This is a genomic window from Gordonia sp. OPL2, from assembly GCF_003797825.1.
Classification (GTDB): Bacteria; Actinomycetota; Actinomycetes; order Mycobacteriales; family Mycobacteriaceae; genus Gordonia.
This window is the reverse complement of record NZ_RKME01000036.1, coordinates 1-51,132: the sequence shown is the minus strand read 5'-3', so window position 1 is coordinate 51,132 and position 51,132 is coordinate 1. Positions and strand designations below refer to the sequence as shown.

Below are 51,132 nucleotides of genomic sequence, written 5' to 3'. Positions count from 1 at the left end.
CACCCGCGAACCGCGGCGCTCCGACGACGACCCGCGCCCCGACAGCAGGCACCGACGACAGGTTCGCCATCGCCTCGACGGCATAGCGACCGGCACCGAGGATCGCGGTGTGCGCACCGACGGCATCGCGGATGTCGACGCTGAGGGTGTCGGTGCCGATGGCGACGACACCCCGTTCACGCACCAGCATCGTGACGGCGGCGGGATCGAATCCGGCAGCGTCGGCGCCACCTGTGCTCGGCTGCCATCCGCTGTGCAACGCCACCAGCGCACCCCTTGGGATACGCCCGTGCCGGGACTCATGGACCCCGACGTCACGCTCCGTCAGCCGGGCCCGCCGGTCGCGCCGTGCGCGGCCGGCGATACTGATCACCACCAGTGGTGCGACGAGGTCGGCGGCGGGGATCCGGTCCACCGTGATCCCGTTGCCGATCTTGTGGGCGGGGGCGTCGACGTGCGTGCCCGAATGCTCGGAGAACGACATCCACCGCGTCGCAAAACCCTGATTGCCCGGCCCGACCCTCGACGTCGGGACCGCCACGACCGGAGCGCTGCCCGGCCACAGCGGGAAGTCATGGGAGAGAACATGAGTGAGGTCGACGACGCGACCACGCCCGGGTGACGCACCGGCCTCGCCCGCTGTTGCCGCGGCCACCCCGACCACGCCTGCCGCGACTCCGCCCGTCATCCGCAGTGCGGTGCGCCGTGAGAACCGACGCGCTTCCTCGTGGGCATGCCGCACCACATCGTCGTCGCACATGTCGCCTCCCCCTGTGCGGCCGGTCAGGCCGGCTTCACTCGCAGGATGCGATCGGAACCGCCGTTGTCTGTCGTCAGCAGGAGCGAGCCGTCGCGGTCCACGCCGAGTCCGCGCAGTCGGCCGTAGGTGTCCTGCAGGGCGTCGGTGGTTCGGACCACCTGGGTGCCCTGCTCGTTCAAGGTGACGAACTGCAGGTGCTTGCCCTTCTGCGCGGTGATCGCGACCGCCCCGTTCAGGTCACCCCAGCCGGACGACGGGAGGAACTGCAGGGCGGGCGTCGCCATCGTCGGCTTGCCTGTCTTCCAGATGGCGTCGACGGCACCGGGCACGCGGACCGGATCGGTCATCGGTACGGATTCGTCGTAGATGAAGGGCGTGCGGTCGGGCTTGTAGCCGTAATTGGCGCCCGCGCGAAGAAGATTCAGCTCGTCGTCGGAGTCGGTGCCCTGTTCGATGACGTAGACGCGGCCGTTGTGCAATTCCACGCCCTGGACGTTGCGGTGCCCGAGCGTGTAGATGGGGCTCGACGGATTCGGATTGCCGGCCGCCGGGGTGCCGTTGGCGTTGATGTGGAGGACCTTGCCGCCCAGCGAGTTGCGGTCCTGGGGGTTGGTGGGGATCGCGTTGTCGCCGGTACCCACCCAGAGGGTGCCGTCGGCTCCCGCCGTGAGACCACACCCGGCGTGGCGGCCCGTCGCCGTCAGGGGGATGCCGCTGAGCACGTTCCGCTCGCGGACCATCGTCGACCAGTCCGCGCCGACACGCCACGACACCACGTTCACGACCTGGCCGGTGTTCGGCCACGGAAGCGGCAGATTCGCGACCGACCCGGGCACGCTCACCGCCGCACCGTTCGTCGACTCCGCCTGGCACGAGTACACGCGGCGCGTCTGCTCGAATCTCGGATCGATCGCGAGACCCATCAGGCCGGCCTCTTTCACCGCGAAGATCTTCGACAGATCGGCCTTGACCGACTTCTTCTGCCCACCGGGCATCACGGCGACGAATCGGCCCGCGCGCTCACCGGTGAGGATCACGCCGTCGGGCGCGACGACCATGTCCCACGGATGGTCGAGCCCGGAGGCGACCGTCGAGACCGACAGATTGGGCGCGGCGTGGGCGGTTCCCGCGGTGCACAGGCCGGCGACGAGGGCCCCGACGGTCAGGCCGACAGCTGCGGCGCGCTTGGCGAGGGCACGGGTGGGCACAGTCCGGGATCGAAGTCCGTTCACGTGGGTACGGTAACCCGGGTCCGTCGACGACCGCGGCATCTCGCCGGGATCGTGTCCGAATTCCAGGGCCGGGCGCGCCGGCAGGCACACGACCCGCTCCCTTGCCGAGCTCCGGAAAGCGCCCCCGAAAAGCACCCTCAGCAGCGGAGGCGTCGACATATCGTCGACGGCAGCTCTGCGTAGGGCGCTTTTCGTGGGCGCTTTTCCGTGGGCACATTCCCGGGGAAGATTCCCCCGTCAGCGACCCGGCAGGTACTTCAGCGCGCGGATCGCGTACGGCGTCACGGCACGATAGACACCCTTGGGGATGCCGGGAGCGCGATCGATGCCGATGAATCGCTGCTCGGCGACGGTCTGCGGCTCGGTGTACTTGAGCAGCCCCTCCTCGCCGTGTCGTCGGCCGACGCCCGAGATCCCCATGCCACCCATCGGGGCGGCCGTCGACGCCCACGCGGCCGCGTAGCCCTCGTTGATGTTGACGGTGCCGGCACGTAGCTGGTCGGCAATCGCGTTGGCCTCCGAGCTGCTCCCGGCGAAGACACTCGCGTTGAGGCCGTAGCGGGTCGCATTGGCCAGCTTGATCGCCTCGTCGGTGGAGTCGACGGGATAGATCGAGACGACGGGCCCGAAGGTCTCCTCGGCATAGCACGTCATCTCGTCGGTGACGTCGGTGAGCACGGTCGGCTCGAAGAAGAACGGGCCGAGGTCTGCGCGACGACGACCGCCCGCGAGCACCTTCGCCCCCTTGGCGACCGCGTCCTTCACATGCTCCTCGGCGGTGTCGACCTGCGCCGCCGACGCCAGCGACCCCATGTCGGCGGTGAAGTCATAGGTGGCGTCGAGCGTCATCGCCGACACGAACGCCGAGAACTTCGCGGTGAACTCGTCGGCGATCGCCTTGTCGACGTAGAGCCGCTCGATCGAGATGCACAGCTGACCGGAGTTGGAGAAGCAGGCGCGGGCGGCACCCTCGACGGCGCGGTCGATGTCGGCCTTGGCGCTGACGATCATCGGATTCTTGCCGCCGAGTTCGGCGGAGAAGCCGATCAGCCGACGGCCCGCCTGCTCGGCGAGCGTCGCGCCGGTCGCCGACGACCCGGTGAACATCACGTAGTCGGTGGTGGCGACGATCGCCTGCCCGACGACGCCACCCGGCCCCGGCACCACGGCGAACAGTTCACGCGGCAGCCCTGCCTCGTACAGCAGTTCGGCGAGGGCGAGCGCGCAGTACGGAGTCTGGCTGTCCGGCTTGATCACCACACCGTTGCCGGCCAGCAGAGCCGCGACCGCGTCGGACACCGCAAGGGTGAGGGGATAGTTCCACGGACTGATCACACCGATGACGCCCTTGGGCTGATACCGCACCCGCACACTGGTGGCGCCCGGAAGCATGCCGCGAACCTTGTGTTCCGCCAACGTCTTCGGGCCCGTCGTCGCGTAGTACCGCGCGGTCAGCGCGACGTCGATGACTTCTTCCTGTGCGTAGATCCGCGCCTTGCCGGTCTCCGCCTGCGCGATGTCCATCAGTTCGGCGGCGTTGCGGTGCACCAGTTCCGAGAACGCCGACAACACCTCGGCACGTTGCGCCGGCGTGCGCTGGGCCCAGCCCTCCTGAGCGACGCGGGCCCGCGACACGGCGGTCTCGAGGTCCTCGGCGGTACCGATCGGGATGGTGGCCATCTCGACGCCGCTGAACGCCTCGAGCACCGGTCGCGTCGGACGGGCGTCCGCGTCGTCGATGGCGATCAGTCCGGACAGGCGGCGGAAGTACTCGGGCGTGGGCTTCGGCATGGCGGTGGGTTCCTCAGCTCTCGGTGGTGGGTTCTGCGGTGTCGGCGGGTTCGCGGGAGTCAGCGGACTCCGAGGAGTCAGCGGCAGCGGTGTCAGCGGCAGCGGCGTCAGCGGACTCAGGCGCGTCGTCGGACGCGGCGACGAGGACGATCCCGTCGTCGTCGGAGTAGACGATGTCGCCCGGGTTGACGGTCTCGCCGCCGATGGTCAGCGGGATGTCACGATCGCCGACGCCGGTCTTGGTGGACTTGCGCGGATTCGTGCCCAAGGCCTTCACCCCGATGTCCATCCCGCCGATGGTCGCCGCGTCGCGGATCGCCCCGTTCACGATGACCCCGACCCAGCCGTTGGACCGGCCGAGTTCGGCGATGATGTCCCCGACGAGCGCGGTGTGCACCGACTCGGCACCGTCGATCACCAGCACCCCACCTGGATTGGGCTCCGACAGGATCGACTTGAGCAGCGCGTTGTCCTGGAAGCACTTGACCGTGGTCGCGCGCCCGACGAACTCGCGGCGGCCGCCGTACTGCGTGAACTGGGTGTCGCAGCTACGGACGAGGTCCCCGATCTCGTCGACCAGATCGGCGGTCGGTGTGAAGGTCAACTCGGTCATGACGACGAGTTTAAGCCGATCCGTCGGTAAATGTTACCGGCGGGTACAGCTATCCCCCGGCATCTGCCGCTCCTGGACGGATCGCGGCGATCGCCGCGGCCACCTCGTCCGGGCGGTCGAGGACCAGGAAGTGATGTCCGACGACGAGCACCAGCGATGCCCCGAGCATCTGGGCGTAGCGCGCCTGCTTCCACGCCCAGTACCGCCGCCACGGCCGGATCCCGTGCACCGCACCGACGACGACACGGGGCACGGTGGGCATCGGACATCGCCGCCGAAGGTCCCGCAGGTCGGCGTTGACCGTCGGAAACGTCGCGTGCTCGATCAGTGTCGCGCGGACCATCGACCGCGTTCCGAACACCGCCGCCGCCCACTGGCGCTGCGCGTCGTCGACGCCCTCGGGCGGCACCGGCAGCAGACGCGGCCGCAGATCGGCGCTTCGCCGCCGCAGACCGAGACCTCGGCTCACGACCTCGACGACGCTGTCGAGGCGGCGCGCGATGAAGGTCCGGGCACGCGTCGGCAACATTCGCCACGGCACCATCACATAAGAACCGTCGATCATGACGACACCCGCGGTCCGGTCCGGACACCGCCGGGCGAATCCCTCGGCGTAGAGCGAGGCCATCGAGTGCGCGACGACCGTGACCGGTCCGTCGATTCCCACCGCGTCGAGGACCGCGCACATCCTCTCCACCTCGCCGTCGAGCGACGGATGATCCAGTGGCGCAAGCGGTTCCGACATTCCGTATCCAGGACGGTCATACCGGATGACCCGCCACGACCCGCGCAGCCGATCGGTCAACGGATCGAGATCGAACCAGTTGCTGCCCAGCGCGGCCAGCACCAGCAGGGGCGGGCCCGTGCCCTCGTCGAGAACATGTACCGATACGCCGTCGAGGTCGATCAGCAGGCCGGGAGGTGGTGGGCTCACCGCATCGTCACCTCCTGCCCCGGGTGTCGGCTGATGAAGCGCATCTTCCTCTGCAGCCGATGCACCACCGGGTTCGCGCGGTAGCGTCGTGCTCGCGTCACCCCGGTCCGAGATGTCCGTCGAAGGAGCCCCCAGAGGTGCCGAATCCACGAGAGCGCAGTCCCGGGCCCGGCGAGGTGCTGACCGCCCTCGGTCACCTGGCGCGCGGGACGGTGCGGCCGAGACCTCCGGACGCCCGGCTGATGGCGTCGATCGCGGATGCCGGACTGCCGGCAGGCGATCGCACCGTGACGGTCCGAGCATTGCCACAGGTCACGCGGCGCGTCCCGGCGACGGGGATCGTCGAGGGGGCGGCACCCGTCCGGAGACTGGAATCGGCGATGACCACGTTCGTCGTCGAGCATCCCGCCGCGACATTCCTGGTGGATCCCGGTTTCTGCCGGCAGGCACGCGACCGTGTCCTGACCGAACTGCCGTTCCTGACCCGGCTGCTCGTGACCCCACCGAGGACGACGGTCAGCACCGTCGACGGACTCACCACCCGCCCGCCGATCCGACAACCGGACTTCGCGCTGCCGACCCATGCCCACTGGGACCACGTGTGCGGCCTCCTGGACCTCCCCGGCCTGCCGGTGCTCCTGCGGGACACCGAGCAAGCGTGGATCCTCGACGGCGAACGACCCGTCGCCGGCGGTGTCCGGCCGGCGCTGACCGACGGCAGGCCGGTTCGCACCTACGGCCTCGACGGCCCACCGGTGTCCACGTTCACGGCAAGTCACGACCTTTTCGACGACGGGTCGGTGCTGGTGGTCGATCTCGCCGGGCACACGCCGGGAAGCGTCGGCATCCTCGCGAGGACCGCCCGCGGCTGGGTGCTGCTGGCCGGCGATGCCGCGTGGCATCACGAGCAGGTCGATCGGCTCCGACAGAAGCCGGCCTTCCCCGGCGAGTTCGTCGACGCCGACCGCGACGCCGCGTTCGCGACGCTGCATCGTCTGCATCTCGCCCGCCACCGGATGCGGATCGTCCCGACCCACGACTCCTCGGTCTCGACGCATCTGTGTAGGTGACCCGACCGCTCACCCCTCCTGCGGTTTCGCCAGCGGGAAGGCCAGGGATTCGCGGATCGACTGCCCGGTGATCAGCATGACCACACGGTCGACGCCCACGCCCAGGCCACCGGTCGGCGGCATCGCGTATTCCAGGGCCTGCAGGAAGTCCTCGTCGAGCTCCATCGCCTCGGGATCGCCACCCGCCGCGAGCACCGACTGGGCGGTCAGCCGCTTGCGCTGCTCGACGGGGTCGGTGAGCTCGGTGTAGGCGGTGCCGAGCTCGACGCCCCACGCGACGAGGTCCCACCGTTCGGCGACACCGGGAATGGTGCGATGCGCCCGGGTCAGCGGCGACGTCGACGTCGGGAAGTTGGTGTAGAAGGTCGGGAAGGTGGTCCGGTCCTCACCGAGGTGTTCATACAGTTCGAGGATCACGGCCCCGGCGTCCCAGTCGTGACGGTAGGCGATGTCGAGTCGGTCGCAGATCGCGCGCAGCGTCTCGACGGGGGTCGCCGGCGTCACCTCCTCGCCGGCGCCTTCGGACACCACCTCGTGCACGGTCTTCACCGGCCACGGACCGGAGATGTCGATGCGCTCGGTGTTGCCCTCGTCGTCGGTGCGGATGATGACCGGCTCGCCGTACGCGACGGTCGCGGCGTGCTGGATCATCTCGCGGGTGAGGTCGAGCATCTTCAGGTAATCGCTGTGCGCCTCATAGGCTTCCAGGCTGGTGAACTCCGGGTTGTGGCTGAAGTCGACGCCTTCGTTGCGGAAGTTCCGCCCGATCTCGAAGACCTTCTCGACACCGCCCACGCACAGCCGCTTGAGGTAGAGCTCGGGCGCGATGCGCAGGTACAGGTCGAGGTCGTAGGCGTTGATGTGGGTCTGGAACGGGGTGGCGTTGGCGCCCCCGTGGATCTGCTGGAGGATCGGCGTCTCGACCTCGAGGTAACCGCGGGCGGAGAGGAAGTCGCGCAGCGACTTCACCACCAGACTGCGGGTGGCGAGCAGATCCCGGGTGTTCGCGTTGATCGCGAGGTCGACATAGCGCTGCCGCACCCGCGCCTCCGGGTCGGTGAGTCCGCTCCACTTGTCCGGCAACGGCCGCAGGCATTTGCCGAGCATCCGCCAGGTGCTCGCGAGCACCGACAACTCGCCCTTTCGGCTGGTCCCCATCTCTCCGGTGATCTCGATCAGGTCGCCGAGGTCGACATCGCCGGCGAAATCCGGGGCCGCGGGATCGAGCCGTGACGCCTCGACGAGCACCTGGATCTCCCCCGACCAGTCGTGCATCTGCGCGAACACGACCTTGCCGAAATCACGCAGACGCGTGACACGCCCCGCGACCCGCACGGTCGTACCGGCCGGCGCCGCGGCCGCCTCGGCGATCGTGTGCGTGGGCGGGTCGGCCGGTGGGTAGGGGTCGATGCCGTCGGCGATCAGGCGTTCCATCTTCGCCAACCGGACCCGGACCTGCTCGGGCCGATGGACCTCGACCGCGGTCTGGTCGGCTTCTGCCTCGAACTCGGCGATGAGGGCGTCGACGTCGACACCGGCCGGGATGGCGGACTGCCCCTCGGTGTAGTGGCGGGCGCGGCCGAAGCGCGGCAACCGGACGAAGCCCTCAGTGACGATGGCTGCGAGACCGACCCGCGGCATCACGGCGTTGTCCTCGAAGCACAGGTATCTCGGCTGCCAATCGGGCCGGTATTTCGCGTTCGACTTGTACAGCGATTCCATCTGGAAGAACCGTGACCCGAACATCAGCACCGAATAGGTCGCCCGCATCGCCGGCCCGGCCCCGATGTCGGCGCCGTGCTCGAAGAATGCCCGGAAGGTCGCGAAGTTCAGCGACACCTCGGTGATGCCGTACTGCTCGGATTCCTTGGCCAATTCGGTGACCATCGTCTCGACGATGCCGTTGACCGAGCCCCGGTCGCGCCGCATGACATCCAGGGACACCCCGGTACGGCCCCACGGGACGAACGACAGCATCCCGACGACCTTCTCGTCGTCGGCGCCCTCGTTCTCGACCGCCTCGACGAGCAGGCAGTCGCCGTCCTGTGGGTCGCCGAGGCGTCCGAGCGCCATCGCGAAGCCACGCTCTTCGTCGGTGTCGCGCCAGGCGTCGGCGCGGGCCACCATCTCGGCGATGCCCTCCTCCGACAGCTCGCCGTGCCGGCGGATGCGCACCGTGATCCCGGCTCGCTTGGTGCGGGTCACCGCCTGCCGCACACCCTTCATCGCCGGCCCGTTGATGCTGTAGCCGCGGGTGTGGATGATCGCCTCGTCGCCGATGTTGAGCGATCCGAATCCGGCGGCATCGTAGGCAGCGGCGCCCCGTGCGCTCGGTCCCATCGCCGCCGGGTGCCAGCCATAGCGCTCGCACAGGGTGAGGAACTCGGCGATCGCGTCGCCCCAGGACTCGGGGTCGCCGATGGGATCACCGCCCGCGAGCGCGACGCCGACCTCCACCCGGTAGGTCAGGGCCGCGCGACCGTCCGGCGAGAAGACGACCGCCTTGTCGCGTCGGGTGGAGAAGTAGGCCAGCGAGTCGTCGTCGTTGAAGCAGGCGATCTGCGCGCGGATCAGACGCTCGTCGTCGGCGGTGATCAGCGCGCGTAGCCGCACCGACCGGAACAGCACGAGTGCAGCGGCGATCAGTGCCAGCGCCCCGAACAGGCCGAGCAGCCCGTTGACCGGGGCGTAGGCGTGGCGGCCGTCGAACGTCGCCTCGGGATCGACCGAGCCGAACGCCACGACGCGGTTGACCGCGTACGGCAGCCGGTCGGCACGCGTGAGGGTGTGCGGGAACGCCCACACCAGCGCCCATCCGAGCAGACTGCCGACCACGAGACCGGCGATGAGAACACCCAGCGCACGCCAGAGGGCGCCGCGGCGGACACGGGTGTAGAACTGCCGCCGCGTCGCGAGCAGGAACACGAGAGCCGCCACATCGATGACGAGGCCGATCCAGAGGTTGATGCGGTCGTTGTCGGTCACCGACAGTTCGTCGGCGAGCGCCGGGATCAGGTAGAGCGCGTTCCCGATCGTGTACAGCAGCAGATAGACGACGGCGATCCACCAGGCGATGCGTTTGCGCATCGACAGCGCGAACGCGAGCAGCGCGAGGACGAACGCCCACGCGAAGCTGGTGTCGGGCAACGTGATGATGAAGGTGTCCACATAGTCACGCGGCACATGGATGAGGTGCCGGAAGAACGGGAAGACACTCGACAACAGCGCGATCGCCGCGATGACGCCGACGACGGTTCCCGCGATGCGCGGAGCGTGGCGCCCGAAACCACGCGGCGTCCGGATGCGGTCGATGAGATCCTTGGACCGACGTTCGGCGGCCGTCTCCGGATGATGTGGATGGTCGACGTCGTCGTCGGCGATGTCTTCGCGGGGGAGCGTGGGGCGCGGGGCTTCCAACGTCATAGGAGAACGTTAGCCGTCCGGACTCGCCTTGTACTGCAACGTTGGGCAAGATGATGGCGATGGATGACGTACCGATTCGCGATGATTCGATCCGCCTGGGTCAATTCCTGAAGCTGGCCAACCTCATCGAGTCCGGCGCCGAGGCGAAGGGTGTCATCGCCGACGGCATGGTGTCGGTCAACGGCGAGGTGGACACGAGACGCGGACGACAGTTGTCGCCGGGCGATGTGGTGGAAATCGGTGGGCAGTCGGCCCGCGTCGTCAGCGAATGACCGGGCACTGACCGAGATCAGGACTGCAGCCGACGCAATTCCGCCGGGGTGGCGAGACGTTCGGCTTCGGCCGGGAACATGCGCGCGCCGCGAGATCGGCCGAGACGGCCAGTGATCGAGCTCAACCGTGAGCTGCGGCGGGGGACGGAGTATGAATTAGCCAACCTCATGACCAATCACTTCCCTGGTTTACTACGACGGACTCGATCTTCGGCTTACTGTAGTCGGTCGGCGGTGAGTACCCAAGTCATTTCGCCCCGCGGACGAATACGTCTCCGTCACATCGGAACCGTCGCTGTGACCGGCCTGACCGCACTGCTCGCATGCCATCCGGTACATCGATACTGCCACCTGCGGCGTTACATCTCCGGTAGCGACAGGCCTTGGATGTGGATCAGGCGAGTCCGGCGAGGTATCGGTGCGCCCACTGGACGGCGGTGACGCCGGGGCGAACCTGGAAGGCGGCGTAGTTGCCGTGCGAGCCGGACTGCAGGAATCGGTTGAACTCGGTGATCTGCTCCCGCGCTCGCCTGTTGCTGAGCTCTTCCACGATCTGCCCCGGGCCGCCGAGGGTCAACAGTTCGGCGACGATCGCCCCGGCCTCGGCCTGGTACTGCCCGATCTGGCTCGGGGTCGGATCGCTCGTCTCGGCGAGGTAGCCGACGATTCGCGTGATGAAGTAGTCGCGCGGGACGTTGCAGTAGAGATCGGCGGGCTCGCAGATGGTGAACGCACGCGGAAGAACCCAGCCCATGCCGTCGAGTCGCGGACCGCCGCTGCCCTCGCCGCCAAGGGGTGGCCCGATCAGATTGTCGCGCTTGGACCGACGGGGGTCGGATATCAGGACGACGCCTGCCACCTGTCCGGGACGGATCTCCGCGCGACCGCTCCCGATCTCGGAGGCGACGTCTCCGGCGGCGTCGGCGCCCTGGCTGTAGCCGGTCAGTGCGATCTTGGTGCCCGGGCACTTGCGCAGCATCGTCAGCGCCAGGCCCTTGGTGTTGGCGACGGCCTGCGCCTTCGACTTGCCGTAGATGGCCTTCTCCCACGGGAAAGCGGTCGCGTCGTAGCCGACGAACTGGACTCGGGTCTCGGCTCCGAGGCCCGACGTGATCTCGCCCAGGATGCCGGGGCTCACGCCGTTGGCCCAGGTGCCCGGCACTGCGAGCACATAGATCTTCGGACAGCCCGCAGGGGCCGCGGCTGCCGGCGCCCCGAGGGACACCGTCGTCCCGATTGCCACCAGAAAGGCCACCACACCGGCGACCAACGCGCGCAGACGCATCGTCGTCCCCTCCAGATTCCCGATATCCGGTACCGCTGACGAGTGTATCGATCGCGACCCCAGACGGCGGACCCATCCGATCAACGAGCCGCGCCGAATCGCCCGCGAGCATTCACCCCACCACAGAGGAGCTGACGTGGTCGACGTTTCCCGGACCTTCACCGTTCGCCGCCCCCTCGACGAGGTCGTCGCCTATCTGCGCGATTTCGCCAACGCGGTCGACTGGGATCCCGGCACGCAGAAGTGCGAACGCATCGGGGCCGACCCGGTGGCTCTCGGAACGCGCTGGCACAACGAGTCGAAGCTGTTCGGCATCTCCACCGAACTCGTCTATGAACTGACCGTTGACGAGCCCGATCACCTCAAGTTCACCGGCACCAACAAGACCGCCTCGACATTCGACGATCTCACCTTCGGTCGCGGCGACGGTGACTCGACGATCATCACCTACCACGCGCACGTCGAGTTCAACGGCGCCGCGAAGCTCGCCGACCCGGTCGCACAACTGGCGTTCAACCGCCTCGCCGACTCCGTGCCGAAACAGATGACGACGGTGCTCGAGAAGCGCTGAGCGGCCAGGTCGGGCGCCTGGGGAACGAGATTGCGGGTGTCTCGAGGGGCGGCCCTTCGAGACACTCCGCTAACGCTCCGTTCCTCAGGGACCAGGCGTGGGGACACCGGCGCTCGGTTCCTCAGGGACCGGGGTGGGGACGGCGGCGCTATTCGACCAGCGGAAGCGGCGCCGACAACACCGCCGCGGCCAGCCATCGCGCATCGTCGGGGAGCGTGGGCGTGCGCAACACCTCGACCCGGACCACCCCGTTGACCACGGCGAGCGTGAGGTCGACGAGGGTCTGCGCCTCGTCGGCGGTCAGCTCCGGACGACACATGTGCACGAGACGACGCCACTCCCCCACATAGTCGAGGTAGGTGCGGGTGAGCGAAGCGAGCTCGTCGCCGTCGAGCAGCGCGGTGTGCGAAAGGCAGACCGCGATCAGGTCCCAGTGGCCGTAGGCGAACCGGGTGTAGCCGGCCAGCAGCTGATCGAGCGCGACCTGCGGGTCGGTGGTCTGGCCGAGGACACGGCCGAGCTCCAGCCACAGGGCGTCGAAGGACCGGCGGATTCCGCAGACGAGGATGTCGCGTTTGCTGCTGAAGTGGTTGTAGACGCTGGGGCCGGCGATGCCGACCGCGTCGCCGATGTCGTCGAGACTCACATTCGGGTATCCGCGGGCGGCGAACATGGTGATCGCGGTCGTCAGCAGGGCCTCGCGTCGCGAGGCCGGGAGCATGCGGGCACCGGCGTCGATCTGCGCAGGGCCCACCGACATCGTTTCGGGCTGCGGCCGATTGGGGTCCAACCCGGCGGCGACGACGGCCCGCGCAGCCTCCATCAGCATGCGCGGCTGATCGGCCACCGGTACCGGTAGTTCGCGATGGCCCGGCCAGTTGACGACGGCGAACACCGCCCAGGACGTGACGTCGGCGGGCACACATCCCGGTTCGGACGCGGCATCGATCAATGACGCGAAACCCGACGCCACCGTGCGGATACGGCGCAACAGCACGGCGCGCTCCTCGGGGCGGAGGTGACCCTGGTCGCGGCTCCACAGCGAGTCGAGGGCACGCGACCCCGTGGTGACGTGGACGATCCGTCGCGTCGCCTCCACCGGATCCGCGACACCCTCGATCTCCTCCTCGTATCGACTCAGCGCCTCGTCGAACGCCGCCACCAGCAGCTCGTTCTTGTTGCGATAGTGCCGATACAGCGCGCTCGGGACGATGCCCACCCGCTCGGCGATGTCGCTCATGCTGACCGCGTGGTACCCATCGGTGCGGAAGAGTTCGGCCGCGGTCGTGAGGATGCGCTGCTTGCGGTCCTTCGGCCGGGCGCGCCGGGCAGGACCATCCGCGGGAGCAGTCGTCATGGGTGTCCTGTCAGGGTGGACCCTCAGTATGCCCGTGCGTGCTCGTGTCCTGCCAGGTCTCGAGAAGATGGCGCCCGACGTCGGCATCCAGTACCAGCGCGGCCCGGAATCCGATGAGGAGATCGCACGCCAACTCCGGCTCCTGGTCGAGCAACGGGACCGCCATGTCGTAAAGGGCGATCTGCTCGTGCACGGCATCGGCCTCGACATGTTCGTCGAAGAAGCGGGTGGCGTCCGCGTCGTATCCCAGACGTCTCAGCCCCTTCGCATACCGCTTGTTCGGGAGCGACGACGTGCATTCCAACGCGAGCAGATGACCGACCACCGCCGCCCGGAGTCGTCGGCGAGAGGCGAAGAGCGTCAAGGCGTTCGACCACGCCAGCGTGACCGCGGGCAGATCACCCGCGTACGCGCCGTAATCGCTGTTCAGTCCGATCGCCCGCATCGACCTGGCGAACAGCGTCGAATGCATGTCCTCCTCGCGACCTCCGCCGTACTCGTCGCTCTGGATCTCGACGAGTCCGGCCTTTGCCCGGCCCGCGAGCCGCGGGATCGCGGTCGTGTGCGGATCTGCCTCACGCAGGTGGTACAGCGACCGATGCCGCAACAGGTCGCGATAGTTCTCTATCGTGCCGCTGTCCTGGAGGTGTGTGGACATCGCAGGCGCGTCGATCTCGGCGAGCTCACGACGGACCCGCGCGGGGAGTTCGGCCGCCGAACATCCGTCGACCGCGCCGACACGATCGCGGACCGCGGCTTCCAGTGCGTCCCCGAGTGTCTGACGTATCGCCGACACCGCCGGATGGTCGTTCCACCGATCATCGACACCGTCCACACCGCGACCGTCCAGTTCGGCCACGACGAACCAGGCCCGCTGCACGTCGAGGTCCGCGAGCAGGGCGCGATCACGTGGCGCAGCGTCGATCGTGGTCTGCACGCCGCGGACGCAGGCATCGATGTCGTCCGCGTGACCGGTGAGCAACTCGACAACAAGACGCCCGACCGGTCCATGTCCTGCCAGCAACGGACACCGCTTCGGCGGCCCCTCGATCGTGGTCATGAGGGCTCTCCGTGTGCGTGGGTCTCCCGTCGGGGCGAGGTGTCGCGCACCATGGAGTGATGGACACACCACCGCAACGTCGGTCGCGCCCCACCGGTCACGGGTCGGCGCGCATCACCGTGACGCCCGGCGGACCTCTTGTGGTCCGTGGCGACGTCGAGCTCGTGGATGCCGACGGTGAGCCGATTCCGCGGCATCGCGCGACGGTGGCGCTCTGTCGGTGCGGCCGTTCGACGATCCAGCCGTATTGCGATGGCAGTCACGCCATCGGTAGGGCGGCGATCCGGGGGGAATGACATGGGCGTCAACGTCCTTCCACTCGGCGGGTGATGGTGTCCAGAATTCTGTCCACGGTGTCGGCATCCAGTCCCCCGGCCATGCCGGTCACGGTGACACCGAGCCGCCCGTCGGGGCTCGGCGAGCCCTCGATCTGCAGGAGCCACCGTGTGTGTGTCGGCCAGAAGGCGACGACGTCACCGATATCGGAGGGGACGTCGATCGCCGGCGACCAGCCGATCATCACCGGGACTGGAAAGGTCCCGTGACCGGTCACCGGCCGACCGACCACCTCGAGCACGTCCTCCATCGAGGTCCTCGCAGATTCGATGCAGCGACGCGCGCGCTCGGCCGAGCATCGCCGTGACGAACCGGCTACGAGCGGTACGACGGCGCTGACGACGAAGTCGCCGACGACGCCGTCGGCGCCCCATGGTCTCCGCGACACCGGCGTCGCCGACATCATCACTCCGTCGCCGGTGACCTCGGCGAGAGCTTCGGTCACCTCGAAGCGGAAGGCCTCGACTACCGTCACCCCGGACTCGGCGGCTCGTGAGCCGAACGCGCGGAGATGCCGTGCGTCGATCTCTGCCGAACGCCGCATGGCGCGTCGGTCCTCGACCTCGGTCGGGAGGATCCCGCCGAGGGTCCACGCGGTGTCCGGTTGCGTTCCGAGTTCGTCGATCCAGAACCCGCGGTCCAGACTCTCCTCCGACACGGGGGCACCGACCATCGGATCGGGTACGTCGAGGACGGGAAGCGTGCCACCGCACCGCAACTGGTCGATCTCGGATGCGAGCAGTCCGAGTGAGTGGCCGTCGACCGCGATGTGATGCACGCCGACCACGAGGGCGAGCACCGACCCGGCATCGTCGACGAACGCAGTCACCGCGAGCGGTGGCGCCACCCGGACGTCGAGGCGATCGGTCGACTCGCGTGCAGTGGATTCCAAGGTGTCCGGGTCGGGAACAGTATCGACGCAGACGGTGTCGACGATCGCCCCGGCCGCGACACCGGACAGCGCACGGCGAATCGGTCCGCACGCGGCGTCGGGAAAGACCGATCGCAGCGCCGGATGTCGGTTCATCAGTGCGCCGACGATCCCGGTCACCTCGTCGAGCGTCGGCACCGTCGCCGGCGAGGGCAGCCATGCCACTCGAATCCACTGGGCTGCGGGATCGCCCGGAGCGCGGCCGACGGTGCGCTGGGCAGCGTTGAGCGGCAACGTATCACGACTGAGACCGGCGCCTGCGGATCGAGTCGGGGGTGCTACCGACCGGCCCATCCGTTCGGCGATCGAGGCCAGATCGACCGCCCTCAGCAGATCGTCGGGCCGGATCTCCGGGTGCCCCGCCTCGGCGAGCTGCTGCACGACCCGGATCACCGCGAGCGAGTCACCGCCCTGTTCCAGGAACCCGGACTCCGGATCCACCGCTTCCAGACCGAGGGTCTGCCCGACGAGACGGAGCAGCAATGCCTCTCGAGGTCCGGTGGGTGGGCGTGGATGCCGCTCCACGGCGATCGGAAGCCTCACGAGCGCGGCGACATCGAGTTTTCCGTTGGAGGTGCGGGGCAGCTCGTCGCAGAACGTGATGACCGACGGGACCATGTAGGTGGGAAGGACCTCGGCCAGCCTGTGTCGCAGGTCGGCGGCCGAGCGCAGGGCCACCGCGGAGGTCTGGGCCGCAACGGGTTCGGCCACCACGAAGGCGGTCAGTCCAGGTCGACCGGATGGCAGATCGCGCATGATCGTGGCGCATTGGCGAACCCCGTCGATATGGGTGAGCGCCGTGTCGACCTCACCGAGCTCGATACGCAGTCCGCGGAGGTTCACCTGTCCGTCGCGGCGGCCGAACACCTGGACTTCACCTGATGGTGTCCAGGTGGCCAGGTCACCGGTCCGATACATCACCGGATCGTCCGAGATCGTGCAGTCGAGAAAGGCATCGCGGGTCAGGCGTGGCGCGGCGATGTACCCGTCGGCGACCTGGGGGCCGGCAGTGTGCAGGATTCCGATCGCGCCAGGGGGCTGTGCGCGGCCCTTCCGATCCAGAATCGCCTCCGTGACACCGATCATCGGTGGTCCGACGACCACCGGTACGCCCGCCCGCAGCGGGCGGGAGAAGTTGATGCTGCAACGGGTTTCCGTGGGGCCATATGCATTTCGTAGCGGCACCCGGTCACCCCAACGATCGACCAACCACTGCGGCACGCTCTCGCCGCCGAGCACCACCTGCCGAAGCCGCCCCGCAACGTCGAGCGGAAGTGTGTCCAGCACCGATGGCGTGACGATGATGTGGGTGACACCGTGTTCCTCGATGAGTTCGGCGAGCGGGAGGCCGGCGTTGACAGAGACCGGCGACACCACGAGGGCGGCCCCGGTCGCGCACGCGGACAGCATCTCGACGAGGCCCGAGTCGAACGTGGGCGAGGACACGTGGAGCATGCGAGAGTCCGGCGTGAGTGCGTACGACTTCCGGATCTCCGCCACCAGCGCGGGAATCCCGCGATGCGGCATGTCGACACCCTTCGGTTCACCCGTCGATCCGGAGGTGAACAGGATGTAAGCACGATCGTCGGGTCCGCGTTCCACGCCGGGCAGTGCACGTGCGTCGATGTCCCCGACGGTCGGGTCAGGTCCGTCCACCTCGATCTCGATCCAGCGCACCGAATCGATCTCAGGCCCGCCGGCGGTGGCGAGACCCACGCTCGCACCGGCATGTGCCACCATGTCCCGCGTCCTCGCCACAGGTGCGGCGGGATCGAGCGGCAGCCAGACGGCGCCGGCCCGGATGACCGACCAGAAAGCGACGACCGAGGCGGCCGACCTTTCGACACACACGGCGACCGGATCGCCTGTCCGCACACCCGCTTCGATGAGGACGTGCGCCCACCGATCGGCGAGGGCCGCCAGGTCCGCCCGGGACAGCCGGAGATCGCCGGCCACCAGGGCGACGGCGGTGGGTCGCACATGACGGAATGTGTCGAGGAGCGATGCCGTGGCGGTGAACGGCGGAGCGGGAGGTCCTGATCGGCGATGGAACGCCTGCCATTCGCCCGGCAGGAACACCGCGTCGGCGGGCACCGCGGGGCCCCCGTCCAGTTCGTCGAGTGTCGCGCACAGGAGCCGCTCGAAGCGCGTGGCGAGGTCGTCCATCGCGGGTCCGTCGAATCGGTCGGCGGGGGCCTCCCACGTGATGGCTCGACGGCCGTGCTCATCGGCCGGATGCACGGTCATCGCGACGTCGGTGACCGGACCGGTGCGCAATACGTCCACCTCCCACACGAGTCCGGGGACCTCGGGTGGATGGAGGGCGGGAAGCAGATTGACCACGGCGCCGAAGTCGGCGAGATCGTCGCGGCCCCGCACCATCTCCTCCCGATGCAGGAGCTGATGCCGCAGTGCTCCGACGATGGCGCTGCGGACCCTCCGGACGGCCTCAGCCGGGCGGCATGACCCGATACCGTCCAGCGTGAGCGGTACGACGTTCGACAGCGGTTGCACCGCCCGCCTCCGGATCGCCGACGTTCGGGCGGCCACGGGCAGTGCGAGGCCGACGTCGTCGGTGTCGAGCATGCGTGCACAGAACGCGGCGAACGCGGCGACGGTCTCGTCGGACGACGGCGTCCGGGTGCCGGGGATCGGTCGGGTGACGCGGATGACCCGAGATGTGGGTTCCGACGGGCGAATTCCGCCGAGCAGTGACGGGCGGTGGGTGTCGAGCGTGCTGGTCCAGTGCTCGGCGTCGATCCGGTGCCTGCGCGACTCGACGTAATCGTGTTCGGACGTCTCGAGTTCGTCGTCGGCCGCGACATCGAGATCCGACGGACTCGCGGTTCCTGCGTACACCTGCGCGATGTGTGCCATCACGCGCAGTGCGCCCGCTCCGTCGGTCAGGACGTGATGTGTGCGGATCACCCAGCGATGATGCTCGGGTGCCAGCGCGTACAGCTCACTACGCCACAGTGGCGCCGTGAGGTCGGCCCCATCGCGCGAGTCGACGAATTCCTCGGTCCGACGGTCACTCTCCGCCATCGGGCACTCCGCCGGTCCGGTAAGGTCGACGACCGTCATCCGATCACAACCCGAGTGCGCGGACCGCAACGGCTGGATGATGCCGGGCTCCGAGGGCGCGATGTGCGCCGGGATGTGCACGTCGTTCCAGCCGACATGCGTCAGGACCTCATCGACGGATACGGCGAGCCGGTCCACGTCGAGCGACCCGGTCAGAGTGACACCGAACGCCACGACGTGGGGCACGTCGGGTCGTAGGAGTTGGGCGAGCCACAGGGCTCGTCTGGTCGCGGTCACCTGTACCGAGTACCCAACCCGCGCTGCACCATTCCTGGCCCGCTCAGTTCCCGGCCGGCGCGATCGGTCACTGCCACACCGCCCGCGACCCGCTGTCGCCGATGCGGTACACCGTCACCATCGCTCCCGCGGCCACGAGCAGTGTCGACGCCCCCACCACGAGGTCGACGATCCGCTGGGTCCGCGTGGATGCGTGCCAACGGGTGGCCAGATACTCGCGCACCCGGTCTTCGTGCAGCGCCCACCACAGAAATGCGAGCGCGAACAGTGGTCCGGCCCAGTAGATCATCTGCTCGCCCAGATGGGTGTGGCGTTCGACCGCGTCCGTCTGTGCAACCCGCTTCTCGAGGGCTTCGCCCGCGCTGGTGGCCATGGGCACGGCGATGAGTGCGACAAGCGCAAAGAGCGGTGTCAACCATCCCAGACGACGCCGCGCCGTCGGCCACAACACCGTCAGTACGGTCATCAGGGCAGCGAGCGGCACGAAGACCACGACGATGTGCACGAGCAGCGGATGCGCGGGAAGTCCGTTTATCGTGTTCACGCCGCGACGGTAGCCCCGGGAAGTTGAAAGGACGCTGAGAGTGTGTCGCCGCGGCCAGGACTCAGACTCCGAGGGCTCGTGCGAACATGGGCCACGACTGGTGCATCTGGTCCTCCCAATACCCCCACGAATGCGTACCGGTGGCGGGTAGGCGCACGGTGGCGGGAATCCTCAGCTGTGCCAGTCGCTGTCCGAGCGCCACGGTGCAGGACCTGGCGACCGCCTCGTCGAGTCCGCCGATGGCCACCTGGCGGGCGAGTTCGACACCGTTCCCGGCGATCCGACGATCGGCGAGGGTGTCATGGGCACCGGGCAGACCGGTCGCGGCGCTGATCCACAGCGCCGGTGTCCGGCGGGCCAGTTTGTGCGCGTTGACGATCGGATCCTGCGCCGCCCACTGCGGATCGCCGGGCGGACCGTACATGTTGCTGGCGTCGGCGCCACCCGGGATTCCCGTGATGATGCGCAGGATCAGTTGACCCTGGCTGGATGTGGTGTCCGCGCACCCCGAGTAGGCACCGACGGCGCGGTAGAGACCGGGGTGGTTCTCCGCCAGTCGCACGACTGCGGTACCCGACATGGAGATTCCGGCGATCCCACGAGCGCGGCCGGGACCCGAACTGCCGTGCGCGTTCTCGAATGCGGCGGGCAGTTCCGAGGTCAGAAAGGTCTCCCACCGCAGTGGGCGCACGCTCGTGACCCCGAACCTGAAGTTGGCAGCCGGGTCGACGTGTCGCCAGTCGGCGTAGTAGCTGGCCGCCCCGCCGATGGGGGTCACGGTCCACACGTTCTTGCGGGCGTAGAACGCGTTGGCATCGGTTGCATGGGTCCAGTCGTCATCCTCCTCACCGCCCGTGGAGCCGTTCAAGAGATACATCACGGGAGCACCGGGATTCCGGTTCGCGGGCGACTGCACGAGCACGGGCACCTGGGTACCCATCGATCTGGACCACACCGATGCGACGAATCTCCTTGGCGACAACGGCGTCTCACGGTAAGGCAAGGCTGCACTGGCATGTGCGTACCGCACGCCCCGCAAGGTATCGGCGGAGGCGGTCGACGTACCTGCCATGATCGTCCCCGCGATCACCGCCACGGCAAGCAGCAGATGACCGAGACGAGAGAAGGCGATGTGCGGATTGCGATGCATGACGTTGCTCCCGGGTTTCGGCGCAGAGCTCGGGGGCGGTGATGCCGAGCTCTGTCATAGTAGGCACATGCGGAGCCGGCCTTCGTGACGATTGGGTCACTTGTCCAGGACGCGCCGTGATGGCCCCGACACCGACGATCGGTGACGCCGGGCGATATGCCGTGATCGTCCTGGCGTTCGTGCAGTTCGTCGTCATCGTCGACGAGACCACGGTGTCACTACTGGGTCCGGCTGTGGCCCAGGATCTCGGTCTCGGGGACAGCGCACGGCAGCTCCTGGTGACGCCGTTCGCCGCGGGATTCGTCTGTGCACTGCCGGTGGCGGGGATCCTTCTCCGTCAGCTCGATCCACGGCGTGCCCTGATACCGGCGACCGTCGCCTTCGCTGCTGCCGCCGCCGGCGGCGCGCTGGCCGACTCGCCGGCGATGCTCGTGATGACACGGGCCGCCCAGGGCGCGGCGGGCGCGGTCACGGCGACCTGTGTTCTTGCGGCTCTGCATCTGCTCACGCGGTCCGATCCCCGTCGGAGCCGTCATTTCGCCGTCTTCTCTCTGGTGTCCGGCTCGGGAGCCGTCGCCGCCCTGATCCTCGCGGCACCGCTCGCGAACACGTCCTGGCGTTGGTGCTTCTGGGCCGTCGCGGCAGCTGCGCTGCTGGGGACGGCGGCGTGGGCGGTCGTGATGTCGCGGGCGCGCAGACCGCAACATCACGGGTCCGACGACGGGCCGGTCGGTCTTGGTACGCCGCGTCACATCCGCAGGGTGGAGACCATCGTGAACTTCGCGGCCGTTGTGGGTGCCAACGCCGCCTTGGCGGCGACGGTCATCACCGCGAGTTTCGCGCTCCAACAGGACCACGGTTGGTCGCCACTGGCGACCGGCCTCGGTTTCCTCCCCCTCAACGTGGCTGCGGCGGTCGGTGCACTCGTTGTCGCCCGCGGAGCGGGCCTGATCGGGGCCGGCCGCCTCCTGACCGTCGGCGTCGTCGTCCTCGCCGCAGGTTGTGCAGTAATGGCAGCGGCACCGTCCGCTCCGACGACGTTGATCCTCGCGCTGCTTCCCGCAGGACTCGGCGTGGGACTCGTGTTCCCTCTCGTCAACGACGGCAGCCTGGCGACGGCCGGAATGCGACCACTCCGTCGTGCCGCGGCCCTGGGTGCGGCCCAGCAGACGGGCCTGGCGGCGGGGGCGTTGATCGCGGCTGCCGATTCCGCGTCCTCGCTCGTGGCGCTGTCGATCGCTCTCGTGCTATCGGTGGCGGCTTCCACCGTCGTCGTACGCCGAACACGACTGCGCCCTCCCCCGATGCAGGGGAGGGCGCAGTCGTGACTCTCCGTCTACGTGCGAACGCTCAGCGCTGGGCGACCTGCGTCGGGTAGATCGGTGCGGGCAGATCGGAGGCACCCGCGAGGTAGGCGTCGGCAGCGGCTGCGGCCGAACGTCCCTCGGCGATCGCCCACACGATGAGCGACTGTCCACGACCGGCATCTCCGGCGACGAAGACGCCCTCCTGGCCGATGGCCCCGAAGTTGTCGTCGCGCTTGATGTTGCCGCGCTGGTCGTACTCGACGCCGAGCTTGTCGAGGAAGTCCTCGCGCTCGGGTCCGACGAAGCCCATCGCGAGCAGGACGAGATCGCACTCGAGCTCGAAGTCGCTGCCCTCGACCTTCTCGAACCGTCCCTCGCGCATGACCACCTCGTGCGCCTTGAGCGCGGTGACCTTGCCGTTCTCGCCGACGAACTGCTCGGTGTTGACCGAGTAGACGCGCTCGCCGCCCTCTTCGTGCGCCGACGACACGCGATACATCAGCGGGTAGGTCGGCCACGGGGTCGACTCGGCGCGCTCGATCGGGGGCTTGGGCATGATCTCGAACTGGTGCACGACGTCGGCGCCCTGACGCAGCGACGTACCCAGGCAGTCGGCGCCCGTGTCGCCACCGCCGATGATGACGACCTTCTTGCCCTTCGCGGTGACCTGTCCCGCCACCTCGTCGCCCAACTGGACACGATTGGCCTGCGGGAGGAACTCCATCGCCTGGTAGATGCCCTCGAGCTCACGCCCGGGGATCGGCAGATCGCGACCGATGGTCGAACCGTTGGCGAGGACCACCGCGTCGAAGTCGGACCGCAACTGCTCGACGGTGATGTCGACGCCGACGTTCACGCCGGTGCGGAACCGGGTGCCCTCGGCCTCCATCTGCGCCATCCGGCGGTCGATGTGGCGCTTCTCCATCTTGAACTCGGGGATGCCGTAGCGCAGCAGTCCGCCGATCCGGTCGGCCCGCTCGAACAGCGTCACGTCATGTCCGGCGCGGGTGAGCTGCTGCGCGGCAGCGAGTCCGGCCGGACCCGAACCGACGACGGCCACGGACTTGCCGGTCTTCTCGACCGGCAGGACCGGTGTGACCCAACCGTTCTCGAAGGCGTTGTCGATCAGCTCGACCTCGACCTGCTTGATGGTGACCGCAGGCTGGTTGATCCCCAGCACGCACGACGACTCACACGGCGCCGGGCAGAGCCGCCCGGTGAACTCCGGGAAGTTGTTGGTGGCATGCAGCCGTTCGATGCCCTCGCGCCACCGGTCCTTGTAGACCAGGTCGTTCCATTCCGGGATCAGGTTGCCCAGCGGGCACCCGTTGTGACAGAACGGGATACCGCAGTCCATGCATCGGCTGGCCTGGGTCTTCAACTCCTTCTTGTCGAAGTCGGTGTAGACCTCTTTCCAGTCGAGCAGCCGCAGTTCGACCGGTCGACGGTCGGGCAGCTCCCGCTCGGTGTGCTTGAGAAAACCTCTGGGATCAGCCACGTGCGGCCTCCATGATCGCTTCGTTCACATCTCGTCCATCGCGTTCGGCGGATTCGATCGCCAGGAGTACGCGCTTGAAATCGCGCGGCATGACCTTCGCGAACTGCCCCTGCGCCTCGTCCCAGTTGTCCAGGACTGCCGCGGCGACAGGCGAATCCGTCTCGGCGCGGTGCTCTTCGATCACAGCGGCGAGGAACTCGACATCCTCGACCTCGAGCTCCTCGATCGCGACGAGCTCGTCGTTCAGGTTGTCGGCGAGCTTGCGATCGGGGTCGTAGACGAAGGCGATACCGCCCGACATACCGGCGGCGAAGTTGCGTCCGGTGTCGCCGAGCACGACGACCCGGCCACCCGTCATGTACTCACAGCCGTGGTCACCCACGCCTTCGACGACGGCGGTCACGCCCGAGTTGCGGACACAGAACCGCTCGCCGACGACACCGCGCAGGAAGATCTTCCCGCTGGTCGCACCGAAGCCGATGACGTTGCCGGCGATGATGTTCTTCTCCGCGACAAAGCCTTCCGGTGCGTTGCGCGCCGGACGGACCACGAGTCGACCGCCGGAGAGGCCCTTGCCGACGAAGTCGTTGGCATCGCCCTCGAGGCGCAACGTGATCCCCTTCGGCACGAACGCGCCGAAGCTGTTGCCCGCCGAACCGGTGAAGTCGATCATGATCGTGCCGTCCGGCAGCCCCTGCGCCCCATAGGTCTTGGTGACCTCGTGACCCAGCATGGTGCCGACGGTCCGGTTCACGTTCGTGATCTTCGAGCTGAAGGACACGCGCGTACCGTGATCGATCGCCTCGCGGCTCTGCGCGATCAGCTGCTGGTCGAGCGCCTTGTCCAGCGAATGATCCTGGACGCCCGAGCAGTACAGGTCCTGGTTCATGAACGGCGACTCCGGCGTCGACAACACCGACGACAGGTCGAGCTTGCCGGCCTTGGCCGAACCCCAGTGGGCCAGCGCCTTGGCGGTGTCGAGCGCGTCGACGTGGCCGACGGCTTCCTGCAGCGTCCGGAACCCGAGGCGGGCCAACAGCTCCCGGACCTCTTCGGCGATGAACATGAAGAAGTTCTCGACGAACTCCGGCTTGCCGGTGAATCGCTCGCGCAGCAGCGGGTTCTGCGTCGCCACACCCACCGGGCAGGTGTCGAGGTGGCAGACACGCATCATGATGCAGCCCGAGACCACCAGCGGAGCGGTCGCGAAGCCGAACTCCTCCGCACCGAGCAGAGCCGCGACCACGACGTCACGTCCGGTCTTCAGCTGCCCGTCGACCTGCACGACGATGCGGTCACGAAGACCGTTGAGCAGCAACGTCTGCTGGGTCTCGGCCAGGCCGATCTCCCACGGTGCGCCTGCGTGCTTCATCGAGGTGAGCGGGGTGGCACCGGTGCCACCGTCGTGACCGGAGATGAGCACGACGTCGGCGTGCGCCTTCGACACGCCGGCCGCGACCGTACCGACGCCGACCTCGGAGACCAGCTTCACGTGGATGCGGGCCTGCGGGTTGGCGTTCTTCAGATCGTGGATCAGCTGTGCGAGATCCTCGATCGAGTAGATGTCGTGATGCGGTGGCGGCGAGATGAGGCCGACACCCGGCGTCGAACCGCGCACCTCGGCAACCCACGGGTACACCTTGTGCGGCGGGAGCTGCCCGCCCTCACCGGGTTTCGCGCCCTGCGCCATCTTGATCTGGATGTCCGTGCAGTTGGTCAGGTAGTGCGACGTCACGCCGAAACGGCCCGACGCCACCTGCTTGATCGCGCTGCGCCGCCAGTCGCCGTTCTCGTCGTGATGGAAGCGGCGCGGATCCTCGCCGCCCTCACCGGAGTTCGAGCGGCCGCCGAGCCGGTTCATCGCGATCGCGAGCGTCTCGTGCGCCTCGGCGGAGATCGAGCCGAAGCTCATCGCGCCGGTGGAGAACCGCTTGACGATCTCGCTCGCGGGCTCGACCTTCTCGATCGGGATCGGGTCGCGGTCACCGAAGTTGAAGTCGAACAGGCCGCGCAGTGAGGCCATCTTCGACGACTGGTCGTCGACGAGCTTCGTGTACTCCTTGAAGACCTTGTACTGACCGGTCCGGGTGGAGTGCTGGAGCTTGAACACCGTGTCCGGGTTGAACAGGTGGTACTCGCCTTCACGACGCCACTGGTATTCGCCGCCGACCTCGAGTTCGCGGTGCGCACGCTCGGTGGGCCGCTCGGTGAACGCCAGTGCATGGCGGCGCGCGACGTCGGCGGCGATCTCGTCGAGGCCGATGCCGTCGAGCTGGCTGTTGAGTCCGGTGAAGAACTCGTCGACCGTGTCCTGCGAGATGCCGATGACCTGGAAGAGCTGCGCACCGGTGTACGAGGCGAGGGTCGAGATGCCCATCTTGCTCATCACCTTGAGCACGCCCTTGCCGGCGGCCTTGATGTAGTTCTTGCGCGCCGTCGGGAAGTCGATGTCGCCCAGTGCGCCACGCTCGACCATGTCCTCGATCGACTCGAAGGCCATGTACGGGTTGACCGCGGCCGCACCGAAACCGACGAGAGCGGCGACGTGGTGCACCTCGCGGCAGTCGCCGGACTCGACGATGAGGCCCACGCGGGTCCGCTTGCGCTCGCGCACGAGATGGTGGTGGACCGCGGAGGTGAGCAGCAGCGACGGGATCGGCGCCAGCTTCTCGTCGGATTCGCGGTCGGACAGCACGATGATCGACACACCGTCGTCGATGGCGTTGCTGACCTTCGTGCGGATCTCGTCGAGGGCACGACGCAGACCGGCACCACCCTCCGACACCTCGTACAGCCCGTGGATGTGCGCGCTGCGGTAGTCGGGCAGGTCGGCGTTGTCGCCGATGTTGACCAGCTTGGCGAGGGTGTCGTTGTCGAGGACCGGCTGCGGGAGCACGATCTGCCGGCACGACTCCGGACCCGGGTGCAGCAGATCGGCCTCGGCGCCGATGGTGCCACCGATGCTGGTGACGACCTCTTCGCGGATCGCGTCCAGCGGCGGGTTGGTCACCTGCGCGAACATCTGCTGGAAGTAGTCGAACAGCATGCGCGGACGCGCCGACAACACCGCGATCGGGGTGTCGGTGCCCATCGAGCCGATCGCCTCGGCGCCGGTCTTGGCCATCGGTGCGACCAGGAGGTTGAGTTCCTCGGTGGTGTAGCCGAAGACCTGCTGGCGCAACGCGACCCGGTCGTGGGCCATGTGCACGTGCGGCAGCGCCTCGACCGAGTCGATGTGCACGAGTCCGGAGTCCAGCCACTCCTGGTACGGGTGCTCGGCGGCGAGCTCGTCCTTGATCTCCTCGTCGTCGACGATGCGGCCCGCGGCCGTGTCGACGAGGAACATGCGGCCCGGCTGCAGACGCAGCTTCTGCACGACGTCGGAATGGTCGATGTCGAGGACACCGACCTCCGAGGCCATGACGACGAGGCCGTCCTTGGTGACCCAGATACGACTGGGGCGCAGGCCGTTACGGTCGAGGACCGCGCCGACGACGGTGCCGTCGGTGAAGCACACCGACGCCGGTCCGTCCCAGGGCTCCATGAGTGCCGAGTGGTACTCGTAGAACGCCCGGTGCTCGGGCTTCATCGACTCGTGCCGCTCCCACGCCTCGGGGATCATCATCAGCACGGCGTGCGGCAGGCTGCGTCCGCCGAGGTGCAGCAGTTCGAGCACCTCGTCGAACCGCGCGGTGTCCGACGCACCCGGGGTGCAGGTCGGGAAGATCTTCTGCGCGACATCCGAATCGGTACCGAACGCCGACGCGTCGATGAGCGCCTCGCGGGCGCGCATCCAGTTCTCGTTGCCGGTGACTGTGTTGATCTCGCCGTTGTGCGCGACCCTCCGGAACGGGTGGGCCAGGGGCCACGACGGGAACGTGTTGGTGGAGAAGCGCGAGTGCACGAGTCCCAGCGCGCTCTCGACGCGGGAGTCCTGCAGGTCGAGATAGAACTCGCGCAGCTGCGGGGTGGTCAGCATGCCCTTGTAGACGAAGGTCTCACCGGACAGGCTCGGGAAGTAGACGGTCTCGCGGCCCGGTCCGTCGGCGCCCGCACCCTTCGTGCCGAGCTCGGCCTGCACGCGCTTGCGCACGACGAACGCCTTGCGCTCGAGGTCCATGCCCGATGCACCGGAGATGAACACCTGCCGGAACGTCGGCATCGCGTCGCGGGCCAGGGCGCCGAGCGAGGTCTCGTTGGTGGGGACCTCGCGCCAGCCGAGAAGTGTCAGCCCCTCGGCCTCGATGATCTTCTCGACACCCTCGGTCGCGACCCGAGCGTCCTCGGAGCCCTGGGGCAGGAATGCGATGCCGGTGGCGTAGGAACCCGCCTCGGGCAGCTCGAAGTCGACCGTCTCACGCAGGAAGCGGTCCGGCACCTGGATCAGGATGCCCGCCCCGTCGCCGGTGTTCGGCTCGGCACCGGCGGCTCCCCGGTGTTCCAGGTTGACCAGCGCGGTGATGGCCTTGTCGACGATGTCGCGACTGCGCCGTCCGTGCATGTCAACGACGAATGCAACGCCGCAGGAGTCGTGCTCGTTGGCCGGGTCATACAGCCCCGTGGGGCCTGGAGCATGCTTCATAAGTTCGCCTCACTCTGTGCGCGACGCTGCGCACGCATTCACCCTCGTGTGTCCTTCGTGTATCCACTCAGGACACGTCACGTGTGTCCATGGGGGACGCCGACCGCGGACGTGCTGTATGACCCCCCGAATCCTTGGGCTGACCTGGGAGGTCCTCTTCGCCCACGTGGCGGTGTCCCTGCCAGCGTCGTTGCTGACGGCGCACCCGGGTCGACTGCTCTTCCCGGCACCACCCTGCTCTCGCGAAAGCATTGTGGGTCATTTTCTCACGCGGGGTGCCCAGTATCGAAATCCGGATAGCACAATCGTGATGATTCCGCAGCGTACGCGCCGTAAACGCCCCCTTGGACGGGGGTCGATCGTCTAGCGTCGGGACCATGGCTGTGTCCGATACCGACGTGCTCTGGAGACCTGTCGGCCGGGGTTCATTCCGGTCGCGTGCCGTGAACGGCTATCTCACCCGGGTGTCGCACCCGATGATGGCCGCCGGGATGGGCCGGAACGGCCCCTCGGCGCGGATGATCAGTGCGATGCGGCCGGGAGTCAACAGGTCGCTGTCGGCGTTGTCGCCGGTGCCGTCGGGCACCCGGGTGGAGCAGGTGCGTGACGTCGTCGACGACGGGCAGGTCCGCGGTGAATGGGTGAGCGCCCACGCCGGCCCCGCCCGGCCCGCGTCGACGGATCAGACGATCCTCTACTACCTGCATGGCAGCGGATACGTCATCTGTTCACCGCGGACCCATCGCGGTCTGGTGGCACGCCTGTCGCGACGCACCGGATGGTCCGCGTTCAGCCTCGACTATCGGCTCGGGCCGGAGTACCGGTTCCCGGCAGCGGGCGACGACGCCATCCGCGGATACCACTGGCTCCTCGATCGAGGCCACCGCGCGGATCAGATCGTCGTCGCCGGCGATTCCGCGGGCGGGCACATGGCCCTCGACCTCCTCGCCGACAACCATCGCCGCGGCGTCGCACAGCCGCGCGGCGTCGTGATGTTCTCCCCGCTCTACGACCCGTCGTTCGATCTCGCCGTCGCCAGCCAGCGCCGCGGCGTGCGGGACCCGCTGATCGATGCTGTTTCCGCACAACGCATCCTGCAGCTCTACACGAGAGACGCCGAGCCTGATCATCCCCGGATGAGGGTGCACCTGCCGGCGGGGATGTCGTTGCCGCCCACCCTGATCCAGGTGGGCGGCCTCGAGGTCATGGGCGACGACGCACGCGCCGTCGAACGTGTCCTGCGGGATGCGGGAGGCGTTGTCCGGCTGCAGGAATGGCCGGGCCAGGGGCATGTGTTCCAGATGTTCCCGCTGTTCTCCGACGAGTCCCGCCTCGCCCTGCGCGAGGCCACCGGTTTCATGCGGGCTCTGCCGGATCCCGGGGTCAGTCGGTCGCCTGCGTGTTGATGCGCAGTCGCCGGTGGCGGATGCGTCCGGCCTCGGATCCGTAGCCCTGGCGGTCCGCTGCCTCGGCGAGCCGGCGGTCCAGCGGGGTGACCCACTCCCGATCGCGCGCGACATCGAGCGCGGTCAGCCGCTCGCGCAACGGTTCCTGCTGATCCTCCGGGCACTGCTCCGACAGCGTCTGCAGCAGTGCGCGAAGCCGTCGCTGCACCTGCATGGATCCCTCGCCGTACTGGCGGATCTGATCGGTGCCGATGCCGACGTAGTCACCCCACGTGCGTCGATACCCGCCGATCAGCGTGAGTGCGCTGTTCTGTTCGTCGGCGCGGACCCGCGGCGCGAGCAGCAGCAACAGGTCCTCGCAGTGATCGAGCGCCTGCACCGCGCGACTCGGGTCGTTGATCGCCGGCGACAGGGCTTTCAGCGCGATGTCGGAGATCGCCTGAAGCGCTGCCGCCGGGCTCACCGACGGCCGGTGCGTGTCACCGAACAGCAGACACGACAACAGCTGGTGGACTCGGACGTCGCGGTGGTCGCCGACGATCTCGAAGACGCCGGCGTTGTGCGGCACGTAATCGCCGATCCCGACAAGCAGATCCACACGGACCTGCCAGCGGATGGCCAACCGCTGGATTCGGGCCAGGTCGATGGCGAGCAGGACACGACCGCGGGTGGGGGTGTCGCGCAACGTCACCACCAGGCTCACCGGCCGCGCGTCGTCGTCGGCGCCGTCGCCGACGGCATGGCGGACGGGCCCCGCCACGTCGTCGTCCGGGTAGAGGCGGTAGACCGCGGCACGGCCCTCCGATTCGATCCAGCGCAGCAGTTGGGAGGAGTTCAGGATGCTGCCGACCTTGCCGACGAGGACGATGAACATGAACGTGCTGATCAGCGTCAGCATGATCGCGATCGTGGTGGAGATGACAGGTGCCGCCTCCTGATCCGCGACGGTCGCGAGGTCGACGGCGACGATGACGGTGAATGCGAAGGTCGACAGGAAGAGGCCGATCGCGGCACGCATCACCCGGTCCTGTTGCAGCATCGGGATCACCCGGACCGAGATCTGCGAGGCCCCGAACTGCATGGCGAGCGTCACCGCGGTGAACACCAGACCGGTGAGGGTGGCCATGGCACCGGCGATCACGCCGAGAAGGGTCGCCGTCGTCCCCGCGTCGAGGTCGTAGGTGCCGAACGAGTCGTCGAGCGCCACGGCGACGAGCCCCGCGACGACCGCCACCACGACCATCGCGGTGGGCAGTCGCCACGGTGGCTCTCGCCGCAGTTCCCGGCGCGTGCGTCGCCACCGCACCGCCGCCGCGATCCGGCCCGGTGCACTCGGCGAGACCGCACCCGACTCGCTGACCGCGGCGGTGGCGACCTCGGTCACGGCCCGCGACGGCGACGTCGGCTCCGGCACTCCGAACCGGCCGGCGACGAGCTCTTGGACGACGATCTTCCAGCGCACCACCGGCTCTCGATAGCGCTGTTCACGCCGCCGCGCCTTCGCCATCTTCGCCGGCCTGGTCGCGTATCGCCATCTCGCCCACGGCGAGTGCGGACGCGCGATCCGGAGGGCACCGAAGAACAGCAGCGGGGTGATGAACAGTCCGACGAGCCCGGTCCAGAGCTTGCCCTTCAGCATCGTGATGATGGCCAGCGCAACGACGATCGCGAGAGCGACGAGCACCACCACGCGGGTGAGGTTGTCGCCGGCATCGCGATATTCGTCGAACTCACCGAATCCGATCGGGCGCAGGCCCATCAGGAACAGCAGCCCGATACCGATGGCGACGAACACCGCGTCGATCGACGACCGGCCTTCCTCTTCCCAGTACACGTCGCGCAGATGCAGGATCAACGCGAACTCGTCGAGCACCAGCGCGCAACCGATACCGAACACCGACGCGAGCACACAGTTGGCGATCGGGGTCTCGTAGTTCGCGAGGGCCACGAACGAGAACCCCGAGATGAGCATCAGCAGCACGCCGAAGAACTCGTGATGCATGTGCACGCCACCGGGTGTCACGTTGCCCGGCCACCAGCTGACCTCGGCGCGGATCATCCGCACGCTGAACCGGATGAACAGGAAGGTCAGCACGAAGGCGACGAGCAGGAAGAACAGCGGCAGGCGGCCCGTCTCCACGATCGTGTGATCGAACCACCGCGCCATGGTGTGACCCTACTGCGATATGCCCCGCCCGCGTGGGCATCGGCGCATATCCTGAGCCGATGGATCCCCTGGTGACCGTGGTCGTCGTCGACGATCATCCCTTCTTCCGTGACGGGGTGTCGCGCGGACTCACGCAGAGCGGCCGGGTGCGTGTCGTCGGCGAAGCCGGTGACGGTGCAAGCGGATTGGAGGTGATCCGCCGCGAAGGCCCCGATGTCGCCGTCGTCGACTATCAGATGCCGGGCATGACGGGCGTGGAGGTAGCCCACGCCGTCGCCCGGGACGGCCTGGCCACCAAGGTGCTGTTGCTGTCGGCGGTGACCGACGGACCGATCGTGTTCAGGGCGCTGGAGGAGGGCGCATCCGGCTATCTGTCCAAGGACGCCGACCGCGACGAGATCGTCGGGGCGGTGACCCGGGTCGCCAAGGGCGAGACAGTCGTCCCACCCCAGCTGGCCGCGGGTCTCGTGGGCGAGATCCGGATGCGCTCGCAGCCGGATGCGCCGGTCCTCAGTGAACGGGAACGTCAGGTGCTGAACGGCTTCGCCCGCGGGCTCTCCATCCCGCAGCTGGCCGCCGAGCTGTACATCGGGGCGTCGACCGTCAAGACCCACACCCAGCGGCTCTACGAGAAGCTTGGTGTCTCCGATCGGGCGGCCGCGGTCGCCGAGGCGATGCGCCGTGGCCTCCTCGAGTAGCCCGGCGCCACTGCTGGGGTTGGCCGAACTCGCCGACGAACAGCGCATCGACACGATCCTGATCGATCACGCCTTGCAGGGCATCCGGATTCAGGTGCTGTTGCGGCTGCTGCTGTCGGTGTTCGTCATCCTGTCGGTGGTGCTCGAACCGCCCGTCTACTCGGCCGGGATCTGCATCGCGATCGCCGCGGCCTACGTCGCATGGTGCGTCGTCGGCGCGGTACTGGCTCCCCGCAGCGGCGTGCTCGCCATCCGGTTCTCGTGGCTCGCCCTGTTCGTAGATCTCCTCGCTCTCGTCGCGGTCACCGCCGTGGCCAGCCAGTCGGATCAAATCAGTTGGACCGCAGACGTTCTGGTGGTCGGGTTCGCGATCGTGCCGATGATCGCCGCCATCAGCATGCGGCCGGCCGTGTGCGCCGCCGTCGTGGTGCCGACCGTGGCGGTCTACTTCGTGGCGAACGTCATCGCCCGGGTCCCGAACGGCCGGCCGTGGTCGGTCATCGTGTTGAGCACCCTGGTGATGGCGTCCCTCGCGCTCGGCGCGGTCCTGCTCTCCCGGTTGCAGCGTTCGCGCGTGGTCACCATCGGATCGCTGGCCGCCGAACGCAGCCGGCTGCTCGACGAGGTCATGCAGATCGAGCAGCGTGAACGCCGCGATCTCGCCGAGCACCTCCACGACGGTGCGCTGCAATACGTGCTGGGTGCGCGCCAGGAACTGGCTGCGCTCGCCGACGGTGCGCCCGATCCCGCCGTCGTCACCCGTATCGACGAGGCACTCCGGGAGTCGGCGCGCCTGCTGCGCTCGACCCTCGGTGAACTCCACCCGGCGGTGCTGGAACAGGCGGGACTCGCCGTCGCCCTCGCCGACCTCGCCGAATCCTTCGAGCAGCGCGGTGCATTCGCGATCTCCGTCGACACCGTCGGCTGGCCCGACGACCTGCGCACGACGGTCGACTCGGCCCTGTTCGCCACGGCGCGGGAGCTGCTGACCAACGTGGTGAAACATGCTCGGGCGATGACCGTACAACTCACCGCCGAGGTCGACGAGGGGCGTGCGCGGGTCGTCGTGATCGACGACGGCGTGGGCGTCGACGAGGAGCATCTCCGCAGCCGTGTCGCCGGCGGGCACATCGGACTCGCCTCCCGCCGAGTCCGACTCGAAGGGCAAGGCGGCGCTCTCGTCATCCGGCGCCATCCGGCGGGCGGGACCGTGGCGATCGCCGAGGTCCCGCTGCCGAGCGGGCGGCCCTGAGCGCTCGTGCGCGGTCGGTGCCGTCAGCGCTTCGAGGTCAGCGCTTCGAGGTCAGCGCAGCGAGGTCAGCGCGGCCTCCGCAGCACGAAAGCCGCCCATACCGTGCACACCTGCTCCCGGCGGTGTGGCCGAGGAACAGAGGAACACCCCGGGCACGCCGAGTGAGTACGGATTCACCGTCGCCCGCGGGCGGAACACGATCTGGCGTGCCGTGTTGGCGCCCGTACTGATGTCACCGCAGATGTAGTTCGGGTTGTACTCCTCGAGTGCGGCCGGCGTCCGGATGGAGGTCGCCACGATCCGGTCGCGAAAGCCCGGGGCAAAGCGCTCGATCTGGCCGATGATCGCATCGGTCGCATCTCCGGGGTATCCATGGGGCACATGGGCGTACGCGTAGACCGGGTTCACCGATCCGCTCGAACGTCGCGGATCGGCCAGGAACTGTTGTCCCAGGAGCACGAACGGTCTCGCGGGCATCCGGCCCCGGACCGTGTCCTTCTCGGTGGCGGCGATCTCCTCGGCGGTACCGCCGAGATGCACAGTGCCGGCCCGCGCACAGTCGGGATTGGTCCACGGGATCTCACCATCGATGGCGAAGTCGACCTTGAAGGCGGCCGGTCCATGGCGATATCGGTCGAGGGCCCGCCGGACCCGTCCCGGCATCACGTCACCGACGATCGTCACCGCGGCCTGCGGCGACGTGTCGAGGAGGACGGCGTCCGGCCGCCGGCCGGTGAGATCGCGCAGTTGGTCGAGCGAGGTGACGGTGGTGCCGGTGACGACCTTGCCGCCCAGTGATGCCAACTCCGCGAGCAGTGCGTCGGTGATCCGTTCCGACCCGCCCTCCGCGACGGGCCACCCGACGGCATGGGCCGCGGTGGTCAGCAACATGCCGACGGAACTGCTCAGTGGTGTGTCCAACCGGCTGAACGCGTGTGCGGCGACGCCGGTGAACAATGCCCGCGCCGGGTCGTCGGAGAACCTGCCGGCGATCCACGTCGATGGTTGGACCGCTCGGACTCCGAAGCCGGCGAGTACGACCGGATGACGCGGCAGGTGCGCCAGTGGCCGGAACACCTCCCCGACGAGGGCGTCGAAATGTTCCGTGGAACCGGCGAAGAGCTTGTCCCAGGCAGCGGCATCGACACCGAGCGAGCGGGCCGTCTCGGTGCGATCACGTGCGGCGATGCCGGCCCGTCCGTCGTCGAGCGGATGGGCCAGGTCGATCTCCGGCCACCGCCAGGACAGCCCGTGCCGTTCGAGCCGCAGCGACGCGAAGAACGGCGACGCGACGCCGGTGGGGTGGAAGGCCGCACACTCGTCGTGCAGCAGACCGGGGACGGTGAGTTCGCTTGTCCGCGTGCCCCCGCCGGGGCGGTCATGGGCCTCGACGACGGTCACCTCGAGGCCGACCTGCGCCAGCCGGATGGCGGCAGCGAGCCCGTTGGGCCCGCTGCCCACCACGACGGCGGAGGTCACGCCACCGCTCCTGTGCCCCGGGTGAGGGTGTCCTGACGGCGATAGCCCTCCGCGGTCCACGACACCGACAGCGGCACCGGCCCGTTGGGCAGCCACGGCTGCTCCTTCACGCAGTCGCTGACGTTCCACGTCCCGCGTTCGACGATCCCCAGTGCGGCGTCGATGACCCGGTACTCCTGCGGCGGGTTCCGCCAGGGGGTGGGTTGCGATTCGCAGTAGGCGACGACGAGGTCGCCCGGCGCCAGGCCCAGGCGCCGCTGGATCGCGGCGATGAGTCGCTCGTCGTGCAGGTGTCCGTCACCGAAGTTCCACCCCAGGATGGTGTTGCACATGAACTCTCCTTCGCGGGTCGTCCGCGAGTCGATGTCGTCGAGGTGTTCGTACAGGACCGAGAACAGACCTCGCCCCTGACTGTGCATCGACCGCCAGGCGACCGCCTTCTGCAGGGTCATGTCCGCATCGTCACGCTCGTACGGCGTGGGCACCATCCGCTGCAACTGATCGATCTGGTTCTCCACCAACGGAAGTGCGTTCAGCCGCTCCTCGACGCCCGGTTTCATCGACCAGACCGCCGACGCCCAGTTGCCCGCGTACTGCCGCATCGACGGCAGGAACGAGACCAGGTCGGGTCGCAGATTGCCGAGCACGGGGCCGAAACACAGGATCGCGAAGACCGGGATCAGCAGCCACGGCTGCGAGAAGTTCCAGATGTTGTAGACGGAGGTGTCGAAACCCACCCACAGGACGACCGCGATGTACCCGAAGTACACATTCCATTCCAGCGGCACCGCGAGGGGGAACGTCGAGGTGATGTAGATGTGGAACGCCACGATGATCACGGCGCCGATCACCGCGATGGTCGTGTTGGTGGTGAGCAACAGCACGAGCGGGATGCCGATCTCGACGGTGGTGCCGGCGATGTGCGCCATGAACCAGGCGAACTTGCTCGGACGGAGGTCGTCGGGAGCGTTGCGGTAGAAGAGCCGCTTGACGACGCGGGGCTGGCCGGGGCTGTTGGACACCATCGGCGGTACCACGTTGATGAAGTGCTCGCCGAGTTTGGACACCCCGGCGCCGATCCAGACCACACAGATGATGATCTTGAACACGACGACGAGATCGACGAACTGCGCCGCTCCACCGTTCAGCGCCAATGCACCGAAGACCGCCGAGAACAACATGATCGGCAGATACTGCTCCGAGCGGGCGGCGAGGAAGATGACCTTGTCCCGCAGTCCCATCAGCGGCATCGTGATGAGGATGGGGATGAACGCGGCGGGGGGCACCAACTCCTGCGGCCCTGTTCCGCCGGGCAGCGAATCCACCTGCTGGGCACTGATCACCAGTGGGTAGACGAGGCTCGCGAGCACTGCCACGAAGAGGACGACGTCGACGGCCGTGCGGGTGTCACCGGCGGTACCCGGTACATGCCGGCCCCACGGAGCCATCCGAATCGTTCCGGGCCGAAGCCAATACCGGATGTTGCCGAGCATCGGCACGAAGTGACCGCACAGTGGGCCGAACGCACCGGCGAGACCGATGACCTCCAGCAGCATCAGCCAGATCGCGAGCTTCTGATAGACGACGATGTTGTCGAACCACGACGCCGGGTCGGTGAAGTGCACATACTGCGTGGTCCACGCCGTGATGGCCAGTCCGACAGCGAAGTACAGGCCGAGCATCTTGACGATGTAGACGACGTGCAGCATGCGTGGCGTCCCGAACCCGTCGTCGGCCCAATGGGTACTGAGGATTCGCATCCGCTCGCGCAGGGGGAGCCGGACGAACTGCGAGGGCTCGACCGGTTGGGTGGACGGTGAGATGAATCCCATCTCAGACTCCTTGTGGTGCAGGGTCGGCGACGAGCTGTGCGCGCAGGGCGGGCTTGTCGATCTTGCCGACCGGGTTCTTGGGCAGCGCGCCCACGATGGTGATCGAGACCGGGATCTTGATCTTGGTCAGGTGTGCGGTGCACACGCCGCGGAGTTCGTCTTCCGTGGCCGTTCGTTCGGGATGGAGCGCGACGTAGGCGACGGGCACCTCGCCGTACACCGCGTGCGGCGCTCCGACGACGGCCGCCTCGAGGACCCCCGGATGGCCGTGCAGGACGGCCTCGATCTCCTTGGGGTAGACGTTCTCGCCTCCGCGGATGACGATGTCCTTGATCCGGTCGACGAGACGGAGGTAGCCGTCCTCGTCGAGGATTCCGACGTCACCGGTGTGCAACCAGCCGTCGCCCAGTGCGTCGGCGGTCTCCTCCGGACGCCGACGATAGCCCCGCATCACGTTGGGGCCCTTGATGACCACCTCACCGCGCTCACCGGCGGGCAGCAGTGCGCCGTCGCCGCCCATGATGGCCACCACCTGTCCGGGCAGCGCCACCCCGACCGTGCCGAACCTGCGTGGTCCGTCGACCGGGTTCGCGGTCGACGCGCACGTTCCCTCGGTGAGTCCATAACCTTCGACCAACGGGAACCCGAAACGCTCTTCGGTCGCCCGGAGCAGTTCGCGCGACGCGGGCGCCGCGCCACAGATCGCGAACCGAACCGACGAGGTGTCGGCCGAGACCTCGGCGGGAAGCGACACCAGGTGGGCGTAGATTGTCGGGACCGCGGAGAAGAACGTCGGCCGGTGACGCTCGATCGCCCGGAGGAAGTCGACGGGCTGGAACCGGGCGAGCACAGTGAGCCGGCCGCCGGCGATCATCGTCGCCAGGTAACTGACACAGATCGCGTTGACGTGGAACAGCGGCAGTACCAGCAGGCAGTGGTCGTCGGCGGTCAGGCGCAAGGCCTCGACCATCGAGCCGGCCATCGCCGCGATGTTGCCGTGGTCGAGCTCGACTCCCTTCGGCCGCCCGGTCGATCCACTCGTGTAGACGAGCAACGCGAGATCGCCTGCGGTGGTGACGGGGGGCGCCAGATGCCGGATCGGTGCGCGACGCAGGTCGTCCACGAGCAGGCTGCGCCGCCCACCGTCGGGCGCTTCCGGGGATGCCCGTACAACCAGTCGGGCATCGGCATCGGATATCTGATACTCGGCCTCGGACGCAGTGAACACCGGGTTGATCGGTGTCACGGCGGCACCGACACGCCACGCGGCGGCAAGGCAGACGAGCAGCTCCACGCGGTTGGTCAACATCACCGCGACGACCGATCCCGGGCCGACGCCGTGATCGGCGAACTGTTCTGCGGCACCGTCGACCCTGGTGCCGAACTCGCCGTAGGTCAAGGTGATCCGCTCATCACCCACGCACGGTCGGTTCGCGCGTGAATCCGGTTGGTGCCAGGGAAGATACGTCATGTCCATGGTGCGGGCCCTCAGAACAGTCCGGCGTCGAGGCCGCCGTCGAGAACGAGACCGGAACCCGAGCAGAACGACGAATCGTCGCCGGACAGGAACAGCACCGACTTCGCGATCTCCTCGACCGTTCCGTAGCGGCCCTGCTTCTGCTCGATGAGACCGTCGAACCCACCCGCCGGGAGTCCGAGCGCCGCCTCGAAGCCCTGTACCTGATCGGTCACGAGCTGGGTCGCGACGAATCCCGGCAGAACCGCGTTCACCCGAACCCCGTGCGCGCGCAGCTCGATGGCGGCGGTCTTGGTGAGGTTGACGACGCCGGCCTTGGCGGCTGCGTACGAGGACACCAGCGGCGTCCCGGCGAGAGCGGTCACCGAGCCGATCGTGACGATGCTGCCACCACCGCTGGCGATGATGGCGGGCGCGGCATGGCGGATGGAGAGGAAGACTCCGTCGAGATTGATCGAGGTGACCTTCCGCCACGCGGCGAGATCCATCTCCACGATGGGCGCCACCGATGCGATGCCGGCGTTCGGGATCATCACCTGCAGCCCGCCGTACGTCGCAACAGTCGCCTCGACGAGACTCTTCATCTGCTCTTCGTCGCGGACGTCGCACGCGATCGCGGTGGCGTTCTGCAGTTGTCCCGCCGCGTCCTTCGCCGCGGCCTCGTCGATGTCGGAGACGACGACATTGGCGCCGGCCGACGACAGTTGGCGGGCGATCTCCAGTCCGATGCCGTGCGCTGCTCCGGTGACGATCGCGGTCTTCCCAGAGAGATCGGGTGCCATGGGTTCTTCCTTCGCTTGAGGGGTGTGAGCTGCGATGAGCGTAGAGAGCGCACACCGGCGAAGGATTGTTCTCAGGACACGAACTTTCTCCCGTTCGTTGTGGCATGGTTCACATCGGCGCCACACTTCCGGCGGCCGCCACCATAGGTGGCAGCATGCTCTTGGTTTCGGAGTACAAACCGTCGAATCGAAGGAGTGACCGATGAGCGGTGACGCGGGTGTGGAGCTGCGCCGGCGGGCAGCGGCACGAGTCGCCGAGGTGGCCAAGACGATGGGGGCCGAGTTGCCGAATCTGGGCCGTACCCTGCACACCGAGATCGCCGATGCGATACCCGAGTTGCGTGGCGATGACGTCATCCTCGAGTTGCTGCGGGCAAGCACGGAGAGCAACGTCGAAACGTTCCTTCACGTCGCCCAACACGACATCCGCATCGAGGACGTGCGTCCACCGTCGGCCGCGACCGAGTACGCACATCGACTGGCACAGCGCGCCATCTCCGCGAACGCACTGCTACGCGCATACCGCATCGGACAGAATCGGGTCCTCGACTGGGTTGTCGACCAGGTCGCCGCCACCGAACCCGATCGGGAGGTCGCGTTCGCCGCGTCCCAGATCTTTCGCACGACCACCTTCGCCTACGTCGACCGGGTTGCCGAGCAGGTCGTCGCCGAATACGAGGCCGAGCGTGAGCGTTGGCTCGCCAACCGCAACACGGTCCGCACCGCGATGCTCACCACCATCCTGTCCGGCCGGGACCACGATCTGGGTACTGCCGAGTCGGCCCTGGGTTACCGCCTGCGCCAGCACCACCTCGGTGTGGTGATCTCGACATCCGATGACCACGGTGTGCCGAGCGAACTACGTCGGATGGAGTCGCTCGTCGCCGCGATCGGCGACGCCGTCGCCGCCGACGGGCCCGCACTGTTCCTGCCGCAGGACCGCGGCCTCGCATGGTGCTGGATTCCCCTGGGGCGCAGCCGAGAAGGGCACCGCATCGATCGGCGGGTGATCGACGACCTGGCCGCCGCGGCAGGCTCATCCGTCCGTGTCGCTCTCGGTCGACCGCACGCGGCGACCGACGGCTTCCGGATGAGCCATCAGGAGGCTCAGCGCGCTCACGTCGTCGCCTCGATCGCCGGTGACCGCCAGGTCACCGACTTCGACGACGCCGGCGTCCAGCTGTGCTCGATCCTCGCACGCGACCTCGACGCGACGAAGGATCTCGTCGCGTTCTCGCTCGGTGGACTGGCCGTCGACGACGAGAACATGGCGTTGCTGCGAGCGACACTCCTGGCGTTCCTACAGGCCGGGAGCAGCTACGTCGCGGCGGCCGAAGTGGTCCACCTCCACAAGAACACGGTGAAATATCGCGTCGACAAGGCGATCGACGCGCGCGGCAGACCGCTCGACGACGACCGACTCACCCTCGAACTCGCGCTGACGGCATGCCACTGGCTGGGCCGGGCCGTCCTTCCCCGGTCCACCCGTCAGGCACGCGCCTGACGGCGGTCGCCCAGCATCCGCATAACCTTCAGCGCAGGCAGCCCGATGCTGGGCGCGACGTCGATCCCGCGCACCAGGATCCCGCGCCACCGGGGGAGCACCCGGAAGATCTGGCGACTCTCGATCAGGGCCATCGCGGCCCGGGCGACGTTGTCCTCGTCGAGCGGCTTCGGGCCGGAGAACAACATGGCGGCACCCGGATCCGTCGCGTGCGAGGTGACCATCCGGGTGCCGACGACGTCCGGGCACAACGCCCTGGCCCGGATCGGACGGCCCGCATGGGCGAGATCGCCCTGCAGCGACGTGGTGTACGACAGCACCGCAGCCTTGGTCGCCGCATAGAGCGCGAGTCCCGGCACCGGGGTGAGTGCGGAAATGGATGAGATGTTGAGGATCACGCCGCCGCCCGCACCCATGGCCGCGACCGCTGCCGCGGATCCCGCCATGACACCCCGGACGTTGACCTCGAGGATGGTGGCGATCTCTTCGTCGGAATGGGTCCAGGCGTCGCCGGCGTACAGCACTCCGGCGTTGTTGACCCACACACGCAGTTCACCACGAGCAGTGGCTTCTTCGGCGATCTTGCGGTGAGCCGCGATGTCGCGGACGTCATGGGCGAAACCGACCGCGCCGCGACCGATCTCGGCGGCGGCACGCTCGGCCGCGTCGCCGTCGATGTCGGTGACGATGACACGATGTCCGGCATCGGCGAGTCGGTGGGCGACGGCGAGCCCGATCCCACGACCGGCTCCGGTGATGACTGCTGTGGTACTCATGGCGCGAACTCTAGAGAGCTCAGTCCCCTGTCGCTCGTGGCCGCGACACAAGGTTTCGTCGCGACGTTGGTCGACGCATCCAGCCGCGATCCGAGTCCCGATGACTACCATCTCAGTGGGACCCGCCGCCGCGGTGGACTCGGTCTCGCTGCCGGGTGTCCCAGCTCCGACCGAACCGCCACACGTGAAAGGCTTTGCCATGTCTGAGAAGACGACCAACCAGAACGTCGGGCCGGAATCGGTACCACCGCTGGTTCGCCAGATCAATGGCGGGAACTGGTTGGCACAGGACGAAGCCGAAGGTCTGCGGGCCGAGTTGTACTATCAGCGCGCGATCCACGCATACATGACGATGCAGCCGGCCCTCAACGTGATCGGCATGCGCGACGGGTCGGAGAAGGTGTTCGGTCGCGGGTATCACGTCCTGCCCATCTGGAAGGACCGGATGGACAGCCGCACCTGGATTCCCACCCCGAACGCCGACGTCATCTACGCGATGAGCTACCTGGATCTCAAGGAGACCGGTCCCCTCGTCGTCGACGCTCCGCCGAACGTCATCGGCATGTTCACCGACTTCTTCCAGCGCACCCTCACCGATGTCGGTGCGATCGGTCCGGATCGGGCGCGGGGTGGCCTGTACCTTCTCCTGCCGCCCAACTACGACGGCCACGTGCCCGGCGGCTATTACACCGTCACATCGTCGACCTACAACGTCTTCTTGTTCTTCCGCACGGTGATGGGTCAGGGGGACGGCCGACCGGACCCCGCGGCCGGGGTCGCGATCGCCGAACGCACCCGGGTCTTCCCGCTCTGGACACCGGAGAAGGACGTGCCCGCCATGGAGTTCCCCAACGCCAGCGGTCAACGCCTGAACATGATGTACCCCACCGATTTCTCGTATTGGACAACTCTGAAGAAGTTCGTCGACCACGAGCCGGTCTCCGCGATCGACCCGGAACTCCGCGGGGTACTCGCCTCGATCGGGATCATCAAGGGACACCCGTTCGAGCTGGCCGACTGGCAGCGGACACAACTCGACCGTGCCGTGACCGATGCACCGCGGATGATCCTCGCGCTCGCCCAGCTCGGAAGGGACGACGACCGCAACTACTATTACGACGACCGTCAGTGGCAGGTCGCGTGGGCGGGCGGCACCGCCGAGTGGATGCAGGAGAGCTACCTCGACATCAACACGCGGGCACGCTTTTTCCAGTACGCGTACTCGTCGGCGCCCGCGATGAACATCCACTCGACCGGAGCAGGGTCGAAGTACCCGTTCACCTACCGTGACGCCGACGGCGACATCCTGCGCGGCAGCAATACCTACCGACTACACCTCCCGCCGAATGTGCCCGCCGGCCTGTTCTGGGCCACCACCGCATACAACGTGACCGACGGAACCATGCCCGAGACCGATCAGCTCCTTCCCTCCACCAACGGCTACTACGACATCCCGACCAATCAGGACGGATCGATCGACATCTTCTTCGGACCGCAGCAGCCGGACGGCGTCGCGGACTCCGCGTTCGTCAAAACCGTTCCGGGAAGGGACTTTCTCGTGGCGTTTCGGCTGTACGGCACCGAGGTGGCCTTCTACGACCAGACATGGCGGCCCGATGACCTGGTCAAGGTGAGCTGAGCGCCGCAGACGGGTGGTCGGCGCGACGGGTCACGGTCGGTCGAACCGGATCAGTCCGCGCACATCCTCCGGCGCCGACACCCCGTCCCTCGCGACGTCGGCCCAGATCTGCCGCAGGCGGCGTCCGTTCTTCTCGACGGCGGACCAGCTGTGCCCCACCAGGATCGGCGCTTCGTGCCAGGTCCGGCGATCGCCGAAGAGCAACGGGATGTCGACGGTATGGCTCGCCCGCAGTGGATGGCCGGGCACCCCCCATTCGAGGATGTAGCCCGTCGCATGTCCGCCCGCGCGGCGGTGCCGACGCAGGAAGTGGGCGCCGGCGTTCGCGTAGACGGCGCGCGTGATACGTCCACTGATGAACTCGTACAACCGGTTTCCGACGACCGGCACCCGAGGCAGAGCGGCGAGGCCGGGGACGGCGGAGGTGAAGAAGGCGGCTTCGCGCTCGTTCCATCCGATGAGGACCTCGATACGGGCCGCGGCGTGCGCCCACGCAGCGTCGATGTCCTCTTCCGGCGGAAGTGGGGCATGACCGTACTGCGTGCCGAACGCCATCGTCGCGCGGAGCCCGTGCCGCACCAGCAGTTCGCCGCCGCGGGCGAGCCTGCGCTGTGCGCGGAGCACGTCGTCGATGGGGGTGTCGGCGTCGAGGTCCCTGGTGGCCGCGACCATCGCGTCGTACATCCCCGCGCGTCGCGAGGCCAATCCCAGCGGTGCGCTCTGCAAGATGACGCGCCGGAACAGACCGGTGGTGCCGTCGGCGATCATCAGATGGGCGGCCGCGTCCGCGCCGGCCGACTCCCCGAACACGGTGACACCGGCCGGGTCGCCACCGAAGGCGCCGATGTTGCGCGCAACCCAGCGCAGGGCCTCGATCATGTCCAGCAGTCCCAGATTCGCTGGTCGATCGATGCCGTCGCCGACGAAGCCGAGCAGGCCCAGCCGGTAGGTGACCCCCACGACGATGACCCGCTGCTCGGCGACCAGCCGGGCCGGATCGTGGCAGGGCGCATCGGCGGCGCCCAGCACATAGGACCCACCGTGAATCCACACCATCACCGGGAGGGTCTCGTCAGGCGTCCGGTCGGCAGGCAGCGTCACCGACACCCGGAGACAGTCCTCGTCCTCGCGGAGGTCGCCGAAGGCGGCCGGTCCGAATCGGCCCCGCAGCAGATCGTCGGTGACATTCTGCGGGGCTGCCGGCGACCATTCGGTCGCGTCGATGGTCTCCGACGACGGCGGTTCCGCGGTCGGCACCGCGAAGCGGGCGGCCCGGGCGTACCGGATGCCGGTCGCCCGGATGACGTCGCCGTCGCGTCGGCCGACGATCGTCCCCGCCGGGGCGTCGACGGTGATCGTGTCCATCGGTGTCTCGGTCATGACCCCAGTCAACCCGACCGTGTCCACCGATCGGTGGACATCCCGGTCAACCGGCTGATCGCCTGGTCGGCGGAGTCCGGGATCGCCGCCCACCGAGCAGAGTCATGGGTGTCGCCGGAACGATCAGCGCCCCGGCACCCCACTCGAGGAGACCCGCTCATGAACATCACCACCCGCCGCATCGCAGCCGCCACCGCCGGAGTCGCCGCCGTCGCCGCCGTCGTCGGGATCGGCCTGATCGGGACCGGCGTCGCCAACGCCGGCACCCTGCCGGTCACCCGCCCCGGCGAACCGACCATCGCGATGACGATCACCAACCACACCGACAAGCCCGAATACCTGATCGGCTCGACCGCGGGACAGTCCGGGCAGTGGGTCAATGCACCGCAGCGCGTCCTGTACCCCGGGGCCAGCGAAACGATCACCGCCGTCGCGCCGTTCTCGAACTACCTGACCGTCAACGCGCAGTACAAGATCGGTGCCGCCGGGCCGACCGCCAACTACGAGATCGAGAACATGAAGGGCAACGTGAACACGGCGATGAGCGGGATCTGGGGCCCGCACTCGCAGCAGTACTGGATGAACAACACGATCAGCAGCCGCTACCCGAACGTCAACGTCGGCTTCGATCAGTGGTGAGCGCCACCTCCGCGTCGTCGAGGACCCGGCGCCGTAGAACCCGCGTCAGAGAACGCGAAGTCAAAGAGCGGACCGACGAAAGGAGACTTCCTCGAAACGAATCGTGACCACAACCGAATACGAGCACCCCCGAACGATTCCCCGCCCACCTCCCGGGCGGGGAATCGTGCTTTCACCGCTCAGTGCGCGTTGTCGAACGCCTCGATGACGTCGACCGGGAGCCGTCCGCGCGACGACACGTCGTAGCCGTTCTCCCGCGCCCATTCGCGCACCGCACGGTTGTGCGCCTGCTTCACCGAGTTCGGAGCCGGTGCGGCGTTCGTCCCGGCTCCCCCGCTCGTCCTGACCTGATCAGCGTTTCGAATGTACTTGGCCAGGTCTTTCTCCAGCCGCGCGACATTGGTCGTGCGCAGGTCGAGGCGATAGCGCGCGGCCTTCCGCCCGGGCAACTTGACCTCGATCTCGACCCGGTTGAGGTCATCAGGATCGATGACCTTCCCGTCGACGTCGTCGATGATCTCCACACGTTCCACTTTCACCACCGCGAACGCCCTCCCCATTGTCCATAGTGAATATCTGATGCGGCATCGTACACATCGATCCGCCACGCGCGCCGCGAAGAGGCCGTCGATGACGAAGGCCCCACGCTCTCCGGCGTCACGCGGACGCGGGATCGCCCGTCGTCAGCTCCTCGGCGAGCATCACGATGATGCCGCTCGGCCCGCGGATGTAGCTGAGCTTGTAGACGTCCTCATACGTCGCCACCCCACGGAGCGGATGGCAGCCGTGCCGTGCCGCGATCTCGAGCGCAGCGTCTATGTCGTCGACCTTGAACGCCACCCGGTGCATGCCGATCACGTTGGGGCGCATGGGCTCCGACTCGATCGCCGACGGATGGATGTACTCGAAGAGCTCGAGCCGGCCGCCACCGTCGGGGGTCTGGAGCATCGCGATCTTCGCGTGGTTGCCGTCGAGACCGACGGCCGTGTCGGTCCACTCACCGCTCACAGTGTCGCGCCCGAGGACCGTCAGACCGAGGTCGGTGAAGAAGGCGATCGCCTCGTCGAGGTCACGGACCGCGATACCGACGTTCTCGAGTGTGATGGGCATGTTCGGATGCTACCGAGTGGGATCGATCGGTGACGTCGGCCGCGCTCCGCGCACACAAACGTAGCGGGAATCGTCGTATAGAGACGATTCCCGCTACGTCTGGATCAGGTCGATGACCTCAGGGAATGAGCGACTCCAGTGAACCGAAGGCGCCACCCGCACCGGTCGCGGCGAAGTTCGTCGTGCAGCCGTTGAAGCTGACGTTGTCGACGTTCACCTTGCCATTGCCTGAATTCGGCTGGCTGGAGATGCCGTAGTCGTCCACGACGGTCGTCTTGCCTTCGCTGTTGGCAGCGGTGACGAGCTGCGCGAGCGTCGCGTTCTGGCCCTTGGTGATACCGGGCAGGTCGCGGGTGGCCCACCATTGATCCGACGACGCCGCGTCGGCCGTCTTCCCTGCCTTGTCAGGCGCGGACCAGACGAGCGTCGCGAATCCGTCTCCTGATCCGGTGTTGGCACCGGTCACGCGGATCTGCCAATTCGCGTTTCCTTCGGACTTCTCGAAGGTGAACGGCTTGTTCACGACATCCGCCAACGGTGTCTTCCCGGCGGGATGATACGAGGCCTGCCGCGGGGTCGTCGGAGACGTCACGAACTCGAGTGAACCGTCTTGGTCCTGAACATTCGTAGCCGTAATCTTCCCTGCTTGCCCACGCTCGTCACCAAACGAGTTTCCCCACCCGTTCGGGCTGGTGGGTGTCGCCGTCTCCGCGCAGGAGAAGCTCGCCGTCGGTGCCGCGGTCGCAACTCCCGGAAGAGCGAATGTCGCAGCTCCCAATGCCATTCCGCCGACAATTGCGCGTGTCAGATTTCGTCGCATTCGGTTCTTGCCTCCAAGACATCGTTGTAGGAGTTCGTTCTCGGACACAGCTTCCGCACGCTAACAAGTGAGTACGCGCGTATCCACCCTTTTCGCGTAGAACTCAGGATGGCGAATCCTCCGATTGCGTAAGTGAATTCGCTTACGGCGTGGCACTTCTCCGCACCACGAACTCCCTGAACCGTTCCGAGGCCTCGGGCAACGGACGGGGTCGGAACCAGGTGAGCCCGATCTCCCGGGATTCGCCGGACAGCGGAATCAGGGCGACATCGGGAGCGACGCCGCGGCGCGGGCCCGGGTCGTCGACGGGTACCACCCCGATGCCGAGGCCCGCCCCGACGAGTCCGGTGATGGTGGCCAGTTCCGCCGATTCGAACGTGATGGTCGGCGCGATGTCGGCGGCGGCACACAGTTCGTCGAAGATCCTCCGCATGCCGAAGCCTCGTTCCATGACGATGAACTCCTCGTCGGCCGCCTCGGCGAGACCGATGGTGACACGGCCGGCGAAACGATGACTCCGCGGAACCACCAGGGCGAGAGTCTGTTCGGCGATCGGGTGCCACGCCATGTCGGTCCGCATGGGCCGCGGTGAGACGATCGCAAGATCCGCGTCCCCGTTGACCACGTGATCGACGACCGTTGCCGCCGCATCCTGGGTGAGCGTGAACCGCGCACCGGGGTTCGCGTCCCGGAATCCGCGGATGAGATCCGGCACGAGCAGCACCCCGAACGAGTGGAGGAACGCGAGCCGCACCGCGCCCCGAGTCGGGCGGCGCAACTCCTCGATCTCACGGCGGGCCGTATCGAGTTGTACGCGGGCACGGCGAGCACGCTCGAGGTAGACCTGTCCGAATCGGTTGAGCACCAGCCTGCGTCCGCGCCGGTCGAAGAGCTCGACCCCGAGATCGACCTCCAGACGTCCGACGAACCGGGACAGCGTCGGTTGCGACACCCGCACCTGCTCGCCCGCCGCGGTCAGGTTCTCCGCCTCCGCGATGGCGATGAACCAGTCGAGTTCGTGATGCACGCATGCTAGTCTAGCTGCTGTTATACAGATTTGAATGAGCAGTCCCGCAACGATTCATTTTGAGCAACAGCGCTCGGGTGTGACGCTGGATCACGATGACGACGACGGCCACCCCCACCCCCGCGGCACGCCACCTCCCAGGTTCGGCCGGGTATCGGCGCGCCACGATCGCCCTGTTCGCCGCAGGCATGACGACCTTCATGGCGCTGTATTACGTGCAGGCGTTGTTGCCGCAGCTCTCCGACCATTTCGGCATCTCGCCGACGACGTCCGCGCTCGCGGTGTCGTTGACGACCGGTTTCCTGGCAGTCGCGATCATCCCGGCGAGCGTCCTCTCCGAACGGTTCGGGCGTGTACGCGTGATGGTGATCTCCGCGGTCGCCGCGTCCGTCGTCGGCATCCTGCTGCCCTGGGCACCGACGATCGAGGTGATGCTCGCCGGACGGGCGCTGCAGGGCGTTCTCTGTGCCGGTGTCCCCGCGGTGGCGATGGCCTATCTCGCCGAGGAGGTCGACGGACGCTCACTCGGCACCGCGATGGGCCGATACGTCGCAGGCACGACGATCGGCGGTCTGACCGGACGTCTGATCCCAGGATTCGCCGTCGATCTGGTGTCCTGGCAATGGGCCCTGGAGATCGCGTGCCTGGTCTCCCTCGGGTTCGCTCTCGTGTTCTGGCGGACGGTGCCACCGTCGAGGTTCTTCACACCCCAGCACGTGTCGCCGGCGACGACGCTCCGCAATCTCCGGAATCACCTGCGCGATCCTGCGTTGCTGCCGCTGTTCATCATCGCGTTCGTGCTCATGGGCGGGTTCGTCACCGTCTACAACTTCCTCGGCTACCGCCTCCTGCAGCATCCGTTCGACCTCAGCGAGGCCGTCGTCGCCACCGTCTTCCTCATGTACCTCGCCGGCACATTCTCCGCGACGTACGCTGGTCGGCTCGCCGACCGGATGGGCCGACGGGGCGTGCTCGTCGCGGCGGTGCTGATCATGCTCGCCGGCCTCGGGCTGACCGTTCCGGACTGGTTGCCGACGGTTCTCGTCGGCATGTTCCTGTTCACCGCCGGCTTCTTCGCGGCCCACTCCGTGGCCAGTGGCTGGGTCTCGGCTCGTGCGACGGATCATCGCGCGGAGGCGTCGTCGCTCTACCTTCTCCACTACTATCTCGGCAGCTCCGTCGTGGGAGCGCTTGGCGGACTGGCCTTCTCATCGCTCGGATGGGTGGGTGTGGCGAGCTATGTCGGTGTGCTGGTGCTCGTCGGCATGGGGCTGGTGGTGTTCAGGTCCAGTGCTCGGTGATCGCCTCGATCGTGGCGATCACGTCGTCGGCGGCGCCCTCCGGCGTACCGTCCGGACGCACCGTGACGTCGTTCCCGAGAAGGTCGATGATGCGTTCCGCGTACGCCTGATCGGGGTCGGATCGCGTCTCGAGGTCATCAGCCGCATCTGCACCGGCATGTGCCAGCACGCTCGCGCGGATGCGCGTCCGTTGCTCGTCGGTGAAAGGGTCCAGGAATCTCATCAGTGCCTCCATCCCGCCCGGTTACGGGGCCAGCATGTCACGACCTTGCCCTGACCGTTCAGCACCACCGTCGCGTTGCGGCCCTCGTAGCGGAACGTCGTGCCGTACTGCCCGGATTGCCGGACCACTCGGGTCGGATGGTGGACGGCATCGCGGAGTGCAGCGTCGTTGACGCCGTGTCCGTTGCGGTTCAGCCGGTTCTGCTGGCCGTGGTCGGTGTATCCGGTGATCTGTTTCGGGGCCGCCGGCGGCAACGCCGGTCGCTGCGGCGGTGGAGCGACCGCCCGACAGCGCGCCCTCCACTGGGCTTGCTCGGCACGCAAGGCCGCCGCCTCCGCGTTGTACGCATTCGCCTGCGCCTGCTGCTGCGGCACCCGGAACACGTGGGGCTTGGCGTTGTGCGCCTGGATCCTGGCCTGGATGGAGCGCGCCTGCGCCGCACACGACGAGGACGGCGCGGCGTCGGCGACCGCCGCGATCGTCGGCGCGCCGGAGAACAGCAGACCCGCGAGAACACAGAGGGCCAGAACTGCACGACGAGTCATCGAGCACCACCTGTCAGCCGGAAATCGTCGTGGCGGAATCACTTTCGATGTGAGCCGCCCCGGAGACCGGTCCGTCGCCGGTCATCTGCGGATGACGGTAGCGATCCCGTCGCGGTCACGGGATCGTTCATGTGGCCGATCGTTTCGGTGGCGGACTCCGGGAACATTCACGGCCACGAGGAGCGTCGACTCCGCGACCGATGACATGATCGACGGCGTGAGCACAATCGTTTTCGTCCATGCCCATCCGGACGACGAGGGGACGGGCACGGCGGGCAGCATGATCCGCGCATCGCGCGAAGGGCACCGGGTGGTCGTCGTCTACTGCACCGACGGTGACCCGGGCGACGTGCCCGACGATCTGGCGCCCGGCGAGACGGTCGCGAGTCGACGGCGCGCAGAGGCCGAGGCCTCCGCGCTGATCACCGGGACGGCGCGCGTGGCCTGGCTGGGCTACTCGGACTCCGGGATGACGGGGTGGGCCCGCAACCACGCCGACGGCATCTTCTCGCGCGCCGATTCCGACGAGGCGGCCCGCCGACTGGCCGATCTGTTCGACGAGGAGGACGCCGACGTCGTCGTCGGCTACGACTGGCATGGCGGATACGGCCACCCGGATCACATCATGTTGCACCGGACGACCCTCGCCGCGGTCGACATCGCGGCCCGCCGACCGCGGTACCTGGAGGTCACCATGAACCGTGATCTGATGCGGCAGCTGTTCGTGGCCATGACCGAGATGGGCATGGAGGGTTACGACCCGGACACCAACGGCGACGACGGCAATCCGATCGGTACACCGGAGGCCGAATTGCACTGGGCCGTCGACCTGGGCGACGACGTGATGACCAAACGCGAGGCGCTCGCCTGCCACGCCAGCCAGACCGACGTCCGGCAGATCCTCGAGATCCCCGTCGAGGCATTCCCGTTCGCGTTCGGCACCGAGCACTACATCGAGCCCGGCCGCCCGCCCGGCATGGTGCGCGGGTGGTGGCTCGACGACGCACCCGCGGAGTGATCTGCCCCCTGCCCTGTCTC

General features: G+C 67.9%; 40 protein-coding genes. 13 read left to right on the top strand and 27 right to left on the bottom strand.

Annotation, left to right across the window (positions count from 1 at the left end):
• The 5 genes from EEB19_RS23720 to EEB19_RS23700 form a co-directional block, all read right to left on the bottom strand.
• On the bottom strand, positions 1-760 hold a 760-nt coding region (locus tag EEB19_RS23720), incomplete at its 3' end, for a cyclase family protein (RefSeq protein WP_187589785.1).
• A 23-nt stretch (positions 761-783) separates the two neighbouring features.
• Entirely contained in the window at positions 784-1,926 is a 1,143-nt protein-coding gene (locus tag EEB19_RS23715) for a sorbosone dehydrogenase family protein (protein WP_262365882.1), read from the bottom strand.
• Positions 1,927-2,229: 303 nt separating this feature from the next.
• Positions 2,230-3,783: a succinic semialdehyde dehydrogenase gene (locus tag EEB19_RS23710; RefSeq protein WP_187589784.1), complete on the bottom strand. Its 1,554-nt coding sequence runs from the start codon at positions 3,781-3,783 to the stop codon at positions 2,230-2,232.
• 13 nt (positions 3,784-3,796) lie between these two features.
• The gene (rraA, locus tag EEB19_RS23705) at positions 3,797-4,396 is read right to left on the bottom strand and encodes a ribonuclease E activity regulator RraA (protein ID WP_262365879.1); all 600 of its coding nucleotides are present in this window, start codon (positions 4,394-4,396) and stop codon (positions 3,797-3,799) included.
• 49 nt (positions 4,397-4,445) lie between these two features.
• A complete protein-coding gene (locus tag EEB19_RS23700; protein WP_187589783.1) occupies positions 4,446-5,330 on the bottom strand; it encodes an alpha/beta fold hydrolase in 885 nt (294 codons plus the stop codon).
• A gap of 137 nt (positions 5,331-5,467) precedes the next feature.
• Here EEB19_RS23700 and EEB19_RS23695 point away from each other — a divergent pair, with 137 nt between their 5' ends.
• Positions 5,468-6,400, top strand: coding sequence for an MBL fold metallo-hydrolase (locus EEB19_RS23695; protein ID WP_262365878.1), 933 nt, complete (start codon positions 5,468-5,470; stop codon positions 6,398-6,400).
• Positions 6,401-6,409: 9 nt separating this feature from the next.
• Here the strand turns inward: EEB19_RS23695 and lysX are convergent, their stop codons facing one another.
• Positions 6,410-9,823 carry a bifunctional lysylphosphatidylglycerol synthetase/lysine--tRNA ligase LysX gene (gene lysX, locus EEB19_RS23690; RefSeq protein ID WP_187589781.1) on the bottom strand — a complete coding sequence of 1,138 codons (3,414 nt, stop codon included), beginning with the start codon at positions 9,821-9,823 and terminating at the stop codon, positions 6,410-6,412.
• 53 nt (positions 9,824-9,876) lie between these two features.
• On the opposite strand from lysX, the gene EEB19_RS23685 reads away from it, so the two are divergent.
• A complete protein-coding gene (locus EEB19_RS23685) occupies positions 9,877-10,095 on the top strand; it encodes an RNA-binding S4 domain-containing protein (protein WP_262365881.1) in 219 nt (72 codons plus the stop codon).
• Between the two features lie 394 nt (positions 10,096-10,489).
• Here EEB19_RS23685 and EEB19_RS23680 read toward each other — a convergent pair whose 3' ends face one another.
• Entirely contained in the window at positions 10,490-11,380 is an 891-nt protein-coding gene (locus EEB19_RS23680) for a cutinase family protein (RefSeq protein WP_187589779.1), read from the bottom strand.
• 136 nt (positions 11,381-11,516) lie between these two features.
• On the opposite strand from EEB19_RS23680, the gene EEB19_RS23675 reads away from it, so the two are divergent.
• Complete coding sequence (locus EEB19_RS23675) at positions 11,517-11,951, top strand: SRPBCC family protein (RefSeq protein WP_187589778.1); 435 nt, start codon at positions 11,517-11,519, stop codon at positions 11,949-11,951.
• A gap of 148 nt (positions 11,952-12,099) precedes the next feature.
• On the opposite strand, the gene EEB19_RS23670 is transcribed toward EEB19_RS23675, so the two are convergent.
• Together EEB19_RS23670 and EEB19_RS23665 are read right to left on the bottom strand one after the other, a co-directional pair.
• Positions 12,100-13,308 (bottom strand): TetR/AcrR family transcriptional regulator, encoded by a 1,209-nt coding sequence (locus tag EEB19_RS23670; protein WP_187589777.1) that lies wholly within the window; start codon positions 13,306-13,308, stop codon positions 12,100-12,102.
• Between the two features lie 10 nt (positions 13,309-13,318).
• Complete coding sequence (locus EEB19_RS23665; protein WP_187589776.1) at positions 13,319-14,368, bottom strand: iron-containing redox enzyme family protein; 1,050 nt, start codon at positions 14,366-14,368, stop codon at positions 13,319-13,321.
• 59 nt (positions 14,369-14,427) lie between these two features.
• On the opposite strand from EEB19_RS23665, the gene EEB19_RS23660 reads away from it, so the two are divergent.
• A complete protein-coding gene (locus tag EEB19_RS23660) occupies positions 14,428-14,664 on the top strand; it encodes a CDGSH iron-sulfur domain-containing protein (RefSeq protein WP_187589775.1) in 237 nt (78 codons plus the stop codon).
• Between the two features lie 8 nt (positions 14,665-14,672).
• Here the strand turns inward: EEB19_RS23660 and EEB19_RS23655 are convergent, their stop codons facing one another.
• The 3 genes from EEB19_RS23655 to EEB19_RS23645 form a co-directional block, all read right to left on the bottom strand.
• A complete protein-coding gene (locus EEB19_RS23655; protein WP_187589774.1) occupies positions 14,673-18,956 on the bottom strand; it encodes a non-ribosomal peptide synthetase in 4,284 nt (1,427 codons plus the stop codon).
• A 67-nt stretch (positions 18,957-19,023) separates the two neighbouring features.
• Positions 19,024-19,500, bottom strand: a complete 477-nt coding sequence (locus EEB19_RS23650) for a DUF2231 domain-containing protein (RefSeq protein WP_187589773.1) — start codon at positions 19,498-19,500, stop codon at positions 19,024-19,026.
• Between the two features lie 61 nt (positions 19,501-19,561).
• The gene (locus EEB19_RS23645; protein ID WP_262365880.1) at positions 19,562-20,572 is read right to left on the bottom strand and encodes an alpha/beta hydrolase family protein; all 1,011 of its coding nucleotides are present in this window, start codon (positions 20,570-20,572) and stop codon (positions 19,562-19,564) included.
• Between the two features lie 197 nt (positions 20,573-20,769).
• Between EEB19_RS23645 and EEB19_RS23640 the strand changes: the two genes are divergently transcribed.
• Positions 20,770-21,978: an MFS transporter gene (locus EEB19_RS23640; RefSeq protein WP_187589771.1), complete on the top strand. Its 1,209-nt coding sequence runs from the start codon at positions 20,770-20,772 to the stop codon at positions 21,976-21,978.
• A gap of 22 nt (positions 21,979-22,000) precedes the next feature.
• Here EEB19_RS23640 and EEB19_RS23635 read toward each other — a convergent pair whose 3' ends face one another.
• Together EEB19_RS23635 and gltB are read right to left on the bottom strand one after the other, a co-directional pair.
• Positions 22,001-23,455, bottom strand: coding sequence for a glutamate synthase subunit beta (locus EEB19_RS23635; RefSeq protein WP_187589770.1), 1,455 nt, complete (start codon positions 23,453-23,455; stop codon positions 22,001-22,003).
• Positions 23,448-28,037, bottom strand: coding sequence for a glutamate synthase large subunit (gltB, locus tag EEB19_RS23630; protein ID WP_187589769.1), 4,590 nt, complete (start codon positions 28,035-28,037; stop codon positions 23,448-23,450). The genes EEB19_RS23635 and gltB overlap by 8 nt, the downstream gene beginning before the upstream one ends.
• A gap of 377 nt (positions 28,038-28,414) precedes the next feature.
• Here gltB and EEB19_RS23625 point away from each other — a divergent pair, with 377 nt between their 5' ends.
• Entirely contained in the window at positions 28,415-29,443 is a 1,029-nt protein-coding gene (locus EEB19_RS23625) for an alpha/beta hydrolase (protein WP_187589768.1), read from the top strand.
• Here EEB19_RS23625 and EEB19_RS23620 read toward each other — a convergent pair.
• A complete protein-coding gene (locus tag EEB19_RS23620) occupies positions 29,421-31,610 on the bottom strand; it encodes a DUF2254 domain-containing protein (RefSeq protein ID WP_187589767.1) in 2,190 nt (729 codons plus the stop codon). The two genes, EEB19_RS23625 and EEB19_RS23620, sit on opposite strands and share 23 nt — an antisense overlap.
• Positions 31,611-31,669: 59 nt before the next feature.
• On the opposite strand from EEB19_RS23620, the gene EEB19_RS23615 reads away from it, so the two are divergent.
• Positions 31,670-32,308: a response regulator transcription factor gene (locus EEB19_RS23615; RefSeq protein ID WP_187589766.1), complete on the top strand. Its 639-nt coding sequence runs from the start codon at positions 31,670-31,672 to the stop codon at positions 32,306-32,308.
• Entirely contained in the window at positions 32,292-33,560 is a 1,269-nt protein-coding gene (locus EEB19_RS23610) for a sensor histidine kinase (protein ID WP_187589765.1), read from the top strand. The genes EEB19_RS23615 and EEB19_RS23610 overlap by 17 nt, the downstream gene beginning before the upstream one ends.
• Before the next feature lie 51 nt (positions 33,561-33,611).
• On the opposite strand, the gene EEB19_RS23605 is transcribed toward EEB19_RS23610, so the two are convergent.
• Genes EEB19_RS23605 through EEB19_RS23590 form a run of 4 tightly spaced genes read right to left on the bottom strand, consistent with a single transcriptional unit; the run spans position 33,612 to position 39,130 of the window.
• A complete protein-coding gene (locus tag EEB19_RS23605; protein WP_187589764.1) occupies positions 33,612-35,039 on the bottom strand; it encodes an NAD(P)/FAD-dependent oxidoreductase in 1,428 nt (475 codons plus the stop codon).
• On the bottom strand, positions 35,036-36,871 hold the full coding sequence (locus EEB19_RS23600) for a DUF3556 domain-containing protein (RefSeq protein WP_187589763.1): 1,836 nt from the start codon (positions 36,869-36,871) through the stop codon (positions 35,036-35,038). The genes EEB19_RS23605 and EEB19_RS23600 overlap by 4 nt, the downstream gene beginning before the upstream one ends.
• Position 36,872: 1 nt before the next feature.
• Entirely contained in the window at positions 36,873-38,348 is a 1,476-nt protein-coding gene (locus EEB19_RS23595; RefSeq protein ID WP_187589762.1) for a class I adenylate-forming enzyme family protein, read from the bottom strand.
• Positions 38,349-38,359: 11 nt separating this feature from the next.
• Positions 38,360-39,130, bottom strand: a complete 771-nt coding sequence (locus tag EEB19_RS23590; protein WP_187589761.1) for an SDR family NAD(P)-dependent oxidoreductase — start codon at positions 39,128-39,130, stop codon at positions 38,360-38,362.
• A 202-nt stretch (positions 39,131-39,332) separates the two neighbouring features.
• On the opposite strand from EEB19_RS23590, the gene EEB19_RS23585 reads away from it, so the two are divergent.
• Entirely contained in the window at positions 39,333-40,634 is a 1,302-nt protein-coding gene (locus EEB19_RS23585; RefSeq protein ID WP_262365877.1) for a CdaR family transcriptional regulator, read from the top strand.
• On the opposite strand, the gene EEB19_RS23580 is transcribed toward EEB19_RS23585, so the two are convergent.
• Complete coding sequence (locus EEB19_RS23580; protein WP_187589760.1) at positions 40,619-41,410, bottom strand: SDR family oxidoreductase; 792 nt, start codon at positions 41,408-41,410, stop codon at positions 40,619-40,621. The genes EEB19_RS23585 and EEB19_RS23580 overlap by 16 nt on opposite strands.
• Before the next feature lie 199 nt (positions 41,411-41,609).
• On the opposite strand from EEB19_RS23580, the gene EEB19_RS23575 reads away from it, so the two are divergent.
• Positions 41,610-43,049, top strand: coding sequence for a DUF1254 domain-containing protein (locus tag EEB19_RS23575; protein ID WP_187589759.1), 1,440 nt, complete (start codon positions 41,610-41,612; stop codon positions 43,047-43,049).
• A 30-nt stretch (positions 43,050-43,079) separates the two neighbouring features.
• Here EEB19_RS23575 and EEB19_RS23570 read toward each other — a convergent pair whose 3' ends face one another.
• Positions 43,080-44,429, bottom strand: coding sequence for a carboxylesterase family protein (locus EEB19_RS23570; RefSeq protein ID WP_187589758.1), 1,350 nt, complete (start codon positions 44,427-44,429; stop codon positions 43,080-43,082).
• Between the two features lie 159 nt (positions 44,430-44,588).
• On the opposite strand from EEB19_RS23570, the gene EEB19_RS23565 reads away from it, so the two are divergent.
• Positions 44,589-45,068 (top strand): hypothetical protein, encoded by a 480-nt coding sequence (locus tag EEB19_RS23565; RefSeq protein WP_187589757.1) that lies wholly within the window; start codon positions 44,589-44,591, stop codon positions 45,066-45,068.
• 179 nt (positions 45,069-45,247) lie between these two features.
• Here the strand turns inward: EEB19_RS23565 and EEB19_RS23560 are convergent, their stop codons facing one another.
• The 4 genes from EEB19_RS23560 to EEB19_RS23545 form a co-directional block, all read right to left on the bottom strand.
• The gene (locus tag EEB19_RS23560; RefSeq protein ID WP_187589756.1) at positions 45,248-45,628 is read right to left on the bottom strand and encodes an Lsr2 family protein; all 381 of its coding nucleotides are present in this window, start codon (positions 45,626-45,628) and stop codon (positions 45,248-45,250) included.
• 97 nt (positions 45,629-45,725) lie between these two features.
• Positions 45,726-46,178 (bottom strand): VOC family protein, encoded by a 453-nt coding sequence (locus EEB19_RS23555; RefSeq protein WP_187589755.1) that lies wholly within the window; start codon positions 46,176-46,178, stop codon positions 45,726-45,728.
• Positions 46,179-46,296: 118 nt separating this feature from the next.
• Positions 46,297-46,770 (bottom strand): hypothetical protein, encoded by a 474-nt coding sequence (locus tag EEB19_RS23550; protein ID WP_316245484.1) that lies wholly within the window; start codon positions 46,768-46,770, stop codon positions 46,297-46,299.
• Between the two features lie 370 nt (positions 46,771-47,140).
• The gene (locus tag EEB19_RS23545) at positions 47,141-48,025 is read right to left on the bottom strand and encodes a LysR family transcriptional regulator (RefSeq protein WP_187589753.1); all 885 of its coding nucleotides are present in this window, start codon (positions 48,023-48,025) and stop codon (positions 47,141-47,143) included.
• Positions 48,026-48,120: 95 nt separating this feature from the next.
• Between EEB19_RS23545 and EEB19_RS23540 the strand changes: the two genes are divergently transcribed.
• Positions 48,121-49,326, top strand: coding sequence for an MFS transporter (locus tag EEB19_RS23540; protein ID WP_187589752.1), 1,206 nt, complete (start codon positions 48,121-48,123; stop codon positions 49,324-49,326).
• Here EEB19_RS23540 and EEB19_RS23535 read toward each other — a convergent pair.
• Both EEB19_RS23535 and EEB19_RS23530 read right to left on the bottom strand, forming a co-directional pair.
• Complete coding sequence (locus EEB19_RS23535; RefSeq protein ID WP_187589751.1) at positions 49,307-49,549, bottom strand: hypothetical protein; 243 nt, start codon at positions 49,547-49,549, stop codon at positions 49,307-49,309. The two genes, EEB19_RS23540 and EEB19_RS23535, sit on opposite strands and share 20 nt — an antisense overlap.
• The gene (locus tag EEB19_RS23530) at positions 49,549-50,094 is read right to left on the bottom strand and encodes a hypothetical protein (RefSeq protein ID WP_187589750.1); all 546 of its coding nucleotides are present in this window, start codon (positions 50,092-50,094) and stop codon (positions 49,549-49,551) included. The genes EEB19_RS23535 and EEB19_RS23530 overlap by 1 nt, the downstream gene beginning before the upstream one ends.
• 217 nt (positions 50,095-50,311) lie before the next feature.
• On the opposite strand from EEB19_RS23530, the gene EEB19_RS23525 reads away from it, so the two are divergent.
• Entirely contained in the window at positions 50,312-51,112 is an 801-nt protein-coding gene (locus EEB19_RS23525; protein ID WP_262365876.1) for a PIG-L deacetylase family protein, read from the top strand.
• Positions 51,113-51,132 lie beyond the last annotated feature (20 nt).

What these genes read in the sequence shown, in the direction of transcription:
- EEB19_RS23590 (WP_187589761.1), bottom strand. Translation starts at nt 39,130, where the DNA reads ATGGCACCCGATCTCTCTGGGAAGACCGCGATCGTCACCGGAGCAGCG.
- EEB19_RS23615 (WP_187589766.1), top strand. Translation starts at nt 31,670, where the DNA reads ATGGATCCCCTGGTGACCGTGGTCGTCGTCGACGATCATCCCTTCTTC.
- EEB19_RS23595 (WP_187589762.1), bottom strand. Translation starts at nt 38,348, where the DNA reads ATGGACATGACGTATCTTCCCTGGCACCAACCGGATTCACGCGCGAAC.
- EEB19_RS23660 (WP_187589775.1), top strand. Translation starts at nt 14,428, where the DNA reads ATGGACACACCACCGCAACGTCGGTCGCGCCCCACCGGTCACGGGTCG.
- EEB19_RS23580 (WP_187589760.1), bottom strand. Translation starts at nt 41,410, where the DNA reads ATGAGTACCACAGCAGTCATCACCGGAGCCGGTCGTGGGATCGGGCTC.
- EEB19_RS23680 (WP_187589779.1), bottom strand. Translation starts at nt 11,380, where the DNA reads ATGCGTCTGCGCGCGTTGGTCGCCGGTGTGGTGGCCTTTCTGGTGGCA.
- EEB19_RS23565 (WP_187589757.1), top strand. Translation starts at nt 44,589, where the DNA reads ATGAACATCACCACCCGCCGCATCGCAGCCGCCACCGCCGGAGTCGCC.
- EEB19_RS23600 (WP_187589763.1), bottom strand. Translation starts at nt 36,871, where the DNA reads ATGGGATTCATCTCACCGTCCACCCAACCGGTCGAGCCCTCGCAGTTC.
- EEB19_RS23620 (WP_187589767.1), bottom strand. Translation starts at nt 31,610, where the DNA reads ATGGCGCGGTGGTTCGATCACACGATCGTGGAGACGGGCCGCCTGCCG.
- EEB19_RS23640 (WP_187589771.1), top strand. Translation starts at nt 20,770, where the DNA reads ATGGCCCCGACACCGACGATCGGTGACGCCGGGCGATATGCCGTGATC.
- EEB19_RS23585 (WP_262365877.1), top strand. Translation starts at nt 39,333, where the DNA reads ATGAGCGGTGACGCGGGTGTGGAGCTGCGCCGGCGGGCAGCGGCACGA.
- EEB19_RS23670 (WP_187589777.1), bottom strand. Translation starts at nt 13,308, where the DNA reads ATGACGACTGCTCCCGCGGATGGTCCTGCCCGGCGCGCCCGGCCGAAG.
- EEB19_RS23570 (WP_187589758.1), bottom strand. Translation starts at nt 44,429, where the DNA reads ATGACCGAGACACCGATGGACACGATCACCGTCGACGCCCCGGCGGGG.
- EEB19_RS23530 (WP_187589750.1), bottom strand. Translation starts at nt 50,094, where the DNA reads ATGACTCGTCGTGCAGTTCTGGCCCTCTGTGTTCTCGCGGGTCTGCTG.
- EEB19_RS23555 (WP_187589755.1), bottom strand. Translation starts at nt 46,178, where the DNA reads ATGCCCATCACACTCGAGAACGTCGGTATCGCGGTCCGTGACCTCGAC.
- EEB19_RS23710 (WP_187589784.1), bottom strand. Translation starts at nt 3,783, where the DNA reads ATGCCGAAGCCCACGCCCGAGTACTTCCGCCGCCTGTCCGGACTGATC.
- lysX (WP_187589781.1), bottom strand. Translation starts at nt 9,823, where the DNA reads ATGACGTTGGAAGCCCCGCGCCCCACGCTCCCCCGCGAAGACATCGCC.
- EEB19_RS23540 (WP_187589752.1), top strand. Translation starts at nt 48,121, where the DNA reads ATGACGACGACGGCCACCCCCACCCCCGCGGCACGCCACCTCCCAGGT.
- EEB19_RS23665 (WP_187589776.1), bottom strand. Translation starts at nt 14,368, where the DNA reads ATGACCACGATCGAGGGGCCGCCGAAGCGGTGTCCGTTGCTGGCAGGA.
- EEB19_RS23685 (WP_262365881.1), top strand. Translation starts at nt 9,877, where the DNA reads ATGGCGATGGATGACGTACCGATTCGCGATGATTCGATCCGCCTGGGT.
- EEB19_RS23575 (WP_187589759.1), top strand. Translation starts at nt 41,610, where the DNA reads ATGTCTGAGAAGACGACCAACCAGAACGTCGGGCCGGAATCGGTACCA.
- EEB19_RS23645 (WP_262365880.1), bottom strand. Translation starts at nt 20,572, where the DNA reads ATGGCAGGTACGTCGACCGCCTCCGCCGATACCTTGCGGGGCGTGCGG.
- EEB19_RS23625 (WP_187589768.1), top strand. Translation starts at nt 28,415, where the DNA reads ATGGCTGTGTCCGATACCGACGTGCTCTGGAGACCTGTCGGCCGGGGT.
- gltB (WP_187589769.1), bottom strand. Translation starts at nt 28,037, where the DNA reads ATGAAGCATGCTCCAGGCCCCACGGGGCTGTATGACCCGGCCAACGAG.
- EEB19_RS23535 (WP_187589751.1), bottom strand. Translation starts at nt 49,549, where the DNA reads ATGAGATTCCTGGACCCTTTCACCGACGAGCAACGGACGCGCATCCGC.
- EEB19_RS23560 (WP_187589756.1), bottom strand. Translation starts at nt 45,628, where the DNA reads ATGGGGAGGGCGTTCGCGGTGGTGAAAGTGGAACGTGTGGAGATCATC.
- rraA (WP_262365879.1), bottom strand. Translation starts at nt 4,396, where the DNA reads ATGACCGAGTTGACCTTCACACCGACCGCCGATCTGGTCGACGAGATC.